52 protein-coding genes (2 of these 52 running past the window's edge) are annotated in these 57,015 nt (G+C 64.6%); 17 read left to right on the top strand and 35 right to left on the bottom strand.

The window, feature by feature from the left end; all coding sequences use genetic code 11:
- On the bottom strand, window positions 1–806 hold the 5' portion of the coding sequence (locus ACT2BZ_RS19850; protein WP_457937102.1) for an alpha-E domain-containing protein. It extends 136 nt beyond the left edge of the window; 806 of the gene's 942 nt are visible here — the first part of the coding sequence; its start codon is at window positions 804–806; its stop codon lies beyond the left edge, outside the window.
- A gap of 13 nt (window positions 807–819) precedes the next feature.
- Window positions 820–2,232 (bottom strand): circularly permuted type 2 ATP-grasp protein, encoded by a 1,413-nt coding sequence (locus ACT2BZ_RS19855; protein ID WP_457937104.1) that lies wholly within the window; start codon window positions 2,230–2,232, stop codon window positions 820–822.
- Between the two features lie 297 nt (window positions 2,233–2,529).
- On the opposite strand from ACT2BZ_RS19855, the gene ACT2BZ_RS19860 reads away from it, so the two are divergent.
- Window positions 2,530–2,949, top strand: coding sequence for a DUF4864 domain-containing protein (locus ACT2BZ_RS19860; RefSeq protein ID WP_457937105.1), 420 nt, complete (start codon window positions 2,530–2,532; stop codon window positions 2,947–2,949).
- A 7-nt stretch (window positions 2,950–2,956) separates the two neighbouring features.
- On the opposite strand, the gene tgt is transcribed toward ACT2BZ_RS19860, so the two are convergent.
- The 7 genes from tgt to coaD are packed head-to-tail and all read right to left on the bottom strand — an operon-like array spanning window position 2,957 to window position 7,871.
- Window positions 2,957–4,087: a tRNA guanosine(34) transglycosylase Tgt gene (gene tgt / locus ACT2BZ_RS19865; RefSeq protein WP_457937107.1), complete on the bottom strand. Its 1,131-nt coding sequence runs from the start codon at window positions 4,085–4,087 to the stop codon at window positions 2,957–2,959.
- Entirely contained in the window at window positions 4,084–4,683 is a 600-nt protein-coding gene (locus ACT2BZ_RS19870) for a histidine phosphatase family protein (protein WP_457937109.1), read from the bottom strand. The genes tgt and ACT2BZ_RS19870 overlap by 4 nt, the downstream gene beginning before the upstream one ends.
- Window positions 4,680–5,756, bottom strand: a complete 1,077-nt coding sequence (gene queA / locus ACT2BZ_RS19875) for a tRNA preQ1(34) S-adenosylmethionine ribosyltransferase-isomerase QueA (RefSeq protein ID WP_457937111.1) — start codon at window positions 5,754–5,756, stop codon at window positions 4,680–4,682. The genes ACT2BZ_RS19870 and queA overlap by 4 nt, the downstream gene beginning before the upstream one ends.
- Complete coding sequence (locus ACT2BZ_RS19880; RefSeq protein WP_457937113.1) at window positions 5,756–6,205, bottom strand: DMT family transporter; 450 nt, start codon at window positions 6,203–6,205, stop codon at window positions 5,756–5,758. Before ACT2BZ_RS19880 ends, queA begins: the two co-directional genes overlap by 1 nt.
- 28 nt (window positions 6,206–6,233) lie before the next feature.
- Window positions 6,234–6,746 (bottom strand): peptidylprolyl isomerase, encoded by a 513-nt coding sequence (locus ACT2BZ_RS19885; RefSeq protein ID WP_457937115.1) that lies wholly within the window; start codon window positions 6,744–6,746, stop codon window positions 6,234–6,236.
- Window positions 6,747–6,774: 28 nt separating this feature from the next.
- The gene (locus ACT2BZ_RS19890) at window positions 6,775–7,356 is read right to left on the bottom strand and encodes a peptidylprolyl isomerase (protein WP_457937117.1); all 582 of its coding nucleotides are present in this window, start codon (window positions 7,354–7,356) and stop codon (window positions 6,775–6,777) included.
- A gap of 17 nt (window positions 7,357–7,373) precedes the next feature.
- A complete protein-coding gene (gene coaD / locus ACT2BZ_RS19895; protein ID WP_457941393.1) occupies window positions 7,374–7,871 on the bottom strand; it encodes a pantetheine-phosphate adenylyltransferase in 498 nt (165 codons plus the stop codon).
- 166 nt (window positions 7,872–8,037) lie between these two features.
- Between coaD and ACT2BZ_RS19900 the strand changes: the two genes are divergently transcribed.
- Entirely contained in the window at window positions 8,038–8,172 is a 135-nt protein-coding gene (locus ACT2BZ_RS19900) for a hypothetical protein (protein WP_457937119.1), read from the top strand.
- A gap of 40 nt (window positions 8,173–8,212) precedes the next feature.
- On the opposite strand, the gene gyrA is transcribed toward ACT2BZ_RS19900, so the two are convergent.
- Window positions 8,213–10,996 (bottom strand): DNA gyrase subunit A, encoded by a 2,784-nt coding sequence (gyrA, locus tag ACT2BZ_RS19905; protein WP_457937120.1) that lies wholly within the window; start codon window positions 10,994–10,996, stop codon window positions 8,213–8,215.
- Window positions 10,997–11,253: 257 nt separating this feature from the next.
- Between gyrA and ACT2BZ_RS19910 the strand changes: the two genes are divergently transcribed.
- On the top strand, window positions 11,254–11,883 hold the full coding sequence (locus ACT2BZ_RS19910) for a MarC family protein (RefSeq protein ID WP_457937122.1): 630 nt from the start codon (window positions 11,254–11,256) through the stop codon (window positions 11,881–11,883).
- A 51-nt stretch (window positions 11,884–11,934) separates the two neighbouring features.
- Here ACT2BZ_RS19910 and ACT2BZ_RS19915 read toward each other — a convergent pair whose 3' ends face one another.
- The 4 genes from ACT2BZ_RS19915 to ssb form a co-directional block, all read right to left on the bottom strand.
- Complete coding sequence (locus tag ACT2BZ_RS19915; RefSeq protein WP_457937124.1) at window positions 11,935–12,519, bottom strand: hypothetical protein; 585 nt, start codon at window positions 12,517–12,519, stop codon at window positions 11,935–11,937.
- Window positions 12,520–12,656: 137 nt separating this feature from the next.
- On the bottom strand, window positions 12,657–13,091 hold the full coding sequence (locus ACT2BZ_RS19920; RefSeq protein WP_457941394.1) for an OsmC family protein: 435 nt from the start codon (window positions 13,089–13,091) through the stop codon (window positions 12,657–12,659).
- Window positions 13,092–13,254: 163 nt separating this feature from the next.
- Window positions 13,255–13,653 carry a hypothetical protein gene (locus tag ACT2BZ_RS19925; protein WP_457937126.1) on the bottom strand — a complete coding sequence of 133 codons (399 nt, stop codon included), beginning with the start codon at window positions 13,651–13,653 and terminating at the stop codon, window positions 13,255–13,257.
- A gap of 19 nt (window positions 13,654–13,672) precedes the next feature.
- Window positions 13,673–14,197, bottom strand: coding sequence for a single-stranded DNA-binding protein (ssb, locus tag ACT2BZ_RS19930; protein WP_457937128.1), 525 nt, complete (start codon window positions 14,195–14,197; stop codon window positions 13,673–13,675).
- Window positions 14,198–15,241: 1,044 nt separating this feature from the next.
- On the opposite strand from ssb, the gene uvrA reads away from it, so the two are divergent.
- Complete coding sequence (gene uvrA, locus ACT2BZ_RS19935) at window positions 15,242–18,163, top strand: excinuclease ABC subunit UvrA (protein ID WP_457937129.1); 2,922 nt, start codon at window positions 15,242–15,244, stop codon at window positions 18,161–18,163.
- 100 nt (window positions 18,164–18,263) lie between these two features.
- Here uvrA and ACT2BZ_RS19940 read toward each other — a convergent pair whose 3' ends face one another.
- Together ACT2BZ_RS19940 and ACT2BZ_RS19945 are read right to left on the bottom strand one after the other, a co-directional pair.
- On the bottom strand, window positions 18,264–19,295 hold the full coding sequence (locus ACT2BZ_RS19940) for a hypothetical protein (protein WP_457937130.1): 1,032 nt from the start codon (window positions 19,293–19,295) through the stop codon (window positions 18,264–18,266).
- Between the two features lie 288 nt (window positions 19,296–19,583).
- Window positions 19,584–21,176, bottom strand: a complete 1,593-nt coding sequence (locus ACT2BZ_RS19945; protein WP_457937132.1) for an ATP-binding protein — start codon at window positions 21,174–21,176, stop codon at window positions 19,584–19,586.
- Window positions 21,177–21,595: 419 nt separating this feature from the next.
- Between ACT2BZ_RS19945 and ACT2BZ_RS19950 the strand changes: the two genes are divergently transcribed.
- From ACT2BZ_RS19950 to ACT2BZ_RS19960, 3 genes are all read left to right on the top strand, one after another.
- Entirely contained in the window at window positions 21,596–21,913 is a 318-nt protein-coding gene (locus tag ACT2BZ_RS19950; RefSeq protein WP_457937134.1) for a hypothetical protein, read from the top strand.
- Window positions 21,914–22,632: 719 nt separating this feature from the next.
- Window positions 22,633–23,040: a hypothetical protein gene (locus ACT2BZ_RS19955; protein WP_457937135.1), complete on the top strand. Its 408-nt coding sequence runs from the start codon at window positions 22,633–22,635 to the stop codon at window positions 23,038–23,040.
- Window positions 23,041–23,202: 162 nt separating this feature from the next.
- A complete protein-coding gene (locus tag ACT2BZ_RS19960) occupies window positions 23,203–24,015 on the top strand; it encodes a DUF72 domain-containing protein (RefSeq protein WP_457937137.1) in 813 nt (270 codons plus the stop codon).
- Here ACT2BZ_RS19960 and ACT2BZ_RS19965 read toward each other — a convergent pair.
- The 3 genes from ACT2BZ_RS19965 to cckA all read right to left on the bottom strand — a co-directional run bounded on the left by ACT2BZ_RS19965 (window position 24,012) and on the right by cckA (window position 27,852).
- Window positions 24,012–24,197 (bottom strand): hypothetical protein, encoded by a 186-nt coding sequence (locus ACT2BZ_RS19965; RefSeq protein WP_457937139.1) that lies wholly within the window; start codon window positions 24,195–24,197, stop codon window positions 24,012–24,014. The two genes, ACT2BZ_RS19960 and ACT2BZ_RS19965, sit on opposite strands and share 4 nt — an antisense overlap.
- 267 nt (window positions 24,198–24,464) lie before the next feature.
- Complete coding sequence (locus ACT2BZ_RS19970; RefSeq protein ID WP_457937141.1) at window positions 24,465–25,175, bottom strand: purine-nucleoside phosphorylase; 711 nt, start codon at window positions 25,173–25,175, stop codon at window positions 24,465–24,467.
- 88 nt (window positions 25,176–25,263) lie between these two features.
- Window positions 25,264–27,852, bottom strand: coding sequence for a cell cycle histidine kinase CckA (cckA, locus tag ACT2BZ_RS19975; RefSeq protein WP_457937142.1), 2,589 nt, complete (start codon window positions 27,850–27,852; stop codon window positions 25,264–25,266).
- A gap of 224 nt (window positions 27,853–28,076) precedes the next feature.
- On the opposite strand from cckA, the gene ACT2BZ_RS19980 reads away from it, so the two are divergent.
- A complete protein-coding gene (locus tag ACT2BZ_RS19980; protein ID WP_457937143.1) occupies window positions 28,077–28,850 on the top strand; it encodes a hypothetical protein in 774 nt (257 codons plus the stop codon).
- 70 nt (window positions 28,851–28,920) lie between these two features.
- Here ACT2BZ_RS19980 and dksA read toward each other — a convergent pair whose 3' ends face one another.
- Window positions 28,921–29,337 carry an RNA polymerase-binding protein DksA gene (dksA, locus tag ACT2BZ_RS19985; protein ID WP_457937145.1) on the bottom strand — a complete coding sequence of 139 codons (417 nt, stop codon included), beginning with the start codon at window positions 29,335–29,337 and terminating at the stop codon, window positions 28,921–28,923.
- 209 nt (window positions 29,338–29,546) lie between these two features.
- Here dksA and ACT2BZ_RS19990 point away from each other — a divergent pair, with 209 nt between their 5' ends.
- From ACT2BZ_RS19990 to ACT2BZ_RS20015, 6 genes are all read left to right on the top strand, one after another.
- Complete coding sequence (locus ACT2BZ_RS19990; RefSeq protein ID WP_457937147.1) at window positions 29,547–30,044, top strand: SixA phosphatase family protein; 498 nt, start codon at window positions 29,547–29,549, stop codon at window positions 30,042–30,044.
- 76 nt (window positions 30,045–30,120) lie between these two features.
- Window positions 30,121–31,593 carry a YcjX family protein gene (locus ACT2BZ_RS19995; protein ID WP_457937148.1) on the top strand — a complete coding sequence of 491 codons (1,473 nt, stop codon included), beginning with the start codon at window positions 30,121–30,123 and terminating at the stop codon, window positions 31,591–31,593.
- The gene (locus ACT2BZ_RS20000) at window positions 31,590–32,693 is read left to right on the top strand and encodes a YcjF family protein (RefSeq protein ID WP_457937149.1); all 1,104 of its coding nucleotides are present in this window, start codon (window positions 31,590–31,592) and stop codon (window positions 32,691–32,693) included. The genes ACT2BZ_RS19995 and ACT2BZ_RS20000 overlap by 4 nt, the downstream gene beginning before the upstream one ends.
- Window positions 32,694–32,808: 115 nt before the next feature.
- On the top strand, window positions 32,809–33,363 hold the full coding sequence (locus tag ACT2BZ_RS20005; RefSeq protein WP_457937151.1) for a hypothetical protein: 555 nt from the start codon (window positions 32,809–32,811) through the stop codon (window positions 33,361–33,363).
- Between the two features lie 152 nt (window positions 33,364–33,515).
- Window positions 33,516–35,345, top strand: a complete 1,830-nt coding sequence (locus tag ACT2BZ_RS20010) for a monovalent cation:proton antiporter-2 (CPA2) family protein (RefSeq protein WP_457937153.1) — start codon at window positions 33,516–33,518, stop codon at window positions 35,343–35,345.
- 13 nt (window positions 35,346–35,358) lie between these two features.
- A complete protein-coding gene (locus ACT2BZ_RS20015) occupies window positions 35,359–35,907 on the top strand; it encodes a DUF924 family protein (protein WP_457937155.1) in 549 nt (182 codons plus the stop codon).
- A 150-nt stretch (window positions 35,908–36,057) separates the two neighbouring features.
- Here ACT2BZ_RS20015 and ACT2BZ_RS20020 read toward each other — a convergent pair whose 3' ends face one another.
- From ACT2BZ_RS20020 to folP, 7 genes are all read right to left on the bottom strand, one after another.
- Window positions 36,058–36,948 (bottom strand): bile acid:sodium symporter family protein, encoded by an 891-nt coding sequence (locus ACT2BZ_RS20020; protein ID WP_457937156.1) that lies wholly within the window; start codon window positions 36,946–36,948, stop codon window positions 36,058–36,060.
- A 136-nt stretch (window positions 36,949–37,084) separates the two neighbouring features.
- Window positions 37,085–38,071, bottom strand: a complete 987-nt coding sequence (locus tag ACT2BZ_RS20025) for a sterol desaturase family protein (protein WP_457937158.1) — start codon at window positions 38,069–38,071, stop codon at window positions 37,085–37,087.
- An 82-nt stretch (window positions 38,072–38,153) separates the two neighbouring features.
- Window positions 38,154–38,576 (bottom strand): hypothetical protein, encoded by a 423-nt coding sequence (locus ACT2BZ_RS20030; protein WP_457937159.1) that lies wholly within the window; start codon window positions 38,574–38,576, stop codon window positions 38,154–38,156.
- 192 nt (window positions 38,577–38,768) lie between these two features.
- Window positions 38,769–39,680 carry an agmatinase gene (locus ACT2BZ_RS20035; protein ID WP_457937161.1) on the bottom strand — a complete coding sequence of 304 codons (912 nt, stop codon included), beginning with the start codon at window positions 39,678–39,680 and terminating at the stop codon, window positions 38,769–38,771.
- Between the two features lie 39 nt (window positions 39,681–39,719).
- Window positions 39,720–40,235, bottom strand: a complete 516-nt coding sequence (gene folK / locus ACT2BZ_RS20040; protein ID WP_457937162.1) for a 2-amino-4-hydroxy-6-hydroxymethyldihydropteridine diphosphokinase — start codon at window positions 40,233–40,235, stop codon at window positions 39,720–39,722.
- The gene (gene folB, locus ACT2BZ_RS20045; protein WP_457937164.1) at window positions 40,219–40,578 is read right to left on the bottom strand and encodes a dihydroneopterin aldolase; all 360 of its coding nucleotides are present in this window, start codon (window positions 40,576–40,578) and stop codon (window positions 40,219–40,221) included. Before folB ends, folK begins: the two co-directional genes overlap by 17 nt.
- Window positions 40,579–40,584: 6 nt before the next feature.
- Window positions 40,585–41,433, bottom strand: coding sequence for a dihydropteroate synthase (gene folP / locus ACT2BZ_RS20050; RefSeq protein ID WP_457937166.1), 849 nt, complete (start codon window positions 41,431–41,433; stop codon window positions 40,585–40,587).
- A gap of 147 nt (window positions 41,434–41,580) precedes the next feature.
- Between folP and ACT2BZ_RS20055 the strand changes: the two genes are divergently transcribed.
- Complete coding sequence (locus tag ACT2BZ_RS20055; protein WP_457937167.1) at window positions 41,581–42,210, top strand: DUF922 domain-containing Zn-dependent protease; 630 nt, start codon at window positions 41,581–41,583, stop codon at window positions 42,208–42,210.
- A 16-nt stretch (window positions 42,211–42,226) separates the two neighbouring features.
- On the opposite strand, the gene ACT2BZ_RS20060 is transcribed toward ACT2BZ_RS20055, so the two are convergent.
- From ACT2BZ_RS20060 to ACT2BZ_RS20070, 3 genes are all read right to left on the bottom strand, one after another.
- On the bottom strand, window positions 42,227–43,252 hold the full coding sequence (locus tag ACT2BZ_RS20060) for an NAD(P)/FAD-dependent oxidoreductase (protein WP_457937169.1): 1,026 nt from the start codon (window positions 43,250–43,252) through the stop codon (window positions 42,227–42,229).
- A 58-nt stretch (window positions 43,253–43,310) separates the two neighbouring features.
- On the bottom strand, window positions 43,311–43,631 hold the full coding sequence (locus ACT2BZ_RS20065) for a 2Fe-2S iron-sulfur cluster-binding protein (protein WP_457937171.1): 321 nt from the start codon (window positions 43,629–43,631) through the stop codon (window positions 43,311–43,313).
- 142 nt (window positions 43,632–43,773) lie between these two features.
- Window positions 43,774–44,172, bottom strand: a complete 399-nt coding sequence (locus ACT2BZ_RS20070) for an Hpt domain-containing protein (RefSeq protein ID WP_457937173.1) — start codon at window positions 44,170–44,172, stop codon at window positions 43,774–43,776.
- A 252-nt stretch (window positions 44,173–44,424) separates the two neighbouring features.
- On the opposite strand from ACT2BZ_RS20070, the gene ACT2BZ_RS20075 reads away from it, so the two are divergent.
- A complete protein-coding gene (locus ACT2BZ_RS20075; protein ID WP_457937175.1) occupies window positions 44,425–50,742 on the top strand; it encodes a kinesin in 6,318 nt (2,105 codons plus the stop codon).
- A gap of 200 nt (window positions 50,743–50,942) precedes the next feature.
- Here the strand turns inward: ACT2BZ_RS20075 and ACT2BZ_RS20080 are convergent, their stop codons facing one another.
- The 4 genes from ACT2BZ_RS20080 to ACT2BZ_RS20095 all read right to left on the bottom strand — a co-directional run bounded on the left by ACT2BZ_RS20080 (window position 50,943) and on the right by ACT2BZ_RS20095 (window position 55,016).
- The gene (locus ACT2BZ_RS20080) at window positions 50,943–51,536 is read right to left on the bottom strand and encodes an ABC-type transport auxiliary lipoprotein family protein (RefSeq protein ID WP_457937177.1); all 594 of its coding nucleotides are present in this window, start codon (window positions 51,534–51,536) and stop codon (window positions 50,943–50,945) included.
- An 80-nt stretch (window positions 51,537–51,616) separates the two neighbouring features.
- A complete protein-coding gene (locus ACT2BZ_RS20085; RefSeq protein WP_457937178.1) occupies window positions 51,617–52,990 on the bottom strand; it encodes an MlaD family protein in 1,374 nt (457 codons plus the stop codon).
- Window positions 52,991–53,005: 15 nt separating this feature from the next.
- Window positions 53,006–53,827 carry an ABC transporter ATP-binding protein gene (locus ACT2BZ_RS20090; protein WP_457937179.1) on the bottom strand — a complete coding sequence of 274 codons (822 nt, stop codon included), beginning with the start codon at window positions 53,825–53,827 and terminating at the stop codon, window positions 53,006–53,008.
- 1 nt (window position 53,828) lies between these two features.
- On the bottom strand, window positions 53,829–55,016 hold the full coding sequence (locus ACT2BZ_RS20095; RefSeq protein WP_457937180.1) for an MlaE family lipid ABC transporter permease subunit: 1,188 nt from the start codon (window positions 55,014–55,016) through the stop codon (window positions 53,829–53,831).
- A 79-nt stretch (window positions 55,017–55,095) separates the two neighbouring features.
- Here ACT2BZ_RS20095 and dgcA point away from each other — a divergent pair, with 79 nt between their 5' ends.
- Window positions 55,096–56,079 (top strand): N-acetyl-D-Glu racemase DgcA, encoded by a 984-nt coding sequence (dgcA, locus tag ACT2BZ_RS20100; protein ID WP_457937182.1) that lies wholly within the window; start codon window positions 55,096–55,098, stop codon window positions 56,077–56,079.
- On the opposite strand, the gene ACT2BZ_RS20105 is transcribed toward dgcA, so the two are convergent.
- On the bottom strand, window positions 56,044–57,015 hold the 3' portion of the coding sequence (locus ACT2BZ_RS20105; RefSeq protein WP_457937183.1) for an MFS transporter. It continues 249 nt past the right edge of the window; only the last 972 of its 1,221 coding nucleotides appear in the window; its start codon lies off the right edge, out of view; the stop codon is at window positions 56,044–56,046. The genes dgcA and ACT2BZ_RS20105 overlap by 36 nt on opposite strands.

Raw genomic sequence — 57,015 nt, forward strand, 5'->3', positions numbered from 1 at the left:
TCGACCGTGTCGTGGCACGGCAGTCGCTCGCCATATTCCTCTTCGCGGAAGCGCAGGTGCTCCCCCAGGAAGCGATAGCAAAAGGTCAGCGATCGCGGCATGCGCCCATTGAGGATCAGGAAGTCCGCGATGTTCGTCGGCTTGTACTCCGCCTCGTAGACCCAGCGATAGCTGCGGTGCGCCGACACCGAGCGCAGGATCGATTCCCACTGGTAGTTGTCGAGCGTCGAGCCCACCCAGGAGACCGAGGGCAGCAGCACGTAGTATTTGACGTCGAGGATGCGCGCCGTGTTGTCGGCGCGCTCGACATAGGTGCCCATCTGCGAGAAGTCGAAGATCTCGTTGCGCAGCATGGTGCCGTAGAAAGAGCCGCGGATAAGCGCCGTCGCCCGCTTGATCTCGTCGAGAACGCGCGGCAGTTCGCGTTCGTCGATCGGGTCGGCGAGCATCCGCTTCAGGCTCATCCAGCCTTCGTTGATGCTCTCCCAGGTTTCGCGCGTCAGCGCGGTGCGCACCATGCGGGCGTTGAAGCGCGCCGTCTCGATCGACGACATGGCGCTCGACGGGTTGGATGCATCGCGCAGCAGGTAGTCGGACACCGCTTCGGCCGTATAGTTCTCATGCGAGCCGCCGAAGCCGTTGTCGGTGCCGGCCGACAGCACCACCGATTTCCATTCCTCCTCGGCGCTGTGGGTACGGGTCAACGCCATACGCAGGCCGGCGTCGACGAGACGGGCCATGTTTTCCGTCCGCTCGATGTAGCGGTTCATCCAGTAGAGGCCGTTGGCGGTACGTCCAAGTAGCATCAGGGTTTCCTGTTCAGTCGTCGAGCACCCAGGTGTCCTTGGTGCCGCCGCCCTGCGAGGAATTCACCACCAGTGAGCCCTCCTTCAGCGCAACACGCGTCAGTCCACCGGGCACGATCTGGATGCGGTCCGAAACCAGCACATAGGGCCTGAGATCGACATGCCGCGGCGCCAGTCCCGCCTCGGTCAGGATCGGACAGGTCGACAGCGACAGGGTCGGCTGCGCGATGTAGTTCGACGGATTGGCCGCGAGCTTCTTGGCGAAGGCCTCGCATTCCTTCTTGGTCGAGGTCGGCCCGACCAGCATGCCGTAGCCGCCGGATCCGTGCACTTCCTTGATCACCAGGTCCTTGATGTTTTCCAGCACGTATTTCAGGCTGTCGGGCTCCGAGCAGCGCCAGGTCTCGATGTTCTGCAGGATCGCCTTGCGGCCGGTGTAGAACTCAATGATCTCCGGCATGTAGGAATAGATTGCCTTGTCGTCGGCGATGCCAGTTCCCGGCGCGTTGGCGATCGTGATGTTGCCGGCGCGGTAAACGTCCATGATGCCCGGGATGCCGAGTGCCGAATCCGGGTTGAAGCTCAGCGGATCGAGGAAATCGTCGTCGACGCGGCGGTAGAGCACATCGATCTGCTTGTAGCCTTCGGTCGTGCGCATGGCGACATGGCCGTCGACGACACGCAGGTCGTGTCCCTCCACCAGCTCGACGCCCATCTGGTCGGCAAGGAAGGCGTGCTCGTAATAGGCGGAATTGTAGCTGCCCGGCGTCAGCACGGCGATGGTCGGCGCCTGCTTCAGGTTTTCCGGCCGCGTTGCCGCCAGCGACTGGCGAAGCAGCTGCGGATAGTTCTCGACCGGGCGCACCCGGATCTTCTGGAACAGCTCCGGGAAGAGCTGCATCATCGTCTCGCGGTTCTCCAGCATGTAGGAGACGCCGGACGGCGTGCGCGCATTGTCCTCGAGCACGAAGAACTCGTTCTCGCCGGTGCGCACGATATCGGTGCCGATGATATGGGTGTAGACGCCGGCTGGCGGCCGCACGCCGATCATCTCGGGCAGGAACGCCGCATTGTTGGCGATCAGGTGCTTCGGAATCCGACCGGCCCGCAGGATTTCCTGGCGGTGGTAGATGTCGTCGAGAAAGGCGTTGAGCGCCTGGACGCGCTGCTCGATGCCCTGTGTCAGCCTCCGCCACTCGGTACCCGAGATGATGCGCGGCACGATGTCGAAGGGAATCAGCCGTTCGACGGCTTCCTCATCGCCATAGACGGCAAAGGTGATGCCGGTCTTGCGAAACACCCGCTCGGCATCCCGCATCTTGTCGGCGAGTCTGGTTGGATCCTGCCGCTGCAACCACTGGTCGTAAGCCGCATAAGAACTTCTCAGGCCGGAACTCTCCGGCATCATTTCGTCGAAAGCTACCAATCGCGAACTCCCTGTAGACTCCATTTCAATGGCCTCACGCCTGAAAAGCAAGGACATTCGCCAGATTTATGCGGTTTCGGGCGCTCTGCGGCTGAAAAGGCGAAATATGCGAACGACTGACGTTGGGTCACCCGAACAGGCTGCACAACGGATGGGCAGTCAGGGTCGAACATGCCTCCGCGCCGGGAAATTTCCGGCGCGATGAAACCGCCGGGCGAGACCCTGCGTATGGTATCATGTGGCCGTCGCAGCCGCAGACGCATGACCGGTCACCCTGACAGAATGAGGAGAACCCACATGCTTGCCAGAACTCTCGCCCCGATGCTGGTATCGTTCACCCTGGCCGGGCCCGCCTTCGCCGGCGAAGCGGAAATCAGCTCGGCACAATCCACCATCGACGCCCAGCTCCGTGCGTTCCAGTCGAATGACGGCGCGCTCGCCTATTCCTACGCCGCGCCGAACGTGAAGCGCATCTTCCCCAACGTCGAGATCTTCATGGGCATGGTCGAGAGCGGCTATCGGCCGGTGCGAAGCCCGCGCAACTACGCCTTCGGCAAGGTCGAGGAGCCCAGCGGCACGTCGGTTATCCAGCAGGTCCTGATCCAGGGCCCGGACGGCAAGGACTACGAGGCCGTCTACACGCTCGAACTGCAGCCCGACGGCGTCTACCGCATCACCGGCGTCAGCCTGAGAGCCTCCAACGCGCTGAGCACCTGACCCCGGCTCAGAGCGCCGGCAGGTCGCCCTTCGTCCACCTATCGGTGGTCTCCGCCGAGAAATCCTCGAAGCGCTGCGCCTCGATCGCGTCGCGCATGCCCTGCATCAGGTCCTGATAGTAGGACAGATTGTTCCAGGTCAGCAGCATCATGCCCAGGATCTCGTCGGAGCGGACGAGATGGTGCAGGTAGGCGCGGGAATAGTCGCGTGCTGCCGGGCAGCTGCTTTCCGCGTCTAGCGGCCGGTGATCCTCCGCATGGCGGGCATTCTTGAGGTTGATCTTGCCGTGCCGGGTGAAGGCCAGGCCGTGCCGGCCGGCGCGCGTCGGCATCACGCAGTCGAACATGTCGATGCCCTGCCCGACCGACTTCAGGATGTCGTCCGGCGTGCCGACGCCCATCAGGTAGCGCGGCTTCTCCACCGGCAGTTCGGGGCAGGTGATGCCCAGCATCTCCAGCATCACCGCCTGCGGCTCGCCGACGGCCAGCCCGCCGATCGAATAGCCCTTCAGGTCCATCGCCTTCAGCGCCTGCGCCGAACGCACGCGAAGCGCCGGCGCGTCGCCGCCCTGCACGATGCCGAACATCGCCTTGCCCGGCTGGTCGCCGAACGCCGCCTTGCAGCGCTCGGCCCAGCGCAGCGACATTTCCATGGCGCGCTCGATGTCGTCCTTCTCGGCCGGCAGGCGAACGCATTCGTCGAGCTGCATCTGGATGTCGGAGCCGAGCAGGCCCTGGATTTCAATCGAGCGCTCCGGGCTCATCTCGTGGCGCGAGCCGTCGATATGCGACTGGAAGGTCACGCCCTGCTCGGTCAGCTTGCGCAAGCCCGCCAGCGACATCACCTGGAAGCCACCGGAATCGGTCAGGATGGGACCCTGCCAGCCGGAAAACCTGTGCAGCCCGCCAAGCCGCGCCATGCGTTCCGCGCCCGGACGCAGCATCAGGTGATAGGTATTGCCCAAAATGATGTCGGCGCCGGTGCCGCCCACCTGGTCCATGTACATGGCCTTGACCGTGCCGCCGGTGCCGACCGGCATGAAGGCCGGCGTTCGCACCGTGCCGCGCGGCATCGAAATCTCGCCACGCCGCGCCTTGCCGTCGGTCGCCAGCAGCTTGAACTGGAAGGTCTCGCTCATGTCGCCCGCGCCTCGTCGGCCCTGATCGTTTCCATCGGTGCCCAGCCATGCAGCAGCCGCAGGCCGTCGCGTTCGAAGGCGAAGAAATTGCCGCCGCCACCGCCCGGCTGGTCGCGGCTGCGATCAATTGCCCAGCCGGCAAGATGGCACATCAGCAACGTGCCGACCGCGCCGTGGCCGACCAGCAACACATCGCCGGCCGGAGCCTTGGCCAGCGCGGCCAACGTCTCGCGCACGATGCGCGTCTGGGCGTCGATCGCCCGTTCCCAGCCCCTGATGCTCTTTCCCGGCGCAGCGAAGAACTGGTCTGCGACCTGCTCGAACTCGGCGGGCGGCAGGAAGCCCGTCGCCGAGCGGTCGTTCTCGTGCATGCCTTCGCGGATGCGATGCTCGACGCCCAGCGCCGTCGCCAGCGGGGCGGCGGTGTCGATCGCCTTGGTCTCGCCGCTCGATAGAAGGACGCGCGTGCCCTGCAGCGCACCCGACGCCGCCAGCGCCGTCACGCGCCCGCTTCCGACTGCGTTCAGCCCCCAGCGTTCGACGGGCACCGACGGATCGATCGCGACCTGCGGGTGGGTCAGGTAGCGCACGATCATATCTGTGCCCTGAATAGCAGGCTGGCATCGCCGTAGGAATAGAAGCGGTACTTGTTCTCGATCGCATGCGCATAGGCTGCGCGCATCGTCTCAAGCCCGCAAAAGGCCGAGACCAGCATGAAGAGCGTCGAGCGCGGCAGGTGGAAATTGGTCATCAGCACGTCGACCGCACGGAACCTGTAGCCCGGCGTGATGAAGATGTCAGTTGGTCCCGACCAGGGCGAGACCGTGCCGTCGTCAGCTGCTGCGCTTTCGATAAGCCTGAGTGATGTCGTGCCAACGGAGACGACGCGGTTGCCCCGCGCCCGCGCCGCGTTGATGGCCGCTGCCGTCGGCTCCGAAACGTGCCCCACTTCGGCATGCATCTTGTGGTCGGCGGTGTCGTCGGCCTTGACCGGCAGGAAGGTGCCTGCCCCCACATGCAGCGTCACGAAGTGCCGCTCGATGCCGCGCGCGTCGAGTGCCGCGAAAAGCTCCGGCGTGAAATGCAGTCCGGCGGTCGGCGCGGCCACCGCGCCCTCGTCCTTCGCGTAGATCGTCTGGTAGTCGGTCAGGTCGCGCGCGTCGTCGGGCCGTTTCGAGGCGATATAGGGCGGCAGCGGAATATGCCCGACGGCATGCAGCGCCTCGTCGAGAAACGGACCGGACAGGTCGAAGCCGAGCAGCACCTCGCCGCCTTCGCGCTTTTCGAGCACCGTGGCGTCGAGCGCGCCGAGAAAACAGGAATTGCCGTCATGGCCGAAATGGATTCGGTCGCCGGCCGCCACCCGCTTGCCGGGTCGCATGAAGGCGAGCCATTGGTCGGGTGCGGTGCGCATGTGCAGCGTCGCGTCCACCTGCGCCTCGGCCTCGCCGCGGCGTCGGATGCCGGAAAGCTGCGCCGGAATGACTTTTGTGTCGTTGAAGATCAGCAGGTCGCCGGGATCGAGCAGGGAAGGCAGCTCGCCGACCGAACGGTCCTCGGTCCCATCGCCCGCCCTGACGACCAGCAGCCGTGCAGAGTCGCGCGGTTCGGCCGGTCGCAGCGCGATGCGCTCCTCCGGCAGTTCGAAATCGAAGAGATCGACACGCATCAGGTCAGGCGGATCAGCAGCGCCCCGGAGAGCAGCAGCACGGCCCCGGCGACGCGACCGAGCGAGATCTCGCGCACCGCCAGCCCCAGAAAGCCGATCCGGTCTATGGCCATGCCCGCGAGAAGCTGGCCGGTCACCGCAAAGGCCATCAGCGCCGCGGCGCCGATGCGCGGGGCAAGGATGGTCGCGATCGTCACGTAGGAGCCGCCCAGAAGTCCGCCGACGACGAACAGCCAGGGTGCCGGCGCGCGCCAGTCGAGCGAAATGCCCTGCAGCCGGACGATCAGCACCGAGACGATGCCGAGCACGACGGCGCCGGACAGGAAGGAGAAGGCGGCGGCCGGCACCGGAGAACCGAGCCCGCGCGCCAGTTGCGCGTTGACCGGCGCCTGGATGGCGATGAAGGCGCCGGACACGATGCCGAGCAGGGACCAGATTACACCCATCATTGACGTCCTGGTCCCCTGCCCCTGCCGGTTACTTTACGTCTGCGGCGACTTTCATCGACACGATCTTGTCGGGATCCGCCACCGGCTCGCCGCGCTTGATCTTGTCGACATTGTCCATGCCCTCGATGACCTGGCCCCACACCGTGTACTGGCGGTTGAGGAAGCCGGCGTCGTCGAAGCAGATGAAGAACTGCGAATTCGCCGAATTCGGGTTCTGCGAGCGCGCCATCGAGCAGGTGCCGCGCGCATGATTCATGTTGGAGAACTCGGCCTTCAGGTCCGGCTTGTCGGAGCCGCCCATGCCGGCGCGTGCCGGGTTGAATTCCTTGCCGCCCGACTTGCCGAACTTGACGTCGCCCGTTTGCGCCATGAAGCCGTCGATGACGCGGTGGAACACCACGCCGTCATAGGCGCCTTCGCGGGCCAGTTCCTTGATGCGGCCGACATGGCCGGGTGCGAGATCCGGCAGCAGCTCGATGACCACCTGGCCCTGCGTGGTTTCGAGAATGAGCGCGTTCTCGCGGTCCTTGATTTCAGCCATGATTAAGTCCTTCTTTTCTAATGGATTTTTAGTCGTCTGCCGCGATGCGGACCTTGACCATGCGGTCCGGATCGACCACCGCGCCGGTCTGCGGGTTGTCGCTCTTCTTGATGTTGTCGACGAATTCCATGCCGCTCTCGACCACACCGACGACGGTGTACTGGCCGTTCAGGCCCTCATTGGGCGCCAGCATGATGAAGAACTGCGAATTGGCCGAGTCGGGGTCCTGCGCGCGCGCCATGCCGACCACGCCGCGTACGTAGGGCACGTCGGAGAATTCGGCCGGCAGGTCCGGCAGTGCCGAGCCGCCCATGCCGGCGCGCTGCGAATTGTAGCCGTCGACCATGTCGCCGAACTGCACGTCGCCGGTCTGCGCCATGAAGCCGGCCATCACCCGGTGGAAGGCGACATTGTCATAGGCGCCTTCGCGCACCAGCTTCTTGATCTGCGCGACATGCTTGGGCGCGAGGTCCGGCCGCAGCGCGATGACCACGTCGCCGTCTTTCAGCGTGATGATCATGGTGTCTTCGGGCTCGGCCGCGAAGGCCGGCGAAATTCCCCACAGGGCCGCAAGCATGACGAATAACGAAGCAAGCTTCCTGAGCTGCATGGACGTTCTCCAGAATTCTATTTCGAATTGAATTTAGCGGTGAGCGCTTCGGCGACCACCGCCGGTACGAAGGGGCGGATATCCCCGCCCATCGACGCAATCTGGCGGACAAGTGTGGCGGTAATCGTGCGCACCGAAGGGCTTGCCGGCAAAAAAACCGTCTGCAGGTCGGGCGCCATGGTCTCGTTCATGCCGGCCATCTGCATCTCGTAGTCGAGGTCGGTGCCGTCGCGCAGCCCGCGGATCATGATCGCCGCGCCCTGCTGGCGTGCCGCGTCGATCACCAGCCCGTCGAAGGACACGACCTTGATGCGGCCGGCATCGTCGCCGAACTCGTCGCGCGTCGCCGCCTCGATCAGGCCGACGCGCTCGTCGAACTCGAACAGCGGCTTCTTGCCGGGATGGATGCCGATTGCCGCGTAGACGACGTCGGCAACCGCCAGCGACGCCTTCAACACGTCCAGGTGGCCGTTGGTCAGCGGGTCGAAGGAGCCGGCATAGATGGCGTGGCGCATGGTCATGGACGGCTTCTAGCGAGACTGTGGATCAAAGGCAAACTGCATGAACGGCACATGAACGGGGCTATCAGAAAAGGTTCAAGGCGCGCCCGCTATATGTCGGGAACGTCAACGGATGAAACCAAATCGGCCCGCGCCCGTTATTGGGCAGGAGATTGAGACAATGATGATCTACATGCTCGCCGTCGCCATGACCATAATGATGCTGATCGCCACGGCCTTCAGCATGCATCAGGAAACCCAGCGTACCCGCGTCAAGCAGAAGACCAGCACCATCCGCGATTTCTGGCCCCGCTAACCTCCAGTCGGCGAAGCCTTTGCCGGGGACGGCCGATCGATCACGTATCGGCGCCGTCTCCGGCACCCTGCCCCTCTGCCGCAGCCGGCGCATCGACGATCTCGTCCTCTTCCTCGCCCTGCGGCTCCGAAATCCTCTCCACGGACACGACCTTCTCGTCACCCGACGTGTTGAAGATCGTCACGCCCTTCGTCGCGCGGCTGGCGATGCGGATGCCGTTGACCGGCACGCGGATCACCTGGCCGCCGTCCGAGACGAGCATGATCTGGTCGTCATTGCCGACCGGGAAGGTCGCCACCAGCCTGCCGATCTCGTCTGCCTTTGACACGTCGGTGGCACGGATGCCCTTGCCGCCGCGCCCGGTCAGGCGGAAATCGTAGGAAGACGAGCGCTTGCCATAGCCGTATTCGCTGACCGTCAGCACCATCTGCTCGCGCGCCTTGAGCTCTTCGTAGCGCTCGGTCTGCAGCGTGGTCTCCCCGTCGACTTCCTCGTTGGTCAGCGCGATGTCTTCTTCCTCCGTGCCGGCCGTCTTGCGTTCGGCGGCGGCCTGCTTGAGGTAGCCGGCGCGCTCGGCCGGTGTTGCCTCGACATGGCCGAGAATCGCCATCGAGATGACGCGGTCGCCCTCGCCCATCGAGATGCCGCGCACGCCGACCGAATTGCGGCTCATGAACACGCGCACGTCGCTGACCCGGAAACGGATGCACTGGCCCGAATTGGCGGTCAGCAGCACGTCGTCCTCGTCGGAGCAGGTCTCGACGCCGAGGATCTCGTCGCCTTCCTCCTCCAGCTTCATGGCGATCTTGCCGTTGCGGTTGACCTGCACGAAGTCCGACAGCTTGTTGCGCCGCACGGTGCCGCGCGTCGTCGCGAACATCACGTCCAGATCGGCCCAGCTCTCCTCGTCCTCGGGCATCGGCATGATCGTGGTGATGCGCTCGCCATCCTGCAGCGGCAGCATGTTGCGCAGGAATTTTCCGCGCGACTGCGGGTTGCCGATCGGCAGGCGCCAGACCTTTTCCTTGTAGACGATGCCGCGCGAGGAGAAGAACAGCACCGGCGTGTGGGTATTGGCGACGAACAGCCGGGTGACGAAATCCTCGTCCCTGGTCGACATGCCCGAGCGGCCCTTGCCGCCGCGGCGCTGCGCCCGGTAGAGCGACAGCGGCACGCGCTTGATGTAGCCGGAATGGCTGACCGTGACGACCATGTCCTCGCGCTGAATCAGGTCCTCGTCGTCCATGTCGGCAGCGCCCTCGAGCAGCTCGGTGCGCCGTGGCGTGCCGAACTCGTCGCGCACGGCGACCAGCTCGTCCTTGACGATCTGCTGGATGCGCACCCGCGACGACAGGATGTCGAGGTAGTCCTTGATCTCGGCGCCGATCGTGTTCAGCTCGTCGGCGATCTCGTCGCGGCCGAGCGCAGTCAGGCGCTGCAGGCGCAGTTCGAGAATGGCGCGCGCCTGCTCTTCCGACAGGTTGTAGGTGCCGTCCTCGTTGATGCGATGGCGCGGGTCGTCGATCAGCAGGATCAGCGATTCCACGTCGGCCGCCGGCCAGCGGCGTTCCATCAACTGCTCGCGCGCCGTCTGCGGGTCGGGCGCCTGGCGGATCAGCTTGATGACCTCGTCGATATTGGCAACCGCGATGGCGAGACCGACCAGCACATGGGCGCGGTCGCGCACCTTGCGCAGCAGGAATTTCGTGCGCCGGCTGATCACCTCTTCGCGGAAGGCGACGAAGGCCTGCAGCATGTCGGTGAGCGTCATCACTTCCGGCTTGCCGCCGTTCAGCGCCACCATGTTGCAGCCGAAGGAGGTCTGCAGCGGGGTGTAGCGGTAGAGCTGGTTGAGGATGACGTCGGAGACGGCATCCTTCTTCAGCTCGATGACGACGCGGTAGCCCTGGCGGTCACTCTCGTCGCGAATGTCGGAAATGCCCTCGATGCGCTTGTCGCGCACCAGTTCGGCCATTTTCTCGATCATCGTCGACTTGTTCACCTGGTAGGGAACCTCGGTGATGATGATCGCCTCGCGGTCGTTCGGCCGCTCCTCGATGTTCACCTTGCCGCGCATCAGCACCGAGCCGCGCCCCGATGCATAGGCGCTTTCGATGCCGGCCCGGCCGATGATCAGGCCGCCGGTCGGGAAATCGGGACCGGGAATGATCTCCATCAGCGCCGGCAGGTCGATCGCCGGATTGTCGATCAGCGCAATGGCGCCGTCGCAGACTTCGCTCAGATTGTGGGGCGGGATGTTGGTCGCCATGCCGACGGCGATGCCGCCCGCGCCGTTGACCAGCAGGGCCGGAAAGCGCGCCGGCAGCACCTTGGGTTCGCTGCCCGATGAATCGTAGGTTTCCTGGAAATCGACGGTGTCCTTGTCGATGTCCTCGAGCAGTTCGTGCGCCACCTTGGTCAGGCGGGACTCGGTATAGCGCATGGCCGCCGGCGGATCGCCGTCGATCGAGCCGAAATTGCCCTGCCCGTCGATCAGCGGGACGCGCAGCGACCAGTCCTGCGCCATGCGCACCAGGGCGTCATAGATCGAGGCGTCACCGTGCGGATGGTATTTACCCATCACGTCGGCGACGGGGCGCGCCGACTTCACATATTTGCGGTTCCAGTGATAGCCGCTCTCATGCGCCGCAAACAGGATGCGCCGGTGCACCGGCTTCATGCCGTCGCGCACGTCGGGCAGCGCCCGGCTGACGATCACGCTCATGGCGTAATCGAGATAGGAGCGCTGCATTTCCTCGATGATCGAAATCGGCTCGATATCGGATGGGCCGCCGGGACCGCGCGGTGTTTTCTGGTCGTTCAAATCTGATCACTTAAACCGTTGAGAATCATACCCCGTCTATATAGGAAGCGGGCCTGATTATCCAAGCGTTCCGGACCTTATCCAGAGCTGAATACTGGCGGAAATTCAAAAGGATATGCCCGTCAAAATGCCGCAACGGCAACGGCGCGGATTGCCGGCCTGCGACATTGCCGGATTTGCGCCTGCCGGTGAAACTTGTGATCGGTGGACTGGTGTCGGACCGTCAGCCGCGCTAGCCTGCGTGAGGGGAACGCGCCATGCCGTCTTATGACAGTCTTTTCAATGCCTTCGTCACCATACTGGTGACCATCGACCCGCCGGGGCTTGCGCCGCTGTTCCTTGCCGTGACGCGCGGCATGAACCGCGACGAGCGCCGCCAGGTCTCCGTGCGCGCCTCGATCATCGGCTTTGCCGTGATGGCGCTGTTTGCCATCGCAGGCGCGGCCATCCTCTCGGTTTTCGGCATAACGCTGCCGGCTTTCCGCATCGCCGGCGGCTTCCTGCTGTTCTTCATCGCCTTTGAAATGGTGTTCGAGAAGCGTCAGGACCGCAAGGAGAAGATCTCCGACGTCGCCATCACCCGCGACCACATCCACAACATCGCTGCCTTTCCGCTGGCCATCCCGCTGATCGCCGGCCCGGGCGCGATTTCCGCCACCGTGCTGCTGTCGGGCTCGATGCCCGGGCTGGCCGGTCAGGCCTCGCTGGTCGGCATCATCGCGCTTTGCCTCGCGCTCACCTTCGCGGTCTTCCTGCTCGCCGAGCGCATTGACGGCATTCTGGGCCATACCGGCCGATCTATCCTGACCAGGCTTCTGGGCGTCATCCTGGCGGCGCTGGCGGTGCAGTTCGTCGCCGACGGGATCAAGGCGATCATGGCGACCTGACGGCTCTCCGCCGCAGCGTGTGGCCGGGGCATCCGTCCTTTTCGGCGGCAGTCAGTCCTTGCGCCGTTTCGCGGCCATCTCCGTCTCCAGCCGGCGGTAGCCCTCGGCATCGCCAAAATCCTCGAAGCGGGCATAGGCCGCATGGGCGCCGACGACGCGGCGCGCATGCTTGATCGGGCACCAGTGCTGTTCGGTCCGCCCGGCAATCTCGCGCACATAGGCAATCAGCCCGTTCGCGTAGGAGCAGTAGGCGCAATTGAATTTCTCGAGCGCGTTGAGATAGGCGAGATGGTGCCGGTCAAAGACCATGTAGTCGCCGCGCCGCACCTTCTCGATGCCATAGGCCGGAAAGCACACCGCCTGGTAGAGGCTGACGAACAGATCGAGCAGCACCAGCGGCACGATCAGCGCGTAGATGAAGGGCGCCGTCAGCACCACCATCGGACGGGCATGGGCGATATAGGTCGACAGCCGCGTCCGCATCTCGCGGTGGCGGCGCAACAACTCCGCCTCGAAATGCGCGCGGCCCTTCTCAAGCCCGACATGCAGGTCGGCCCGCCGCTTGGCGAGTTCTGCCTCCAGTTCGGATTCGAGTGCCTGGATCCTGTCGGCCAGGGTGGCGATTGTGGGTGTCATGGCAGCCTCGGCGCTGGAGCGGTCGGACACACACCCTAGCATCCGGGTAGCCGCCGCACCGAGCTTTCTCACCGGCGCGACCAGGGGAGCCTGGATCGGGGCGGCGCCTCCAAAGGCGTTGTCCCGATCCGTTGCGGTCAGGCTACTGCAGGCTGGCCCGTATCGACGACCTCGAAATCATGCGTCATCGTCGCCGTCTTGGAGAGCATGATGGAGGCCGAGCAGTATTTTTCGACCGACAGGTCGATTGCCCGCGCAACCTTTGCCGGCGAGAGAGCCCTGCCCTTGACGATGAAGTGCATGTGGATGCGGGTGAACACCTTCGGCTCGGTTTCAGCCCTGTCGGCATCCATCTCCACGACGCAGTCCTCGACCGCCTCGCGACCCTTTTCGAGAATATGAATGACGTCGTAGGCCGAGCAGCCGCCCGCACCGATCAGCATCAGTTCCATCGGGCTCGGTCCCGGCGAACGGCCCTCAGGCCCAAATGCCGAGCCCATGACTATCCTGTGACCGCTGCCGGACTCGCCGACAAAGGTCCGGTCCTCGACCCATTTCACGCGCGCTTTCACCGATGCCATTCCTTGTTCCGTTGATCCGGATTGCCGACCCATGCGGCCGGATCGGCCGCTTTGCAAGCTGACATTACGTCCCATAGGGGCTCAATGAATGGGCCGGGCCGGAAGCCGATCGCCGACCCCACGCCCGTCAGGTCGGGCCTGGCGCCCGGGCGTCTCAGCGCGCCGGCAGCGCCACCGTCATCTCGCGTCCGCCGATGCCGTGCACGAGATCATGCGCGCGCACCACGACGCTTTCGATGCCATCCGGGATTGCGACCGCGAGGCTGCGGGTGAAGGGCTGCTCGTCGACATGCGGGTGGAACAGCGTGCGCGTGCCGAGCACTGCGCCGCTCGCGTCCAACACCTCGAAGCGGTCGGCATAGTGGCTCCAGCCCTCGTCGTCGTGTCTTATGGTGACGTCGAAGCTGTAGGCGCCGTCGGTCTGCAACGTGACCTCTACCGCCTCGACATCGGCCTCACCGGCCGAAGCCGGCAACGCCAGGCCGATCAGCGTGGCGAGCCAGAGGGTCGGCAGGAGCCCGCGCCGGGCGCCTGCCATTTCAGGGGCGGACATTCGCGTCCGCCCGCTCCGATCAGAACGGAATTTCATCGTCCAGGTCGCGCGATCCGCCACCGCCGCCGCCACGGCTTCCGCCACCGCCACCGCCACCGCGATCGTCAGGACCGGACTGGCCGAAATCGGATCCCTGCGAGCGGCCGCCGCCGCCGCCGGAATAACCGCCGACCTGCCCGCCTTCGCCCTGGCCGCGCGCATCGAGCATCTGCAATTCGCCGCGATACTTCTGCAGCACGATCTCGGTCGTGTAGCGGTCGTTGCCGGTCTGGTCCTGCCATTTGCGGGTCTGGATCTGGCCCTCAATGTAAACCTTGGCGCCCTTCTTCAGGTACTGCTCGGCGACCTTGGCAAGCTGGTCGTTGAAGATCACGACATTGTGCCACTCGGTCTTTTCCTTGCGCTCGCCCGACTGCTTGTCGCGCCAGCTTTCCGAGGTCGCGATGCGCATGTTGACGACCGGATCGCCCGAATTCAGCCGGCGGATTTCGGGATCGGCCCCGAGATTTCCCACCAGGATGACCTTGTTGACGCTGCCTGCCATGATACTTCTCCAATAGGCTTGCGGGGCGAACAGGCCCCGAATTCGCGCGCATCCTATATGATCGCGCCTGAAACGACCCGGCCGAATGCCCCGCGCTCCGGCACTGTCCACATGTGTTTTGTTCTTTTTTTGTTCTAGATCAACCCGCGGCCTTTTGCAAGATTGTCTCAAGCCGGCGTCCCGAAGTCCGGCGCCTGCCCGGCGTCAGGCCGGAACCCTGGATCACGAATGACCCTCCCGCCTGGCGCACACTTGCCTCCGGTCTTCGCGCCTCCGGATTGCCCTGACGGATGTGGCACTGCCAGCCCCGGGGCAGCCGCCAGATCCCGCGGTTCGCTGCCAGCCTGCCGGCGCGGCCTGCCGACCACCGTGCAGCCCACGAAATTAGGCCCTGCCGTTCGTCAGAACTGACAGGGCCTCGTTTGGGCATTGCCCAAGATACCGGTCGTCAACGACCAGCTTTCATTTCGGATGCAACGCGGCATTCAGCCGACGATCCGACTTGTCGTCTCTGATTGTAAGGTGATCAGCGACGCGGTTTACCGAACGAATTCAGGCACCTGCGTCAGCTGTGGCTCCAGGCTTCAGTGGAGCCTTGGGGGACTATTAGGTGGCGTCATGCCTCAACTCCTACGTCCGTTTCCACACATGTCGCGCCGTGGCCTCGTCGCTCGTCTGCGGCGTCTCGCAGACCGCCTCGCTGGCAGCGCTGAATGTCGCGTCGACATTCGGCCCCGGTGACAAGTGGGAGTCTGTACCCATGGTCCCGACGCGTCAATTGGCAATCAGTCGGCTACACAAATCGTGATCAGCGACCAACCGCAATGCGATCGCCCCGACCACGCGTGCTCACCTGTGAGCCACCTGTTTTGTCAGGAGCGCGTTCGATCTTTGTTCTTTCCGCTTGCCCTTGGGGTCGATTCCTCGCTAGACCACGATCGTGCGAGGCAGGCCCTCGACGCGGCGGGAAAAATACCTAGATAGAGGGTCGGCCGGACATCCCTGCCATCCCGACATTTTTCAAGACGAGGCGGCGGACCGGCAATGGCCGACCATAAATTCCTATCCATTCGCGGCGCACGCGAACACAATCTGAAGAACATCGATCTCGATCTCCCGCGGGATTCGCTGATCGTCATGACCGGCCTGTCCGGCTCCGGCAAGTCGTCGCTCGCCTTCGACACCATCTATGCCGAGGGCCAGCGCCGCTATGTCGAGAGCCTCTCGGCCTATGCGCGACAGTTCCTGGAAATGATGCAGAAGCCGGACGTCGACCAGATCGACGGCCTGTCGCCGGCCATCTCCATCGAGCAGAAGACCACCTCGCGCAACCCGCGCTCGACGGTCGGCACCGTCACCGAGATCTACGACTACATGCGCCTCTTGTTCGCGCGCGCCGGCATTCCCTATTCGCCGGCCACCGGCCTCCCGATCGAGAGCCAGACCGTGTCGCAGATGGTCGACCGCGTGCTGGCGCTCGACGAGGGCACGCGCCTCTTCATCCTCGCCCCCATCGTGCGCGGCAGGAAGGGCGAGTACCGCAAGGAGCTCGCCGAGCTGCAGAAGAAGGGCTTTCAGCGCGTCAAGGTCGACGGCACCTTCTACGAGATCGCCGACGTGCCGGCCCTCGACAAGAAGTACAAGCACGACATCGACGTCGTCGTTGACCGCGTCGTCGTGCGCGCCGACCTCGGCACGCGGCTGGCCGATTCCATCGAGACGGCGCTGAAGCTTGCCGAGGGCCTTGCCGTCGCCGAATTCGCCGACAAGCCGCTCGACGCCAGCCAGACCGGCGCGGATTCCGTCAACAAGTCGGCCAACGAGACGCATGAGCGCCTGCTCTTCTCGGAAAAATTCGCCTGCCCCGTCTCCGGCTTTACCATTCCCGAGATCGAACCGCGCCTGTTCTCCTTCAACAACCCGTTCGGCGCCTGCCCGGCCTGCGACGGCCTCGGCAGCCAGCGCGCCATCGACGCCTCGCTGGTCGTGCCCGAGGAAAGCCGCACGCTGCGCGACGGCGCCGTCAGCCCCTGGGCCAAATCCACCTCGCCCTACTATTCCCAGACGCTCGAGGCGCTCGGAAAAGTCTACGGCTTCAAGCTGGGCGACCGCTTCTCAGACCTCTCCGACGAGGCGAAAAACGCCATACTGCACGGCACCGGCACGCGCGAAATCACCTTCAGCTATGACGACGGCCTGCGCTCCTACAAGACGACCAAGACTTTCGAGGGCGTCGTGCCCAATCTCGAGCGCCGCTGGAAGGAGACCGAATCCGCCTGGATGCGCGAGGAGATCGAGCGCTTCATGTCGGCCTCGCCCTGCCCCGTCTGCAAGGGCTACCGCCTCAAGCCGGAATCGCTCGCCGTGAAGATCGCCGGCCTGCACATCGGCCAGATCTCCGAAATGTCGATCCGCAAGGCCAACCAGTGGTTCGAGGACCTGCCGGCCCACCTGACGCCCAAGCAGACCGAGATCGCCACCCGCATCCTCAAGGAGATCCGCGAGCGGCTGCGCTTCCTCAACGATGTCGGCCTCGACTACCTCACCATGTCGCGCAATTCCGGCACGCTGTCGGGCGGCGAGAGCCAGCGCATCCGGCTTGCCTCGCAGATCGGCTCCGGCCTCACCGGCGTGCTCTACGTGCTCGACGAGCCGTCGATCGGCCTGCACCAGCGCGACAATGCGCGCCTGCTCGACACGCTGAAGCACCTGCGCGACCTCGGCAACACGGTCATCGTCGTCGAGCATGACGAGGACGCCATCCTCACCGCCGACTATGTCGTCGACATCGGCCCCGCCGCCGGCATCCATGGCGGCGAGATCATCGCGCAGGGTAGCCCACGCGACATCATGGCCAACCCCGCCTCGATCACCGGCAAGTACCTCTCCGGCGAGCTTGAGGTCGCCATGCCGTCCGAGCGCCGCGCCCTGAAGAAGAACCGCAAGATCCGCGTCGTCGGCGCGCGCGGCAACAACCTCAAGGACGTCACCGCCGACATCCCGCTCGGCACGTTCACCGCCGTCACCGGCGTGTCGGGCGGCGGCAAGTCGACCTTCCTCATCGAGACCCTGTTCAAGGCCGCCTCGCGCCGCATCATGGGCTCGCGCGAGCACCCGGCCGACCACGACCGCGTCGAGGGCCTCGAATTCCTGGACAAGGTCATCGACATCGACCAGTCGCCGATCGGCCGCACGCCGCGCTCCAACCCGGCCACCTACACCGGCGCCTTCACGCCGATCCGCGACTGGTTCGCCAATCTGCCGGAGTCCAAGGCGCGCGGCTACCAGCCCGGCCGCTTCTCCTTCAACGTCAAGGGCGGCCGCTGCGAGGCCTGCCAGGGCGACGGCGTGATAAAAATCGAGATGCACTTCCTGCCCGACGTCTACGTCACCTGCGACGTCTGCCACGGCAAGCGCTACAACCGCGAGACGCTCGACGTGCTGTTCAAGCAGAAATCGATCGCCGACGTGCTCGACATGACGGTCGAGGAAGGCGTCGACTTCTTCGCCGCGGTGCCGGGCGTACGCGACAAGCTGGAGACGCTGAAGCGCGTCGGCCTCGGCTACATCCATATCGGCCAGCAGGCCAACACGTTGTCGGGCGGCGAGGCGCAGCGCATCAAGCTCGCCAAGGAACTGTCGCGCAAGGCCACCGGCAAGACGCTCTACATCCTCGACGAGCCGACCACCGGCCTGCATTTCCACGACGTCGCCAAGCTGCTCGAAGTCCTGCACGAGCTGGTCGACCAGGGCAACACGGTCGTCGTCATCGAGCACAATCTCGAGGTGATCAAGACCGCCGACTGGGTCCTGGACCTGGGCCCCGAAGGCGGCGACGGCGGCGGCGAACTCGTCGCCCAGGGCCGCCCGGAAGACATCGCGGCAGAAAAGCGCAGCTACACCGGGCAGTTTTTGAAGGAACTGCTGGGGAGACGGCCGGGGAAACGGGCGCAGGCGGCGGAGTAACGAGGGGCAGCTGTATGGTAGCCGGGCACCTCGTTCGACCATGTTGATCGGCGCAGTGGCACCCTCAAGGCTGTCCCAAATGCAGCAATCGCGCTCGATGTCAGTCGGCTGCCCATCGGAGTTCGTGGGCAATCAGATTGTAAATTCTCTGTGCCCAAGAGTAGCCAGAAGTGAGCTTCTTTGCAGCGCTGAACCTTTTTCTGATAGCAACTGAGCTGGCGGGGAAAAGTAAGTTCGCTCGCGACTCAATCTGCTTTTGTACGCTCGCGGAAGGAGGATCATCAGAATGATGATAGATTCTGCCGAGTTGCATTGCCAGCTCCAAAACTCTCGCTTCCTCAGGTGGCAGAAGAGAGCTTGCAGCGGTGATACGAGTTTCGACCCGCTTTGCCTGCACCTCTACTGGGTCCCAGTCTGATTTCTTTTTCTTTGGAGCGAGACAACCTTCCCGAACTTTGGTTAGCGCTTCCAGAATTGGTGCCGCATCCTCCGGTGGAAGCAGTTGGCCAGTACGCCGCTCTATCGCTCGGAGTGTGGCAACTAGGCTATCGGGATCAGTCTGCGTCATCCAGCCGATCTCTCCGAAAACGAGCACTACATAGTCCCACAGTTCGGCACCGTAGTACCCAAGCTCAAGCGCCGCCAATTGTCTCTCGCGACCGCCAACGGGGGCGGGCAATGTGATCTGAGGGTAATGTGCCTTGAAAACTGCTGGATTGAGAATCAGTCCATTTATCACCTCTTCCCAGAATATCAGAGAGACGGCAAACTTGCCCTCCGCTACGCGTATGTCAGACAGCAGACGAACATCCTTTTGCAGCACCGAATCGTAGTCACTCGTAGTAGCGATGTAGAGGGTGGAGAGATGCCCTTCAAAAGTCTCCGCGGCAGCAATTTCCGCGGCAACTAGTTTCATGTTAAGGCTTTCTTTCACGCGTTTGCACTGTACACCAACTTTTCGACCGATTGCATCAGGCCCATAAATATCAACTCCATTTTGTCCTTGCCCGGGCCTGCCGTTCTTTTGCATATCTGGACTGTTCCAGCGCTGACTCATTGCAGCGCACACCATGGTCTCGAAGTCCTGCCAGTTCTTTGGTTTTGGCAGCTCTATGCTCTGTATGGTCGGCATGTTCAGCGCCGTCCCTTCTTGGTTTGCAGATAAGCAGCGGCGAGAATTGGATGTAGTTAGCGGTTTTTTGCGGGCGGCCTATCATGGATACGCAACCGGGTTTTGGGATCGCAGATTACAATAACGCCTTAACTACGAACTCGTAACTGCATCCCTACTGTCATAGTCGCAAGTGGACATTTTGATGCGGCGCAACCCACCCGCGCCACATTGCGGCGGTTTAATCAACGAATGCAATCAAAGGGCTACTACACACTAGACTCAACCAATTTTTTGTCTATATCGACACTAAACAGTGCCGGGAAAATTCAAGCCGAACAAGATATTGAGAACACGTTCAATCAGCTTACGATAATCTTCTATTTGCCTGTCATGGATGGGTATTGTCGTGCGCTCATGGATCAACTGATTCCTTAAACCGTAGTAAAAGTCTGACTTGGTGGCCATCGCTGCGGTGAACTTCGGTACTTTGGCCTGCACTTCCCTAATAACACTAGTGCGCTGACCAAGAATGGCCTTGATATTCCTGTTCGTGTAAGTTTGCGGTGGAAACGCCCTCTTGTTGGTAACGATATATTCTTTTAGGGCTATCTCGAAATTGCTATCAAGCAGGATCAGGGCCGCGCGATTGCGTGTTTCAACCTTGACCCGCGACAGCGCGTCCACCATGATCATTGCGTCCACCAAACCAACGGTCGCGGGTTGTGAATTCATCTTGGTGGCGTTCAATTGACGCGTCTGTTCCAGATAGGATGGCCGGCGTCCACGCGGCAGTTTTGGGAGTATCAGCTTTGCGCCTTCAGTGACTTCGGTCGGATCTATCTCCTCCAACTCTCCAGTTGTGTACGGGAAGACAGTCTCGTCCCAAGTGTTTTTCAGTCGACGCGACAGCTTGCTGTAATAAGACACCAGAGCAATTAGATTAGCGCGAAGCCGCAAAAATGACGGATGTGCAATGTTTACGTCGCTCTTACTGCTATTCCAAGGCATCAGTTCTGCGTTGCCTTCGAGCCTAACTATAACCCTGCAGAGCGAAGCGTCCGGGTGCGGCACTCCGGCCTCACCTGTCACGAAATAGCCAACATCGCGTTCGCGCATTTCCTTCACAATCAGCCTGTTATTACAGTAAATATAGACGCCGTAGTTCTCGGCTTCCGGATCGCGATCGCCAATCAGACCTGCATCCATAGTTACGACGAGTTCGCGCTTTCCGTCTGGTAGAATCGTGAAGCTAAGGGTACGAGGCAGATAGTCTGGCGGATAGGACCAAATTTCGAACGACTTTCCCGCTACCGGGACACCGTCGAGAAGAATTTCGCAATTTTCACCGATGAACCGTCCATAGGTCTCGCCAAGGCTTGTACGTATCCGATCGACGTCGACCTTACTGAACTGTTGTCGCAGTTTCGACACTTCAACGATTGTGCTTCCGGCTCCGACGGCGGCGCATTCAGCATAGTCGATGTCCCAGCTTTCGGTTTGCAGCCATTCGTCATCTATTCTGATTTTGTGACTGGCCTCGCTTTTGTGACGCGTGCGTATCTCAACCAACTCGCCGAGCGCGACGCCAGCTCGCTTCCCACCGACTCCGAAAATACCAATGAGATTTTCCGCCGAGGTTTCACGGCTAGCACCTGGTGCAATTAGGAGGCGCAGATCGCTCTCTTTGACTCCGCCAGCATTGTCCTTAACTGTAAGTATCTGTCGCGCAACGTCGAGTTCAACCTCCACCGTCAGCTTTGATGCTTTCCCGCTCGCAACCCAGAAGTCGAGAGCATTATCCAATAGTTCGCAAAGCCCAGTTTGAAGGTCATAGTCAGCGATCATACCCCGAAAAATATGCTTCTCCGGAGTTCCGTCTATTGGTTCTTTCGTAGCCATATCCCCCCCATCAGAGCAGTATAGCCGGAACCTAACGTTATTTGGAGATGTATTTCTGTCTTCCTTTTAGGCGCAATATTCAAGAGCGGCCTTTAGGAAGACGTGCTATGATCCCGCTGCCGTGGCCGAAGGAAGCAGCGACGGACGGACGAGCGACGACAGACAACAACCGTCAGGCGCTGAAGTGCATGCTGGCAAACCTTGTCGGCAAGGGTCTCGGTGCTCCCTTGGAGCCGCGCCAGCGCGGATCGCGTGCGCGGAACACAGCGGGGCGGACCTCATCCTGAGGTGCGAGCCGGAGGCAAGCCTCGAAGGACGCACCACCGCAACCATCCCCGCCAGCATGCGTTTCGAACAGCAGCGGGCCGTGATAATTTCTAAAGACCCCCGCCGCCCAAAAACAACCAGGAGAAACGCCCGTGTCCGAGACCGTCACCCTCACCGACCACGACGCCATCCGCGACTGGGCCGCCGCCCGCGCCGGCGCGCCGGCCATCGTCGACAGCTCGGCGGAGTCGGGCGTCCAGGCGATGCTGCGGCTGGTCTTCGGCCAGCACGCCTACCAGGACCAGGACCGCGCCGAGCGCCTGCCGAATTCGGGCGGCATCGACCTCGTCGAGTGGAGCGAGTGGTTCGAGGCGTTCGACAAGGCCGACCTCGCGCTCGTCGTCGCCGCCGACCGGCCGGGCGTGCGCGACAGCTGGCACGAGTTCGTCCGCCGCGACGGAAAGGACTGAGCCCTTTATCCACCCCCTCCCCGCCGGCGCTAGAATTGCGCCCGAAACGAGGGCGCGATGGACGGACGGGCAGCGATAGCATTCAACCACCAGGCGCTGAAGCGCGTCGTCGCCGGCCTTGTCGCCATGGCTGGCTTGACTGGCCAATCTTCCCCCTTGAGGGGCTTCGAGGCCCGATCTTCCGATCGAGCCGGTGGCTCGATCGTCGGCCGAGAAGGCCGGGACGCTGCCGAAGGCAGCGGGGACCCGGCACGGATGGGCGTAACATCTCGTGGGGTCGGTGCAGACCTCGCGACCGACGCGGAAGCTGCACCCACCTCCCCCGGCGCGGGCCCCGCTGCCTCCGGCGGCTCCCGCCCGCTCGACGCCTTCCGTCATGCCACCGGCGTGACGTTACCGGCGTCCCTCCCCCGACATCTCCGCCTTGCCATCCTGCGCCTGCTGCGCCCCGCCGAGTCCGCCGCGCGGCGGCTGATCATCGCGGCCGCGCGCGGCCTGTCTGTTACCCTGCCGCCGCCCCGCAAACCCCGCCCGAAGCCCGTCCTCGCCGACCCGATGTTCCGCCGCTTCGGCATCGCCGTGGTGCTGTCGCCCGCCGATCCGGCCGCCGGCACTTTTGCCGCCCGCGCCGCAACAAGAACCGGCCGGCCAGACCGCTTGCCCTGCCGCTCTTCGATCCGCCGCGACGCTGCCTGTCGAAGGGGCCGCGCCGCCGCTACGTGCCTGCCCGCGCCGTGCCCCGCATCTGCGTCCCCGGCGGCCCTCATCCCGAGACGCGCGCCGCAGGCGAGCCTCCACGGACGCCCGACGACCCGATCGACGCCACGCATCTGGCCCGGCGTCTCGCCGCCCTTGCCGCCGCCCTCGACGACCTGCCCGGACAGGCGATGCGCTTCGCCCGCCGCCAGGCCATTCTGCGGCGCGCCGCGGCTGCCCGGAAGGATACGCCGGCACATGGCCGCCCAAGGCGAACCTGGCCGCTGCGGCCCGGCCGACCGCCCGGCGGCCGTCTGCTCACTTACGACCCCGCCGCCCGCGCCCGCAAGAACATCCGCGACGTCGACGAAATTCTGGCGCACGCCCATTCGCTCGCCCTCCACGCCCTGGCGAATCCCGACACCTCGTGACCGCCCGGACCGCCCGCGCCAGCGCCTGCCGACCCTTTTCCGTAGATGAGGGATCGCGGGCGTGCGCCCTCCCGCCACCCCTGTCAGGAGACCGCCCCGCCCCTGCTGGACAAGCCCCATCGCCCGCCCCATTTTCCGCCCACGCAAATCAGGAGCAGCCCGATGACGAAATCCGGAACGATCCGCGCCGGCATGGGCGGCTGGACCTTCGAGCCTTGGGAAGGCACCTTCTACCCCGAAAAGCTGCCGAAGAAGCAGCAGCTGCAGTTCGCCGCGCGACAGGTGCCGACCATCGAGATCAACGGCACCTACTATCGCGGCCAGACGCCCGAGACCTTCGCCAAATGGGCCGCCGACACGCCGGAAAATTTCGTCTTCGCGGTCAAGGGCAACCGTTTCGTCACCAACAAGAAGGTTTTGGGAGAGGCCGGCGAGTCCATGCAGAAATTCTGGGACACCGGCGTGCACGAACTCGGCGACCGGCTCGGCCCGGTCGTGTGGCAGTTCGCGCCGACCAAGAAATTCGAGCCCGATGATTTCGAGGCGTTTTTAAAACTGCTGCCGGACAAGACCGGCGGCGTGGCGTTGCGCCACGTGCTGGAGGTTCGCCACGCCTCCTTCGCCGTGCCGGAATTCGTCGCGCTGGCCAAGAAATACAAGGCGGCGATTTGCTACGCGCATCACCACGACTATCCGGAGATTGCCGACGTGACGGCAGATTTCGTCTATGCGCGGCTGCAGAAGGGCGAGGATACCGTGCCCACCGCCTACACGCCGGAGGAGCTCGACCGCTGGGCTGCGCGCGCCAGGGAATGGGCCGCGGGTGGCCAGCCGGACGACCTGCCGGTTGCCGACCCGGCGTCAGGGCCGGAGAAGCAGCCGCGCGACGTTTTCCTCTACATCATCCACGAAGGAAAGATCCGCGCCCCGCAGGGCGCCATGGCGCTGATGCAGCGGCTGGGGGCGAAGGCCTAGGCCGCCGCCGCCTCGACGACGATCTCGTTGTAGGTATCGAGGTCGACATAAAAAATCCGGGTTATTTCCCGGATCAGGTCGTCATTGTCGTAGCCCTGCTCGCGCAGGATGTTGATGGCGGTGATGATCTCGATGCGGTCGGTCAGCCGCCGCTTCGAATTGTCTTCGACGAAATGCTCCATTGCAAATGTCCCCCGGTCCGTTTTCCAGACGCCTTGACCCAAACAACAGATTACGGGAACACACTAGGGCGCGTTGCTTGCGCGGAACTTGTCGGCGTGGCGGTTGCCCTGCCCGCTTTACGCGAACTACTCGGCCGGGACTCTCGACTCACCGGTCTGTGCCCAGAATACCACAGTTTTTCCGCCATGCACGCGGCGCCTGCGCGGCCCGCCCGTCGCGGCTTCGGGTGAGCGCGTGAAGATAGTTCAGCGTTTGAAGACGGGAGGTCAGCCGGCGTCGGCGCTGTCGACATAGAGTGTTTCGAGCGCCAGCCTGGCCATCGGCTCGAATACGCCCTGGCGCTCGGCCATGTCGATCTCGGTACACGTCACCAGATTGTCGACGACGGTGCAGATCGACAGCGCCCGTGCGCCAAGTCTGGGGGTCCCGGAAAGCACCCAGGCCGTCTCCATGTCGCAGGCCCTCGCCCCCAGCGCCCGCGCCGCCGCGAAGCGGCCGAGCGGATCGGGATGGTAGAACACGTCGCTCGAGACCATCGGGCAGGCCTGGTGGTCGATCCCGGCGGCCTGCGCCTGCGCGGCAGCTGCCGCGAACAGCCGTTCGTCCGGGCCGTGCCAGGCGCCCTCCGCGCCGGTCTCCTGGTCCATCGCCGCCGAGCGGGCGATCACCACCGAGCGGAGGGGCACGTCCTCCTCCAGTCCGCCGCAGGTGCCGACCCTGACGATCCGCTTGACCCCGTGCCCGGTCACCAGCTCATGCACGTAGATCGCCAGCGACGGCCGCCCCATCCCGGTCGCCTGCACGCTGACCGGCAGGCCGCGGTAGCGTCCGGTGAAGCCGAGCTCGCCGCGCACCGCATTGACCCGGCGCGGTTCCTCCAGCAGCGTTTCGGCGATCCATTGCGCGCGCTCTGGGCAGCCCGGCAGCAGCACTGCCTCGGCATAGTCGCCGGGTCCGGCCTCGTTATGCGGCGTCATCGGCACCCCTTCGTCCGCATGCGCACTGCGGCTCGCCGCTTGCCGCCGGCATGGCGGCAGGCGTGGCGACCCGATTGTAGCGCCCGGCCTATTCGGCCTCCAGCATTTCCTTCACGACGGTCGCCAGCTGCTTCAGCGAGAAGGGCTTCGGCAGGAAGCCGAACTTGGCATCTGCCGGCAGGTTCTTGGCGAAGGCGTCCTCGGCATAGCCGGACACGAAGACGAACTTGATGTCGGGCCGCAGCTTGCGCAGCTCGCCGAGCAGCGTGGGCCCGTCCATTTCCGGCATCACCACGTCGGACACGACGATGTCCACCTTGCCTTCCAGCTCGTGATAGACCTCGAGTGCCTCGACGCCGGACGACGCCTCGTGCACCGTGTAGCCGCGCGAGGTGAGCGCGCGCACGCCACCCATCCGCACGGCGTCCTCGTCCTCGACCAGAAGCACTGTCGCCGAACCGGACAGGTCCTTGGCGGCATCGGCAGCCTTGGCGGCGGCGGCGGCCTCTGGCGTCGGCTTCTTCTCCTCCGGCTCGCCATCAGTCTTGGCGTCCGCGATGTGGCGCGGCAGGAAGATCTGGAAGGTCGAGCCCTTGCCGACCTCGGAATCGCAATAGATGAAACCGCCCGTCTGCTTGATGATGCCATAGACCATCGACAGGCCAAGCCCGGTGCCCTTGCCGACTTCCTTGGTGGTGAAGAATGGCTCGAATATCTGCTTCAACACGTCGGGCGCAATGCCGCTGCCGGTGTCCTCGATCTCCACCACCACATAGTCGGCCGCCACCATCTCGCGGTGGCCAAGCGCGGCGGTATCCTGCGCCAGCAGGTTCTTGGTGCGCACAGTCAGCTCGCCGCCGTCCGGCATGGCGTCGCGCGCGTTGACAGCAAGATTGACGATCACCTGCTCGAACTGGCCGATGTCGACCTTCACCGGCCAGAGGTCACGGCCATGGTCGACCTTCAGCTTGATGTTGTTGCCGACCAGCCGGGCCAGCAGCATGCGCAGGTCGGCCAGCACGTCGGTCAGGCTCAGCACTTCCGGCCGCAGCGTCTGCTTGCGCGAGAAGGCGAGCAACTGCCGCACCAGCGAGGCCGCACGGTTGGCGTTCTGCTTGATGTTCATGATGTCCGGGAAGGACGGATCCGACGGACGGTGATTGGTCAGCAGCAGGTCCGAGGCCATGATGATGGCCGTCAGCACATTGTTGAAGTCGTGCGCGATGCCGCCCGCCAGCTGGCCGACGGCCTGCATCTTCTGGCTTTGGGCCATCTGGCCCTCGAGCGCCTTCTGCTCGGTGGTTTCCACCGCGTAGACGATGGCCGATTCTTCCGCTCCCTCGGCAGTGCCGTCGGCAACCGCGTTGACGTAGTAGCGGATGTGGCGGTCCTCGTTGCCCGGCAAAAGCGTGTCGATCGGCGCGATGTCGGCCTGATGCAGACGGGCCTTCTCCAGCGCGGCGGCGAAAGCCGCGCGGTCGCGCTCGTGAATGACGGTGTCGAGCCGCACCTTGCGGTCGACCGCATCGCGGTCGACAACGGCCGAAAACAGGGACAGGAACGGCGCGTTGGTGCGCAGAATGCGCCCTTCGAGGTCGACCGCCGCAATTGCCATCGGCGTCGAATTGAAGAAGCGCGTGAAGCGGATTTCCGACGCGCGCAGATCCGCCGAGGCGTCCTCGCCCTGCATCCGGTTGAGAACGATCGTGCGCGTCGGTCCATTGATGCCTTCGCGGCTGGCCGAGACACGGTGCATGAAACGCACCGGCAACGCCTCGCCGGTCACTGTCGCCAGGTCGAGGTCGATCACTGCGTTGCGCGTCGTGCCCGGGTCGGCCTTTACCGCCCTGACCAGCGCGATGCCGTCACCGGCGACAATTTCCTTCAGCGTCATCGCGCCGGGCGAAAAACTCGCCAGATCGATGCCCAGCCATTCCGCCAGCGTCGCATTGATATAGGTGAGACGGCCTTCCTGGTCTGCGGAGAAGAAGCCGGCCGGCGCATGGTCGAGATGGTCGATTGCCTTCTGCAGGTCGAGGAAGAAGCGCTCCTGTTCGGCCCTTTCCTTCGAGATGTCGGCCAGCTGCCAGGCCAGCAGCGGCTGGCGCTGCCCCGGCACGTTGAAGGCGCGCGCCCGAGCCCTGTACCAGCGGGCCCCCGGCTCGGCGCCGGGCCGGATCGAATGCGCAAGGCGAAACTCGCCGTCGCCCTCCTGGCCATCGATCAGCCCGGAGGCGAGCCGGTAGATCGTCGAGGACGCCTCCGGCACGTCGGACAGCAGATTCTCCACCGTCTTGATGTCGGCCGCCGACGACGCGCCTGTCATCTCGCCATAGGCCTTGTTGGCATAGACGACCCGTCCCTTGGTGTCGGTGACAAGCAGCCCCTGCCCCATCGAATCGGCAAAGGCTTTAGACAGCTCATCTGTCGTCGAGCGCGGTGCGATCTGCACGAAACCGATGGCGGTGGCAAACAGATAGCCGACACCGATCATGGCCAGGACGCCGAGCATGCCGAGCAGGAACGGATCGCCCAGCCGTTCGCGGAAGATGCCGAAGATGATGGCTGCACCGGTCAAGACCATGATGAACACGATCAGCCGGATGACGGCGCCTGGACGCGTACTCTGATCGACGATCGGAATCGGATAGAAGTCGCCGCGCGTCTCTCGTGCCATTGGAACCTGATTCCCGAAATGGCGGCTCCCCTGCCGCGCCCCGGTTGAATCACATTCTCATGGGCTCGAAAAGGTCTCGCCGGAAAAAGCGCCGGGATAACGCGCCACAACGAAGCCTCCAAGTTTCGGGGAGTCATCTTCACAGGCGCAATGTCAACTTGCAGATGCAGGGTGTACGGGTCTACTGTCGCCCGCGATGTGCGGCGGTAGTCTTGGGGAAGTCAATGCTTGAGTGGATCGAAGGTCTGGCGGGTCCAGCATTTGTTGGCGCAGTCCTTTGGACATTCGCTGCCCTTATCCTCCTCGTCATCGTTCTCGTCATCGTAAAGCTGATACGCAGCATGACGTTTGGCACGTTTGTGGCGGGCGGGCGCAACCGCAAGACGCGGCTCGCGGTCATGGACGCGACCGCCGTGGACAGCCATCGCCGCCTCGTGCTGGTACGCCGCGACGATGTCGAGCATCTTATCCTCATCGGCGGACCGACCGACGTCGTGGTCGAGCGCGAGATCCGCTACGGCCAGTCGCCGCGCCGCTCGGCCTTTACCGCAGACAATGGCGCCGAACCGGCTCCCCGCCCGCGCGTACCCGAACCACAGCCGGCGCGTCCACCTGTCATGGCAAACGCACCGGCGCCGCAACCCGATTACATCCAGCAGCCACCCGTCCATCGCGCACCGCCGCCGCAACCGGCGCGAGCGCCCGAACGGGCTAGGCCTGCGCCGCCGCCGGCACGCGCGCCGAGAGAACAGGCGCCGCCGCCACGCCCGGCGCCGCCGCGCCTGCCACCTGCCAGCATGCCGATCAGCACGGGGGCCGCCAGGGCGCCGAGGCAGCCCACGCATTCAGGCCGCAGCAACAATCTTGACGAGACGCTGCTGAACGAACTCGAAGTGACTTTCGAAGCGCCGCCCCCCAAGGCGGCAAAACCCATCGAGATGACGCTCGACGACGAAATGACCAAGCTTCTCGGCGAACTGGCTAGCCACAAGCGATAGAAGGCGACCACCGACAAACGAAAAAGGCGGCAAATGCCGCCTTTTTCGTTTTCGATGCTGACAAAACCGGTCAGTCGTCGCGATAGACCTTTTCGCGACGCTCGTGCCGCTCCTGGGCCTCGATCGACAAGGTGGCGATCGGGCGGGCGTCGAGACGCTTCAGCGCGATCGGCTCGCCGGTTTCCTCGCAATAGCCGTAGGTCCCCTCGTCGATGCGCTGCAGAGCGGAGTCGATCTTGGAGATCAGCTTGCGCTGACGGTCCCTGGCGCGCAACTCGATGGCGCGGTCCGTCTCGGAGGAGGCCCGGTCCGCGAGATCCGGGTGGTTGGCGTTCTCCTGCTGCAGGATTTCCAGCGTTTCCCGCGCTTCGCGCAGGATGTCGGACTTCCAGGTCACGAGCTTGGCACGGAAGTAGGACTTCTGCCGCTCGTTCATGAATGGTTCGTCGTCGGAGGGCACATAATCGCTTGCAACGACATCGTTCATTCGACTCACCCCATTACCCATTTTTGGCGCCTATATATTCGCGGCTCCAGCACGGCACAAGATCATTTGGCAGTGCAATCACGCATTGTTGCCCTGGTCTTGGCGGGCCCGGGTCGGGTGAGCGCGGCCGGACAAGTGCCGAGAACGGTTGCGCAAAGCGCCTTGCAGAACTAAACCCGCGACAAGGGCGCATCAGCCAGGGAGTTGTCGTGAGCACACTGTATCTGCTGCGTCATGCAAAGGCCGGCTGGGCCCTGCCCGGTGTCCGCGACTTCGACCGGCCACTGGACGAGTCGGGCCATGTCGATGCGGAAGCGACCGGCTCGGCGATGCGCGAACACAACTACGTGCCCGACATAACCCTGTGCTCCAACGCATTGCGGGCACGAGAGACGCTCGAGGGCATCGCCGGGAGCGCCGACACAGGCCGCGTGCTGTTCTTCGACCGTCTCTACAGCGACGATGCGGCCGGTTACCTGTCGCTGGTGCGCGAACACGCCAATTGCGGCTCCGTGCTGGTCATCGGGCACAATCCGATGATGGAAGACCTGGCCTCCGCCCTGGCCGGCGACGGTGATGAAGCGGCACGGGCCGTCCTCAGCCAAGGCTTTCCGACCTCCGGCCTGGCAGTCATCAGCTTCGACAAGGGGCTTGCCCACGCCGCCCCCGGAACGGGTTTTCTCGAGGCATTCCTGACACCCGCCTGACCGCGAGCGCATCGCCACCGTTACAAACCCTGGCTGCAATGCCTATATCGGTCGTTCACGACGAGGGGCAGAATTCTTGGCGACATCGCTGACCAGCTTCACCGACGAGGCACGCATAGCACTGGATACGATGACCGGACGCGCGACCGGTCTGTTTGCGCCCGCCCTCAGGCTCGGCGTCACCGGCCTGTCGCGCGCCGGCAAGACAGTGTTCATCTCATCGCTGGTGCACAACATGGTCCACGGCGGCCGCCTGCCGCTCTTCGAGGCGCAGCGCTCCGGTCGCATCGCCCGCGCCTTTCTCGAGCCGCAGCCTGACGACGCCGTGCCGCGCTTCCAGTACGAGGACCACGTTGCAGCCCTGGTCAAGGATCGCGAATGGCCGGATTCGACGCGGGCCATTTCCGAGCTGCGCCTGACGATCGAGTATGAATCGGCCTCCGGCTGGGGCCGGCTGTTTTCGCGCGGCCGCCTGTCGGTGGATATTGTCGACTATCCCGGGGAATGGCTGCTCGACCTGCCGTTGCTCGGCAAATCCTACGAGGAATTCTCGGCCGACGCCTTCGAAATGGCCGAACTGCCGGTCCGGGCGCAGCTGTCACGTGAATGGCGGGCCCTCTCCGAAGCCGTCGATCCGGCTGCCGACGCGGACGAGACCACGGCCCGCACGCTGGCCGACGCGCTGACGGCCTATCTGCGGGCCTGCAAGCTCGACGAGCGCGCCCTCTCTACCCTGCCGCCCGGCCGCTTTCTCATGCCAGGCGATCTGGAAGGTTCACCAGCGCTGACCTTCGCGCCGCTTCCCAGGCTGCAGGGCCGCCGCGCCCGCTCCGGCTCCCTGCATGCGATGATGAAACGCCGCTACGAGGCCTACAAGACGCATGTCGTGAAGCCGTTCTTTCGCGAGCACATCACCCGGCTCGACCGCCAGATCGTGCTGATCGACGCGATGCAGGCGATGAACGCCGGGCCCGGCGCCATGGCCGACCTGGAACGGGCACTGACCGAAATTCTCGGCTGCTTCCGGCAAGGACACGGCAACCTCCTGACCGACCTCTTCTCGCGCCGCATCGACCGCATCCTCGTCGCGGCCACCAAGGCCGACCACCTGCATCACGAGGCGCATGACCGGCTGCAGGCGATCGTGCGCCGGCTCGCCGACCGCGCCATCAAGCGGGCCAATTTCTCTGGCGCCGAGGTCGAGGTCCTGGCCATGGCGGCGGTACGCGCTACGCGCGAGGGAAGCGTGGAACAAGGCGGCGAAACGCTGCCCGTGATCATCGGAACGCCGCTGAAAGGCGAGACGATCGGCGACGAGACCTTCGACGGAAAGACCGAAACTGCCATATTTCCCGGGGACTTGCCGGCAAGAATTGATTCGGTCTTCGAGGAGTCGACGGAGGCTTCCGATACGCCCGGCCCGGAAGTCCGTTTCGTCCGCTTCCGCCCCCCCAGGCTTGAGCGCACCACCGAGGGCCTGACCCTGTCGCTGCCGCATATCCGGCTCGACCGCGCCCTGCAGTTCCTGGTTGGAGATCACCTCGCATGAACACGCCCAGAAGACCCGCGGCGTTCCGGCTGGAGCCGGAAAAAGCGCCCGAAGAGAAGACGAAGGCCAAGAAGGCAACCGCAAGCCGCAGCCCGCGTGCCGTGACGACCGACCTTGCCGTTGTGACACCCGACAAAGTCGACGTCTTCGACATGGTCGAGGTTGCCGGCGCGGTGCCACCGCCGGCCGAAGCACCGACGCGACGCTCCTGGTTTGCCCGGATTCTGCTCGGGGCGCTGGGAGTGCTCGTCTCGCTGGCGATTGGTCTGTGGACCGACCAGCTGATCCGCGACCTCTTCCAGCGCGCCGAGTGGCTGGGCTGGGTCGCAGCCGGCGCGGCAGCGCTTGCGGTCGCCGCGCTCGGCGTCATCCTGCTGCGCGAAATGCTCGCCGTCGCCCGACTTGCCTCGGTGGAAAAGCTGCGGAACCAGGCACTTGACGCCATTACCCGCAACGACCCGACCGCCGCCGGGAAGGTGGTCACAGAGCTTTCCGCCTTTGTCGCCGCCAAGCCCGAAACCGCGGCAGGCCGGCGCGCGCTTGCCGAATTGAAGGATGACATCATTGACGGGGCCGATCTCGTGCGGATCGCCGAGACCGAGATTCTCGGCCCCCTCGACCGCCGCGCCAAGACGCTGATTCTCGACGCCGCCAAGCGGGTCTCGGTGGTCACGGCCGTCAGTCCGCGGGCACTGGTCGACATCGTCTATGTGCTGTTCGAAGCCGGACGTCTGATCCGCCGCCTGTCGGAGCTTTATGGCGGAAGGCCCGGGACGCTTGGCTTCTTCCGCCTGGCGCGCGGCGTGCTGGCCCATCTGGCAGTTACCGGCGCGATCGCGGCGGGCGACGACATCGTGCACCAGATCGTCGGCCAAGGGCTGGCTGCCCGCCTCTCTGCCAAGCTCGGCGAAGGCGTCGTTAACGGCATGATGACGGCGCGGATCGGCGTCGCGGCAATGGAAGTCACCCGACCCCTGCCATTCTCTGCCGAAAAACGTCCCGGCATGACGGAATTCCTGTCCGTTCTGGCGTCGTTCTCCGGGAAAAAGGCGGAAAATTCCGCGAAAACCAGCGAGAATTCCGGCAAAACACGGGGCTGATGCGCCCCTGCGGAAATTTGAAGCGGGGGCGCCGCCGGAGAGGTTCCGTTAACCATTTCTGGGCATGTTCTGGGGAAAGTTTTCCAGTCGAAATTCGTAGCCCGGGTGTCTCTCGATGAAGCGTGCAATCCTGTCCGTAGTCCTGCCGCTTGCAGCATCGGCCGCCCTCCTCCCCGCAACGACTGCGAGCACCATCGGCGCGGAGCGCGACAGTGCCTTCTTCCAGTCGATCGAGGGTGACTGGACCGGACCGGGCGAAATCGTTGCCGGGAAATACAAGGGCACCAAGTTCGTCTGCAATTTCGCCGGCACGACTCCCGACCGCAAGCTCGGCATGACGCTCGACGGCGGGTGCCGCGTCGGCGTGTTCACGCAGAAGATGTCGGCCACCGTCACCCAGAGCAGCAAGTCCGGCTACAGAGGCACCTTCATGGACGGCGCCGTCGGCTCCGGCCTCGATATCGTTTCGGGCAAGGTGCAGGACGGCCGCAAGGTGGTCTTCAACATCCACCGCAACGAGCTGCGCGGCATCATGCAGGCGAGGCTCGCCGACGAGAACACCATGACGGTCACCGTTTCGGTGCGCGTCGAGAAAACCATGGTGCCGGTGATCGGCGTCAACCTGAAGCGCGTCGACACGACCGCCGTGGGCTCCATCGCGCAGAAGTAGGCGCTGGCGGCACTCCGCCGTCGCCATTTGGCAACATCCGATATCGCAAAGGCCTGCCGGCCTGTTCGCCGGCGGGTTGCGTCCCTATCTTGCCGGTTCTATCCCAGTCGAAGTGCGCGAGACCTCGCGCGCCTCAAGCATGGATCGGCAACATGGCGGCTGAAGTCTCTGGCAGCAATCTGGTCGAGGTGGTGGCTCTGCTGACGGCGGGCGTCGTCGCCGTGCCGATCTTCCGGCGCATGGGCCTCGGCTCGATCCTCGGCTACCTCGCCGCCGGGCTGGTGATCGGTCCCTTCGGCATCGGCATCTTCTCCGAGCCCGAATCCATCCTGCACGTCGCCGAGCTCGGCGTCGTGATGTTCCTGTTCATCATCGGCCTGGAGATGCAGCCGTCGCGGCTGTGGAGCCTGAAGCGCGAGATATTTGGCCTCGGCACGTTGCAGGTCGCGGTCTGCGCGGCGCTGCTGACCGGCATCGGCGTGTCGACCGGCTTTCCGATCAGCGTCTCCTTCGTGGCCGGCGCCGGCTTCGTGCTGACCTCGACCGCCATCGTCATGCAGATCCTAGAAGAGCGCGGCGACACGACGTCGCCAAAGGGCCAGCGGATCGTCTCGATACTGCTGTTCGAGGACCTGGCGATCGTGCCGCTGCTGGCGCTCGTCGCCTTCCTGGCGCCGGGAGGCGAGGAAATGAGCCTGTCGGAGCGGCTGGTCGACGTCGGCATCGGGCTCGGCTCGATCGTCGGACTGGTGGTCGCCGGCCGCTACCTGCTCAACCCGCTGTTTCGCCTGCTTGCCGATTCGCGCGCCCGCGAGGTGATGACCGCCGCCGCGCTTCTGGTGGTGCTCGGCTCCGCGCTCGCCATGCAGCTTGGCGGCCTGTCGATGGCCATGGGTGCCTTCCTGGCCGGTGTTCTCTTGTCTGAATCGACCTTCCGCCATCAGCTCGAGGCCGATATCGAACCCTTCCGCGGCATCCTGCTCGGTCTGTTCTTCATGGCCGTCGGCATGTCGCTCGACCTCGCCGTCGTTGCCGAGAACTGGGCCGCCATCGCCTTCTACGTCGTCGCCTACATGGTGGTGAAGGCGCTCGGAATCTACCTCGTGGCGCGGCTGAAATCCGGCCACCGCGAAGCACTCGACCGCGCTGTCGTCATGGCCCAGGGCGGCGAGTTCGCCTTCGTGCTCTATTCCTCGGCGCTGTCGGTCGGCATCATCGACGGCGAGGCCAACGCCATCCTAACGGCGATCATCATCATCTCGATGGTGCTGACGCCGTTGGCGATCGCGGTGCTGCGCCAGATCACGCCGAAGGACGAGCAGACCCTCGAGGGCGTCGACATCGCCGACGGGCTGAACGGCAGCGTGCTGATCATCGGCTTTGGCCGCTTCGGCCAGATCGTCAGCCAGCCGCTGCTGCTCAGGGGAATCGACGTCTCGATCATCGACAACGACGTCGAGATGATCCAGGCGGCGGCCGATTTCGGCTTCAAGGTCTATTACGGCGACGGCACCCGGCTCGATATCCTGCATGCCGCCGGCGCCGGCCGCGCCCGCGCCGTGCTCATCTGCGTCGACAAGGCCGAGGCGTCGATCCGCATCGCCGAGCACATGAAGAGCGAATATCCTTTCGTGCCGGTGCTGGCGCGCGCCTATGACCGCGGCGCGGCCATCGGCCTGATCGGCGCCGGCGTCGACTTCCAGATCCGCGAGACATTCGAATCGGCGCTGCTGTTCGGCGGCGCGACGCTTGAAAAGCTCGGCGTCACCCAGGAAGAGGTGGCCGAGGTGATCGAGGACGTGCGGCGCCGCGACGCCGAACGGCTCGAGCTGCAGATCGCCGGCGACATCCAGTCCGGCAGGCGCCTGATGAAGGGCAACATCCCTGAACCGGTGCCGACGCCGCTGACCCAGCCGAAACGGCCGGGCCAGGCAATGAATGAAGGAGCGGCCGATGCACTCGGCAAGGCCGCTGCCGACTGAGGAGGAGAAAAGCATGCAGGAACTCGACCCGAGAGCGGCGAAAGTCGTCAAATTCTGGCGCGACGCCGGCCCCGAGGCCTGGTTCCGCAAGGATGCAGAATTCGACCGGACCTTCCACGACGAATTCAGGGAACTCCATTTCGCCGCCGCGCGCCGCGATTTGGACGACTGGGCGACGCATCCGGAGAGTGCGCTGGCGCTGATGATCCTTCTCGACCAGTTCCCGCGCAACTGCTTCCGCGGCACCGCCCACATGTTCGCCACCGACCCGCTGGCCAGGTTTTTTGCGCACAAGGCGCTCGACGCCGGCCTCGACCAGCAGGTCGACAAGCAGCTTCGCGTCTTCTTCCTGCTGCCCTTCGAGCATTCGGAAAACCTCGCCGACCAGCATCTCTGCGTCGAAAAGACAGAGCCGCTCGGCGAGGAACTGATAAAATACGCCGTGCTTCACCGCGACATCATCCAGCGTTTCGGCCATTTTCCGCACCGCAACGCGGTGCTCGGCCGCGAGACCTCGCCCGACGAACAGGCCTTCCTCGATGCCGGCGGCTTCTCTGGTTGAATGCCGGCGGTCCGATGGCGGCTACGAGCCGCCGTTATCCGCGACCGTCTGGTTGCTGTGCCGCCACCATCTCGGCGAGATGACGAAGCTGGGCCACAGGAAAGACGTCAGGACGGCAGGCAGGCTGCGCGGTGAAGCGTCAGTCGGCCCCTAGCGGCTTGCCTGATCGACTGTTGCCGCCCTCGCGGTCGACAGAGGCTTCCGCGTGCGATTGAGCCACCATACGAACAGGCCTCCGACGAAATAGGAGATAAGGCCGTAGGCCGCCGGCGGTATCGCCATCTCGGCATTGTTCAGCATGTGCTCGCTCATCGCCAGGGCAATGACGAGTGCCGCATTGTGCAAGCCGATCGACATTGACAGCGCGACGGCTTCCCGCCGCTCGATGTTGAGCACTCTGGGCACCCAGAAGCCTACCGAAATGCTCGCCACGCTGAAGGCAAGCGCAAGCACCCCGACCGTGGGGCCCCATTCCACCAGCAGGCGCCACTGCCCGATGAGCGCGACGAGCACCACCGTCGCAAGAAAAAGACTGGCCAACAGTTTCACGGGCTTTTCGAGGCGTTCCGCAAAGACAGGAAACCGCCTATGGATGAACGCGCCGATGAGGGCTGGAACGATGGCAATGGCAAAGATCTGGAGAACCTGGTGGAGTTGCAGCCTGACGGCGCCGTCCTCACCGTAGAACGCCAGCAGCGACAGGTTGGCGATGATGGGCAACGTCACGATCGAGAGCAGTGAACTGACCGCTGTGAGCGAGATGCTGAGCGCGACGTTGCCACCTGCAAGATGTGTGAAGAGCGTCGCAGAAGTTCCACCGGGACTCGCGGCAAGCAGCATCATTCCAACGCAGATGGCAGGTGGCAGGTTGGAAAAGTAGACGAGCACGAAACACAGGCCCGGCAAGACTACCACCTGGCAGAAGAGGCCGACCAGCACCGGCCAGGGCCGCGCGAGGACCCGGGCGAAATCCTCGAGCTTGAGCGATAGCCCCAGCCCCAGCATGATGATGCAGAGCGCAACCGGCAGGCCGATGCTCAATGTCGCACTAGATTGCATTCGCCAACTCCGATGGTCGAACACAGTCTAGCGTCAAGTCCTTACAAGACCCTGAACCACACCCCGGTCGCATTTGCCGGGGTCTCAACGCTCGCGCAATCCCTCCGGGTCGCAGCGGCTACTCAGCAGGCTGGACCCTGCCGGCTGATCCGTCATTCTTCGCCACCAGGTCGGGCAATCCCGGCATGCCCGACTGATCCGGATGCTTGCGGACATACTGCGCCTTCAGATCCCAGGACGTCTTGCGGCTGCCATCGTGGCTCCATCCCGGCTCCGCGAACATGTACATCAGCCGCTCGCGCAGCGTGAGACCCGGTTTCGCCATGTCCTTGAAGATCGAGATCCACTCGTGAAATGCCACGAAGAAAAGGTTGAACGTGCCGATGTTCTGGACGAGCCCGTATTTTGGCACGTCTTCCTCGCGCTCTTCGACGAAGGTGCCGAAGATGCGGTCCCAGATGATGAGGACCGCGGCGTAGTTGGCGTCGAGATATCTCGGGTTGTTGGAATGGTGCACGCGGTGATGCGACGGCGTGTTCAGGACGAACTCTATCGGCTTCCACAACTTGCCGACGGTCTCGGTGTGAACGAAGAACTGGTAGGTGAGATTGATGCCGCCGACGAACAGGATCAGCAGAGGGTGGAAGCCCAGCCACGCCAGCGGCAGATAGAGCAGGAACGAGCCGGTGAAGATCGTGGTCCAGGGCTGGCGCAGGGCGGTCGTGAAGTTGAAGTGCTGGCTGGAATGATGGTTGACGTGATCGGCCCACCACCAGCGGATGCGGTGCAGTCCGGCGTGGTAGACGTAGCGACGGAAGTCATCCAGCACGAAGCACAGCACCGCCGACCACCAGGTGATGCCCGGGTCGAAAATCCGGTAGCTGTAGGCCCATTGCATCATGGCGATGAGCACCACGGCGTAGATGATGCCTGTGGCGACGTTGCCGACCCCCATGAGAAGGCTGGTCATGGCATCCCTGCGCTCGTACTGGCCCTTTGCCTTGCCGAGGCAGAAGAGGCCGAACTCGATCAGAATCCCGATGATGTAGAGGGGTATCGCCAGTTGCCCCGTATTGGGCAATTGGATATCCGCCAGACTGTCCATTCCAGACTCCGCGCCACACTATTAAGCATAGTATGCCCCATTGAACTCCCATACGGAAGCGCAAGCGCGGGTCAGACTGACGCTATGTTGTCTGTATTGGGTCGCGTGCGGCGCCAAGCAAGTCCAGAACAAGATCGCGTTCTGCACTATCCGAAAATTCGAACCGCATGGGACGCAACGCCACTTCATTGAAGCGGACCCTCAGTGCGCTTTCGGCCTCCGGCACGGCCTCTCTGATATCGGCCGGCCGCAGCTGGCGGACGACGAACCGGTCGCCCATCCCGGACACGAAGCCGGCCGGCCCGGAGGTCATTGCCACGAATGCAGCGCGCCGGTCAGCCGTCAGCACGACCCGCGACACTTCGGAAGCATCCAGTTCGGGATACTCCCGGCAGAGCTGGTCGACCGCTTGCGTCTCGGATTCCAGCTGGCCCGATGGCGGTGTCCTGGCGAAGCGCAGCAGAAGGTCGATAAGGACAAGACCGCCGACGATCAGCACGACCAAGAGAATTGGGTTCATGATTCATCCCGGCTGGACGGACAAGGCTGGGCGGCGAGACAGACGAAATCATCATCCGAGAATTCTGATTCTCCTCCGGAGACACCCGTTCGACGCGCAGGTACCGGAGCCAATCTACAGCCATCATGTCTCGATTCAAGCCGTGTCAGGATGCACCCGCGAGGCGCCCCCGGCGCGTCAGGCCTGGCGGACGATCCTGCCGATCACGTTGACCAGTATGCGGGCCGCCGTCAGAGCCGAGATTCCGTCCAGGTCGGCGGGCGGATAGAGTTCGACCAGGTCGAAGCCGGCGATGCGTCCGCGCCTGCCGGCCGCATCGATCAGGTCGATGACCTGCAGGTAGCTGAGGCCGCCCGGCGTGCGGGCGGAGACACCGGGCATCACGCTTGGGTCGAGACCATCGCAGTCAAGCGTGACGACGATGCTTGCACCTTCCGGGATATGGCAGATCGCGGCTTCGACGCCATGCGCATGAATCTCCCGCGACGCGACGATGCTTGCGCCGTAGCGCCTAGCGTCCTCCAGCTCTGCATAGCGCGCGCTGCCGAGGCCGCGCATGCCGACCTGAACGATGCCGGCGACATGGCCCATCTCGCTGGCGCGCCGCATCGGGCTCGAATAGCCGAAGCACTCGCCATGGACTTCATCGCGCCAGTCGATATGGGCGTCGATCTGCAGGATCCAGACCGGGCCGGTTTCCGCAAAACCGGCAAGGAAGGGAATCGGCACGGAATCGTCGCCGCCGATCATCAGCGGAATGGCGCCCGCCGCCAGGATGTCGCGCGTATTCGTCTCGATGAGGGCCCGGTTGCCGGCATTGGCGCCCGGCTCTGTGGGTAGGTCGCCGATATCGACGCAGCACGGCGCTTGGCCGGCAAAGAGCGGACCGTCGAGATCGAAATCCCAGTTGCCTACGAGACCGGCGTCTTCCAGGCTCGCCGCACGGATTTCCGCCGCGGCACGGTCGTGGCCGCTGCTGTCCTCACCGGGATAATCGCTGCCATGTGGCGCGCCGAAAAGCACGATGCGTGGAGCTGCACCGCTCGGGAGGGTCTCCGGGAAGCCAAGGAAACTTGCCGATTTCGTCATTAGCCATTCCCTGTTCGAGGGCAATCGCAGGCGGCGATGCTAGGCCTTCCACCAGTCACGACCGCGCGGCAGCCGCTCGATGCCGGCCGTGTCGGCGCCGGCCAGATGGTCGGCGAGGCGCTTGCCTCCGGCCATGAAGTCGGGCGCGATCTCGGCCAGCGGCACCAGCACGAAGGCACGCTCAAGCATGCGCGGGTGCGGAATCTCCAGACCCTCCTCGTGCACCGTCAGGTCGCCGAACACCAGTATGTCGATATCGATCAGGCGCGGGCCCCAGCGTTCTTCACGGACCCGTTTCAGCCGGCGCTCGGCGTCGAGGCAAAGGTCGAGCAGGCCGCGCGGCGTCAGCCCAGTCGAGACTTCGGCGGCGGCGTTGAGGAAATCCGGCTGGTCCAGCTTGCCCCATGGCGGCGTCCGGTAGAGCGAGGAGACCGCGACCACCTCGGTCCCGGAATCCGCATCGAGCATGCGCAGCGCAGCCCCCATCGAGGCTGCGGGGTCGCCAAGATTGCCGCCGAGGCTGAGATAGGCGGTGTGCCTATTGCGGCCAGACAACGGTCACCTCGACATGATCCAGCACGCCCGGAACCGGTGCATTTGGCTTCCTGACGGTGATCTCGGCGCGCTTGATCTGTGGGAAGCGCGCGGTGAGTGCCTTGCCGACCTCGAGCGCCAGTGCCTCGATCAGGAACCGGCGCTCGCCGGTAATGATGGCTTCGATGACCTGGAAGGCATCGCCGTAATTGACGGTGCCCTCGATTGCATCCTCTTCCAGCGCCCTGCCCGGGTCGACGGTCAGCGCCGCGTCGACGTAGAAGCGCTGGCCGAGCCGCTCCTCCTCGTCATGCACGCCGTGGCGGGCGAAGAAGGCGCAATTGGTCATGCGGATCAGGTACATAAGGGCTCAGCTTTCGGCGGCGTGCGGTTCGCGGGCGAGCATAGCATCCGCGAAGGCCAGTGCGTCCATGTTGATTGCGACATTGTGGACCCGGAAAAGGTCGGCGCCCTTGAGGCGCAGGATCGCGCTGGTGGCCGCCGTGCCGACGTCGCGCGCATCGCCCTCGCGCCCGGTGACATGGCCGACGAAGCGCTTGCGCGACGTGCCGGCCATCAGCGGGTAGCCCAGCGCGGAGAGTTCGCCGAAGCGGGCCATCACTTGCAGGTTCTCCTCCGAATCCTTGGCGAATCCGAAGCCGGGATCGAGCACGATGCTGTCGTCGGCAATGCCGGCATGGCGGGCGACTTCAAGCGACTTCGACAGGAAGGCGAACTGGTCGGCGATGACGTCGGGCAGTTTCTCGCGTTCTCGCCCGGTGTGCATGATGACGAGGCCCGCACCGGTTTCGGCGGCGACGCGCGCGATGCCCTGCTCGCGCTGCAGGCCCCAGACATCGTTGACGATATGGGCGCCGGCGGCAACCGCGAGCCGCGCCGTCTCCTCGCGATAGGTGTCGACCGAGATCAGCGCGGCGCCGTCTGCCGCGAGCGCCTCGATGATCGGCAGGATGCGGGCCTGCTCCTCGGCGGCGCTGACCGGCTCGGCGCCCGGCCTCGTCGATTCACCGCCGACATCGACGATCGCGGCGCCCTCGGCCAGCATGGCGCGTGCCTGCGTTAGCGCGGCATCCGCGGAGAAGAATCTGCCGCCATCCGAAAAGCTGTCGGGCGTGACGTTGAGCACGCCCATGACGATGGCCCTGGGGCCAAGTTCGAGCTGGCGGCCATGCGCCAGCATCCATCGTTTCGTCGTCATCGCGCCAACCGGGTTTCAGGTCGCGGACCCATGCCGCCTACATGACGGAAAATCAACGGCTTTCGCGCGAAATCGTCACCTGCGGCCAAGCGCATCGGGGCGCCGATTTCCATTGCGCGCGGACGCCGGCTGGCGCAAGTTCGTCCAATGAGGCCACTTCACATCAAGACCGTCGCACTTGCGGCCTGCCTGGCAGGGCTCGCCGCCCTGCCCTCGGCCGCCGCCAATTTGTCAAAGACTTACAGCTACTTCACCGTCGGCGGCACGACGCTGGAACAGCTCGAGATCGAGCTGGACACGCGCGGGCCGCAGGTCAAGAGCACCGGAAGGCGGCACCCCGGCGCAACCCAGATGGAATTCTCGACCCGGGTCACCTACGACGACAAGGGCAGCTACTGCCGAATCGCCAAGGCGACCGTTACGGTCAAGGCGCGCATGATCCTGCCGCGCTGGCGCCAGCGCAGCAAGGCGGCAGCGGACGTGCGCGTGATCTGGGACACGCTGGCGGCCGACATCAAGCGCCACGAGGAAAGCCACGTGGTGATCGCCAGGACGCATGCGCGCGAAATGGAGATGGAACTGGAGAAGCTGCGCCGTCAGAAGACCTGCAGCAGGCTGGCCGAGGACGCCAAGGCGGTCAACGCCAGGATCCTTGCCAAGCACGACAAGGCGCAGGAGCGTTTCGACCGCGTCGAGGGCATCAATTTCGAGCGCCGCATGCTCAGGCTGCTGCGCTACCGCATCGAGCGCATCGACAACGGCCAGTTGCCCGGCTGAGCCTGGGCATGCGCCGCTAGGCGACGCCGAGCTTCTTCTGCAGGCTGGTCGAGGACGTGGTGTACTGGAAGACCACGCGTTCGCCGGGACTGACAATGCGTTTTGCCGCCTGAGCCATCAGCGCTACCTCGTGAAAACCCGACAGGATGAGCTTCAGCTTGCCGGGGTACCAGTTGATGTCGCCAACCGCGAAGATGCCGGGGATCGAGGTCTCGAATTTCTCGGTGTCCACGGGAATCAGGTTTTCGTGCAGGTTGAGGCCCCATTCGGCGATTGGCCCGAGCTTCATGGTCAGGCCGAAGAAGGGCAGCATGCGTGTGCAGGGCACTTCCGTATCGCCATGCGGCCCCTTGATGGTCGCCGAGGTGAGCTTGCCGTCCTCGCCCGTCAGGCCAGTCACCTGGCCGACCAGGAATTCGAGCTCCTCCATCTCCTGCATGGCGTACATCTTGTTGACGCTGTCGGGCGCGGCGCGGAATTCGGGCCGGCGGTGAACAAGCGTCACGCTCTTGGCGATCGGCTGCAGGTTGAGCGTCCAGTCGAGCGCGGAATCGCCACCGCCGACGATGACGAGGTCGTGGCCGCGGAACTCCTCCATGCGGCGCACGGAATAGAAGACGCTCTCGCCCTCAAAGGCCTCGATGCCGGGGATCGGCGGGCGCTTGGGCTGGAATGAACCGCCGCCGGCAGCGATGACGACGATCTTCGCCTCGAAGATCTCGCCCTCGTCGGTGGTGACCCGGAAGGAACCATCCTCCAGCTTCTCGAGGCCGGAAACCATGCGGTTGAAGGTGAATTGCGGGTTGAACGGCTTGATCTGCTCCATCAGCCGGTCGACCAGTTCCTGCGCCGAGACGGAAGGCAGCGCCGGAATGTCGTAGATCGGTTTTTCGGGATAGAGCTCGGCGCACTGGCCACCCGGCCGGTCGAGAATGTCGATCAGGTGGCACTTCATGTCGAAAAGGCCGAGTTCGAAGACGGCGAACAGGCCGACAGGCCCTGCCCCGACAATCAGAACGTCGGTCTTGGTGACTTCGCTCATCGTGCGCCCTCCCGGCGATTTCGCCCGCTAGCCGCTCTATGGCCTCGCAGGCAGCGTATCAGCCCTGCCGTTCGGGCACCTCGACGACGAGGCCGTCGAGCGCGTCGCGCACCTTGATCTGGCAAGACAGTCGCGAGTTTGGCCGGACGTCGTAGGCAAAGTCCAGCATGTCTTCTTCCATGGCCTCGGGCTCGCCGACCTCAGCCGTCCAGGCCTCGTCGACATAGACATGGCATGTCGCGCAGGCGCAGGCGCCGCCGCATTCCGCCTCGATGCCGGGCACCGCATTTCGGATGGCGTTCTCCATGACGGTCGAGCCGTTCTCGGCGTCGACGTCGAAGCGCGTGCCGTCATGCGTAACGAAGGAGATTTTGGTCATTGAGGATCCTGAGACTTGGCATTCCGAGATAATGACTCCGCGCCGCGAGTCAACTGTTGCGCGAAAACGCCGCGGGAGGGCGCAATTGCGTTGCCCCGCCCCACATGGGCGAGCGGCAAGGCGTCGAGGCGGTGAGAAAGGGCTAGCGGTTGATGGCGGCGATGAAGTCGCGCACCTCGTCAATGAGGCGCGAAAGCCGGCGCTCGGCCTGACGGTCGGCGGGATTGTCCTCGATCGCTTCGGCGCAGCGCCCTATCGCGGCAGCACCGACGCTTCTGGCCGAGCCCTTCAACGAATGGGCAAGCTGCTTGCGTGCCTTGACGTCGGCATGAGCGAGTTGGTCGCGTACGGACAGCACCTGATCGACGAACAGGCTGAGCACTTCGCGCTCGAGTTCGCGATCGCCCATGGTCTGGCGGGCGAGATGGGCCAGGTCGATGGGACGCGCCGGCGCGGTGTCGGAAACCTCCCCGCCCGGCATCTGAAATGCCACGGCATCATTCTTGTTAAGGGCAGCCAAGGGAACCTCCGGGACACGCATGACACTGCCCGAGGGTAAGTCTTTTAACGTGGACAAGGGGTTAACCGGGCGACGTCCGGGGCGGGCTAAAATCCGCCGGAATCATGGCGTTGTTAACCTTATGTTTAAACTTTTACGTATCGGCCGGTTTCCATGTTTCCTTTACCTGTATGTGTCAGTACGATACGGCGGCTCCATATTCAGCCTACTGCGCGGACCGTGTAAAAACAAAAAATTGGTGTTGGCGCACATCGAGTAAAGGGTAACGGCGGCATGGCGAAGAAATCCACGACCACGCGTAGCATCGAGAGCGAAGTTTCAGAGGAACTGGAATACGCGCTCGACCTCGATTTTTCGGGTTCGCCCGAAGACGAACTCGACATGGCAAGCTCCATGGACGACCTCGAGGCGCAGATTTCCCAGGCAGCCGACGAACTGGTACGCGAGGGACGCGGCAACAAGGCCGCGACCGAGGTGACCCGCGAAAACCGCTCCAGCAAGCCTGCAGCAGCTTCCGCAGCGGCAACAAAGCGGCAGCAGGAGCCCGAACTTCGCCCGGTAGAGCGCCCCACTGTTACCCAGCCAGTCACATTCGCGCCGGCAAACGACGATCGCCAGAAGGATTTCCGCTCGATGCTGGGCGGCCTTAACAAGCGCGCCTCCAGCACCGTCAACTGGGTCGTGGCGGCACTGTCCGTCGTCTGGCTGGGCGCCGCCGGGCTTCTTGCCGACCAGATGTTCGGGCCGGAAATCTGGCAGACGCGCACCCTCGAGCAGGTGCTGGCACGCCCGCAATGGGTCATGTTCGCCATCGGCGCCTGCGTGCCCGTGGTTCTGTTCTGGGCCTTTGCGGCCATGGTGCGTCGCGCCCAGGAAATGCGCATGGCCGCAGAATCCATGACCGAGATGGCGTTCCGCCTCGCCGAGCCCGAAAACCTTGCCCAGGACCGCGTCATGATGGTCGGTCAGGCCGTTCGCCGCGAAGTGGCGGCGATGGGCGAAGGCATCGAGCGCACGCTGGCACGCGCCGTCGAGCTCGAAACGCTGGTCCATACGGAAGTCAACCAGATCGAGCGCTCCTATTCCGAAAACGCCGCCCGCATCCGCCTGCTGGTGGATGGCCTGGGCAGCGAACGCGAAGCCGTCGTCACCCATGCCGAGCGCGTGCGCGCCTCAATCACTGGCGCGCATGAGACACTGCGCGACGAGATCGGCCAGGCGAGCGACATCATTCGCGACTCGATCCTCAACGCATCGACCAACCTGTCGATGACGATCACCAATTCCGGCGACACGCTCATCGACCGCATCAACGAAAGCGGCATGAACCTGTTCGACTCGATGGATACGCGCGTCGATTCCATCACCGACCGCCTGTCGACATCGGGCGAGGCTTTTGCCAGCCTGCTCGACACGCGCATCGCCAAGCTGACCGACTCCACCGACAACCTCACCCGCTCGCTGACCGACCTGCTCGACGACAGGACATCCGGCATGGTCTCGCTGCTCGGCGGTGCCGCCCGCACGCTGAGCTCCGAATTCGAGGCAAGCCTGAGCAGCATCGAACGGACGCTTTCCGAGCGCGGACAAGGGCTTATCAGCGAATTCGAAACCAGGGCGCAAGCTCTCGACACCGGCACTGCCAAGCTCAACGCCGCACTCGAGGCGCGCGCTAAGCAGATCAACGAGACGCTGGTCGAGCGCGCCAAGGAGATCGCTTCCACCTTTACCGAGGGTCGCGATACGCTGTTCGGCATGATCGACGAGGGCAAGTCGCGCATCGGCGCGGAAATGTCCGACATCGTCGAGTCGACCTCCTCCATGCTCGAAGCCCGCGCCGGCGACTTTGCCGGACGCCTCGACCATGCTCGCCACGTCGTGTCGCGCGCCTTCGACGCCGACATCGAGAAGCTGGCAGAGGCCCGCGCCGGCATCGACCACGCGGTCGAGAACCACACCCGCAAGCTGTCGGAGGGCCGTGACCGCATGGCCGCCGCCCTGCAGTCGGACCTTGCCAAGTTCGCCGAGGGCCGCGCCAGCATCGATGCCGCCGTCAGCAACCAGGTGCAGAAGCTGTCGGAAGGCCGCAACGCGATCTCGCGTGCGCTTGAAGAGGACCTGCGCAAGATCAATGACCAGCGCGTCACCATCGACACCGCGCTCGAAGCCCACCTCGAAAGGCTGTCCGCCGGCCGCGAGAACCTGTCGAAGGTGCTGCAGGAAGACACGCAGAAACTCACCCAGACCAAGCTCAACATCGACGAGATGGTTGCCGGCCACGTCGGCAAGCTCGCCGAGGGCCGCAACATCCTGTCGCGCGCTCTGGAAGCCGATCTCGAAAAGCTGTCCGAGACCCGCCACACCATCGACGGCATCGTTGCCACCCAGGTCGAGAAACTGACGGAAGGCCGCGATATCCTGTCGCGCGCCCTCAAGGCTGACCTGTCGGCGATCGACGAACTGGTCGAAAGCCAGATCCAGAAGTTCGCCGATGGCCGCAACTCGATTTCCGCAGTGCTCGAGAGCGACGTCGACAAGCTGAAGGAAGGCCGCAAGGTCATCGAGGAACTGGCCGAGGACCAGGTCAAGAACCTCGACCGTAGCCGCCAGATCCTCGCCGAAGCGCTGGAATCCGACATCGAGGGCATCAACAGCCTGCTCTCCAGCCATGTCGAGAAATTCGCCGTCGGCCGCGAGGGCCTGACCAAGGCCCTGCAGGAAGACCTCGACAAGCTGGCCGAGAGCCGCAGCAGCATCGACGGTCTGGTCGCCGGCCAGGTCGAGAAGCTGGCCGAGGGCCGCGATATTCTCAAGCGCGCGCTGGAAGCCGATCTCGCCAAGCTCGAGGAAACCCGTTCCGGCATCGATACGCTGGTTGCCTCTCAGGTCGAGCGCATTGCCGAAGGCCGCGACATCCTGTCGAAGGCGCTCGAGGAGGACCTCAGCAAGGTCGCCGTCAGCCGCGGCACGATCGACGCGTTCATCAACGGCCAGGTGCAGAAGTTCGCCGAGGGCCGCACCCTGCTGACGCAGGCGCTGGAAGACGACCTCAAGAAGCTCGCCGAAAGCCGCAGCGGAATCGACGGGCTGGTCGCCGGCCAGGTCGAGAAGCTGGCTCAGGGTCGCGACATCCTGACCCGCGCCCTCGAGACCGATCTGCAGAAGCTCGCCGAGACGCGCGACAATGTCGACAAGATCGTCGCCGAGCAGGTGCGCAAGGTCGCCGAGGGACGCGAGACGCTGTCCCTGGCCCTGCAGGCCGACCTGCAGAAGGTTGCCGAGGGTCGCGCCGTCTTCGACGACGTGGTCAACGATCACGTCGCCCGGCTCGCCGAAGGACGCGACAATCTGGCTTCCGCGCTGGAAAAGGATCTTTCCAAGCTCGCCGATGCGCGCAAGGAGATCGACGACGCGATCGCGGTGCATATCGACACGATCGCCAGCAAGCGCGTGGACATCTCGGACGCGGTCGCCTCCGACGTCGAGAAGATCGAGGAAGCCTTCCGCCGCCAGACCGGCGTCATCGAAGAGCGCACCGGCACGATGGAACGCGCCCTGTCGCTTGGTGTCGACAATGTCCGCCAGGTGCTCGAGAAGAGCGCCGTGACGGTCGCCGGCGCCCTGCGCGAGAAGGTGCTTGAAGTTACCGCCGCCCTCAACGACGAGGCCGGCAACGCACTGACCGAGGCCGACAAGAAGATGGCCGAGCGCGCCGAGCAGACGTCTGCCGCCCTGCTCAAGCGGGTCGAGGACATCGCCCACGCCTTCGAAGAGGCCGACGGCAAGATCATCGCCCGCGTCGATGAGACCTCCAAGACGCTGGTTTCACGCGGCGAAGAGGTCGCCAACATCATGGCAGCACGCGCCGGAGAGATCCGCGAGAGCTTCGACGAGGCTGACCAGAAGCTGGTCGCCCGCGCCATGGAGACAGCCGGTTCGCTGGCATCGCGCGCCGGCGACATCCTGCGCAACTTCGACGAGGCCGACCAGCGGCTCGGCATGCGCATCGGCGAATCCGCCGACGCGCTGGCTGCCCGCGCTGCCGAACTCGGCCGCATCTTCGACAAGGCCGACGAGAGCCTCGTCGCGCGCATTTCCGATGGTGCCGAGAAGCTCGAGGCCCGCGCCGGCGAACTCGGCAGCATCTTCGATGCAGCCGACAAGAAGATCGCCGAACGCGTCGCCGACAGCGCCGCAACGCTCGGCACCAAGGCTGGCGAGATCGTCTTCAACTTCGAGGAAGCCGACAAGCGCCTTGCCGCGCGCGTCAACGAGACGGCCAAGGTCCTGTCGGGCCGCGCCGTCGAGATCGGCAACGTCTTCGTCGCCGCCGACAAGCAGGTAGCGGCACGTGTCGAGGAAACCACGCAGGCGCTTGCCGCGCGTGCAGCCGAGATCAGCAGCCTGTTCGACAAGACCGACCAGCAGGTCGCCTCGCGCATCGACGAGACCACGAATGTCCTGTCCGCCCGCGCAGCCGAGATCGGCACGCTGTTCGACAAGGCCGACCAGCAGCTGCACGAGCGCATCAGCGAAAGCGCGACGGCGATCGGAGGCCATGCCGAGGGCATCGCCCATGCCTTCGACGCGACCGAGCAGCGCGTCGTTGCCCGCACAGAGCAGACCTCGGCCGAGCTGGAAGCCCGCGCCCAGGCCATCGCCCAGACGCTGGCCGAAGCCGACGAGCGGCTAGCTGCTGGCGCCAAGGCGGTTGCCGAACGCGTCAACGCGCATGTCGAGGATGCCGAAGGCCGCCTCGCTATGGGCGCCGAGACGATGGGCCAGAAGCTCGGCGACCAGGTCGCCCAGGCAGAATCCCAGCTCATCTCGCGTGCCAACGTGATTGCCGAGACCTTCGCCGCCGTCGGCCAGCATATCGGCCAGAGCACGAACGAAGCGGCAAAGACGATCGGCACCAACACCCGCGAGCTGAACTCGATGCTGGCCGAGCGTTCCGCCGAGATCACCAAGATCCTCGACGAGACCGCACGTCCGCTGGTCGATCGTTTCTCGACCACCGGCGACGAGCTGTCGAAGACGCTGGACGAGACCACGACCCGCGCCACCGAGAGGCTGCGCGCAGAGAATGCGACGCTGCTCAACGCGCTTGCCAACCGCACCGCAGAAACCCTGTCGGCGGTCGAAGGCGCCCGCGACAGCCTCGCTTCTGGCGTCAGCGGCCTGATCGACAACCTCGGCCGCTCGAGCGCGCAGCTCAACGAGTTGATCGAGGCTGCCGCCCAGAACCTGTCGCATGTCGACGGTCGCCTGACCGACAGCACGCAGAACTTCGCCGCGACGACCGAGAAGGCGGCCATGACCTTCGCCAGCTCGGCCCGCCTGGTCGACCAGAACACGACCCGCCTGACCGAACTGTCGTCGAACACGCTGCGCGAGGTCGCCTCGATCGCCACCAAGTTCGACGAGCACAGCCGCCTGCTGGCCAGCGCCTCGGACCTCCTCGGTTCGGCGCAGAGCAATCTCGAGCACACGCTCGAGCGGCAGTCTTCGCTCGAGGATCTGGCCGTCGGCCTGGTCAAGAAGTCGGAGGATCTCGAGCAGGTCATGCGCTCGTTCGAGGATCTTGTCGGCAACGCGATGGAAAAGGCCGAGGGCCGTACCCTGCAGTCGACCGAGAAGATGCGCCACGCCTTTGCCGAGGTCATCGAATCGGCGACCACCAAGTTCGCCACCGCGACCGAGGAAATGCGCCAGACAGCGTCCTCGATCCGCAACGAGCTCGAGGACACCCGCGCCGAGATCAAGAAGGGCGTCTTCGAACTGCCGATGGAAGCCAAGGAATCGACCACGGCCATCCGCCGCGCCGTCAGCGAGCAGATCAACGCGCTGAAGGAACTGTCGGACATCGTCGCCAAGTCGGGCCGCAACAACGACGTCTCGGAAGTCCGCTCGGCACCGCGCCCGGCGGCACCCGCACCGCGGGCCGCCGAGCCGCCGCGCCGCGCTCCGGAGGCACCGCGCCGTCCTGCAGCACCGACGCCGCCGCAGCAGCGCCAGCCGGTCCAGGCCGAGGCGCGCCCTGCCCGCCAGCCTGCGCCCGAGGCACCTGCCCGCGGCACGATCACGGCCGAGCGTCCCGCCGAGGCGCCGATGCGCCAGGCTGACGCATCGCCGCAGGGCGGCTGGGTTCGCGACCTGCTGTCGAACGTGGCCGAGGACGATACGGCACCTGCAGTGGTGGCCGAGAACGCCCCTCGCCCGACGCAGAGCCCGCGTTCGCCGCTTCAGGTGGTCGAATCGCTGAACTCGCTCTCGGTCGACATTGCGCGCGCCATCGACCACGACGCCTCGATCGAGCTGTGGGACCGCTATCGCCGCGGCGAGCGCGACGTGTTCACCCGCCGCCTCTACACGCTGAAGGGCCAGCAGACCTTCGACGAAATCCGCCGCAAGTACCAGTCTGACAGCGAGTTCCGCGCTGCCGTCGACCGCTACTGCGAGGATTTCGAAAAGCTGCTGAACGATGTCGCCCGCAACGACCGCGACAACGTCATGACCAAGACCTACCTGACCTCGGACACGGGCAAGGTCTACACCATGCTCGCGCACGCCGGCGGCCGCCTGCGGTAGGCTCCGGCACAACCAGAAACGAAAAAGGCGGGAGCAATCCCGCCTTTTTTCTTGTCCGGAGATTGCAGAGCTTAGCCTTCGCAACGGGACGGGTGGGGCCCAGCGGAGCAGCAGCTATCGGCTATCGGTGCCAGAGTGAGTGGTGCGGAAGCGCGAGGCGCAAGGGCTGGCGCGAGGCGTTCAGCAGCCGATCAGGGCCGTCAGATGATGGAATCGGCCCAGGCGACGATCTCGACGGCGGCCTGGCCGAAAGCGCTGTCGAGCGCCTGCACATAGGCGTCGTTGCCGACGCCGAGCACCGGGGCCGTCGCGTTGAACGTCTTGGACGCCCGCACCACGCCGTTGCGATCGTTGAGTATGCGGATGAAGAGTTCGACATCGGCCTGTTCGCCTGTGCCGACCCTGACCTCGAAGGCGCGAATCTCGGCGATGATCTGGTAGTCGATCGCCAGCCCCTCGCCGGGCTTGCCGACGCCGCCGAAATTGCCCGAGCGCTCGAAGGTCTCGGCAAGCCGCGCCTGCACGATCTTGGGCAGGCGGTCGGCCCATTGCGCGCCCTTGAGGAACTGGATGACGCCGGGCGACGGCTTGATGACGATGTTCTCGCCGTCGAGCGCCTTCAGCGCCGAGGGTTCGGCGATAAGCACCTGACGGCGGCTGCGGCCGCGGTTCTTGGCTGCCTCCGGCGCGGTCAGCTCGTAGGTGTCGAGCACCTTGGAGGCGCCCAGAAACGCACAACCGGACAGGATGACCGACAGAGCGACAGCCGAAGACAATAACGCCGATGATCTCAAAGCTGCGCCCTTGGATGAACTCCGGCCATGCGGATCAGGCCATCCCCTCGGCAGTGTTTTGCGGGTGCCGCGAGCCATTGTCAACGCCGCGTCCGGCCGTCGTACTGGCGCACGTTGCCGTCGCCACCGGTGATGATGCGCTGCGGATTACGCTCGAGGTCGGTGATGGCGCGTTCGATGCGGTTGACCGACCGACGCGTGTCCTGGACAAGCGAGTCGACGTTGCGCAGGCCAGGGCCGGAGAAGCGCGACAGGCCATCGAGGATGGCGCCAAGGCGCGAATTCAGCGTGTCTGCGACCTGCCTGAAGGACTTGAGCGTGACGCTCGCGTCGGCAAACAGGCCCTCCGCCTCGCCCGAGCCAAGCAGCTTGTCGACCTTCACGAGGATGCCGTCGACGCGCACCGATGCGGCGTTGAGGCGACCGGTAAGTTCGCGCGCATCGGCGATGATCTGGTCGACGTCGTCGGCGCGCGGCCGGAGCTTCTCGGTGAAGACGGCGACGTCGGAGGCCGCCTTGCTGGCGCTCTCGCTGGCCCGTTCGATGTTGGCGAGCGCGCTCTTCACCGTGTCGGCGTCGACGCCGTCGAGCACCTTGTCGACCTTGCCGAGCGTTTCCCCGGCGTCGGTGGCGAAGGCATCGATCGAGGTGACCGCCTGGTCGACATTGTCGACGATCTTGTCGAACTTCGCACCCTGCGCCTTGAGATCGCCGGTGAATTCCTCGACATTGGCGACGATCGACTTGATCTTGTCGGGATCGACCGAGTTGAGCAGGTTTTCAGCGGCCTTGAGCGTGCCGTCGAGCTTGCCGGAAACGCCAGCGAGTTCCTCCGACAGCGCCGCGACGCTGGCCAGGAACTTGTCGACGCCATCGGAATTGCGCGCCAGCGCCTCGGAGAATTTCTGCGTGTTCTCGACCGTCGTGGTGAGCGGTCCGCGCACGTCGTTGGCGAAGCCTTCGAGCTCGGAGAGCACGCGATCGGCGCGGGTGAAAATGTCCTGCGCGGTCTGCAGCAGGTTGGTGACGGCCGACGGGTTGGCGACGATCTCGGCGATCTTGTCCTGTTCCTCGGCAACGTCGAGCAGGTTGGGCTCGTTGAGATCGGCGCCCTTGAGCTCGATATTGGCCTGGCCGGTAAGCCCTGCCAGGCCGATGTCGGCCTGCGTGGACTTGGTGATCGGGGTCAGCCGGTCGATCTCGGCGTCGGCAATGGCCACCTTGGGGTTCTGCACGTCGATATAGACGCGCCGCACGTCACCGACCTTGACGCCGTTGAAGAGCACCGCGCTGCCGCGGCCCAGCCCCGAGGCGGAGCCTGGAATGCGGATGCGCAGCGTCGCCGTCTCGCCGCGGTCGCCGATCGCCGAGGTCCAGTAGACGAAGGCGAAGGCCGACACGATGGCCACGATCGTGAAGATGCCGACGATGACGTAGTTGGCTTTGGTTTCCATGCCGCCTGTGTTTCCCTAAGCACGCACGGCAAGGTCGAGTTGCCGCGCCCGCTTACCCCGGAAATAGGATTTGACCCACGGTTCCTCGCTCGCGAGCATCTCCTCGATCGTCCCCTCGACAAGCACCCTCTTCTTGCCGAGCACCGCCACGCGGTCGCAGACGGAGAACAGGCTGTCAAGGTCGTGGGTGACCATATAGACGGTCAGCCCCATCGTATCGCGCAGCTTGGCGACCAGTTCGTCGAACTCGGCCGCGCCGATCGGATCGAGGCCGGACGTCGGCTCGTCGAGGAAGACGATGTCGGGGTCAAGCGCCAGCGCGCGCGCCAGCGCGGCGCGCTTGATCATGCCGCCGGACAGTTCCGACGGGAACTTGTCCGCCGCGTCGGGCCGCAAGCCGACAAGCTCGATCTTGAGCATGGCAAGCTCGTTCATCAGCGGCTTGGGCAGGTCGAGATACTCGCGCATCGGAATCTGGATGTTCTCCTTCACCGTCAGCGCCGAAAACAGCGCGCCATGCTGGAACAGCACGCCGAGCCGCATGTCGATGAGCAGGTTCTCGGTGTCTGTCGCCTTGTCGACGTCGATGCCAAACAGCTTGATCGTGCCGGAGCGCTTCTTGGTGAGGCCGAGCACGGTGCGCAGCAACACGGACTTGCCGGAGCCGGAGGCGCCGACGAAGCCGAGGATCTCGCCGCGCCTGACATCGAGCGAGAGCTTGTCGAGCACGACATTGTCGCCGAAGGCGACGGTGATGTCGCGCACCGACAGGACCACGTCGTCGTCCGGCACCTCGTTCCCAGTTGCGCTGGCGCTGATCTGGCTCGTTTCCATCATGCTAGAAATCGATCGATGCGTAGAACACGGCGAAGGCGCCATCGAGCACGATGACCACGAAGATCGACTTGACCACCGAGGCGGTGACGTGGCGGCCAAGCGATTCCGCGCTGCCTTCGACCTTCATGCCCTCGACGGCACCGATGATCCCGATGATCAGGGCCATGAACGGCGCCTTGATCAGGCCCGCGAAGATCGTCGACAGGTCGATGGCGACGCGCAGCCGGTCGATGAAGGCGACCGGCGGGATGTCAGAATAGAGCCAGGAAACGAGGATACCGCCGCCAAGGGCCGAGAAATTGGCGAGGATCGTGAGGCAGGGCAGCGCCACGACCAGCGCCACCAGGCGCGGGAAGACCAGCACGCCGATCGGGTTCAGGCCGATGACGGTGAGCGCGTCGATTTCCTCGCGCATCTTCATTGATCCGATTTCGGCGGTGATGGCGCTGCCGGAGCGGCCGGCGATCATGATCGCCGTCATCAGCACACCGAGTTCGCGCAGGATCAGCACGCCGACGAGGTCGACCACGAAGATGTCGGCGCCGAAATAGGAAAGCTGGTAGGCGCCCTGCTGCGCTACGATGGCGCCCACGATGCCCGACATCAGCACGACCACCGGGATGGCGCCGACGCCCATGCGGTCCATCTGGTTGAAGATCGCGGCGAAATTGACGCTGTGACCGCGGTCCAGCTTCATCTGGCCGCCGCGGATCGTGGCGCCGAGGATGTTCATTGCCGCCATGAAATCGTCGCGCATCTCATAGACGCGCTCGCCGACGGTCATGAAGAAGCGGACGAAGACTCCGGCCTCAGGCTTCCGCGGCTGGCCGTCACGATTTTCGGCAGCCTCGCGCACGGCATCGAGCAGAATCGTCGCCACTTCGTTCTGGCCCTCGAGGCGGGTCTCGACGCCGCGCGCCCTGGCGTCGACGATGAGCCGCTCGATCAGCCAGGCGCCAGCCGTGTCCATCCTGCCGATCCCCGACAGGTCGAGCACCAGTCCGCCCGTCGCAAGCTTGTCGGCGATGTCGCGCATGGTCCTGTCGACGCGGGCGACGCGCCGCGTCGTCCAGTTGCCGGAAAGCGCGCAGGTGAGATGCCCGTCGGAGTCATGCACCGCGACTTTCGGGTCGAGGCTGGCTGCCTGGTCCCGCGTCGAGCTTGCTTCCTCTTCGGCGTTGATCAACATGATGATTCGTCATATCCCGCCGCGCTTCGGCTGTCACTTTGACCGCAGCGCAATCGCCCGTCCTCGGAGCAGAAAAATCATGAGCCGTGTCCTTTCGGTTGCCGAAGAACGATTTCCGATAGCCGGCGCCTTCACCATCTCGCGCGGAACCAAGACCGAAGCGGTGGTCATGACATGCTCGATCGCCCAGTCGGGCCGAATCGGGCGTGGCGAATGCGTCCCCTATGCCCGCTACGGCGAGACGCCGCAAAGCGTGCGCGCGCAAATCGAGGCGGCGGCCGACGCGATCTCGGGCGGCGTCGACCGGCTGCATCTGCTGTCGCTGATGAAGCCCGGCGCGGCGCGCAACGCCGTGGACTGCGCGCTCTGGGACCTCGAAGCCAAACTCGCCGGAAAAAGTGTCGCCGAGCGGGTGTGTTCGGAGCCTCCGGTCGCGCTCGAAACCGCCTACACCCTGTCGCTCGGCAGCCCCGAGGCGATGGCCGCACAGGCGCGCGACAATGCCGAAAGGCCGCTTCTCAAGGTGAAGATCGGCGGCGAAGGCGACATCGCCCGCATCCGCGCGGTGGTCGAGGCAGCGCCCGACAGCCGCATCATCCTCGACGCCAACGAGGCCTGGACCGAACGGAACCTGCGCGAAAACCTGGCGGCGGCCGCAGAACTCGGCATCGCGCTGGTCGAACAGCCGCTGCCGGCCGGCGCCGATACGATGCTGGCCAAAATCGATCACCCCGTGCCGATCTGCGCGGACGAGAGCGTACACGGGGCCGACGACCTGGCGCGGCTCGCGGGACTCTACGATGCGGTCAACATCAAGCTCGACAAGACGGGCGGGCTGACGGCAGCGCTCACGATGCGCGACCAGGCCCGAGAGCTCGGCCTGTCGGTGATGGTCGGCTGCATGGTCGGCACCTCGCTTGCCATGGCACCGGCGGTGCTGCTGGCGCAGGGCGCCGACTTCGTCGATCTCGACGGGCCGCTGTTGCTGGCGCGCGACCGCACACCCGCCCTTACCTACCGCGGCTCGCTAGTCTTCCCGCCCGAGCCGGTGCTCTGGGGCTGAGCGGCCGGCCAGCACGATCAGGCCGAGCCCGACGGCGGCGATGACCGCCATGACGTAGAAGCCATCAACGCCGAAACTCTCGTAGAGCGGACCCGAAACCAGCGTGACGGCGGCCATCGCAAAGCCGTTGGCGAAGAAGGCGATGCCCTGCGCGGCACCCGTCCGTTCCTCGGCGACGGTCTCGGCGATGACCTTCTGCAGGCCGATGAGGAAAAGCCCGGTCGAGAGGGCGTGCAGGCTCTGCGCGGCGAAGAAGCCGGCGAGCCCAAGCCCGGCGGGGACGATGAGTGGAAAGGCAACCCAGCGCAGCACGGCCGCAGCGCCCGAGACGCACAGAACGCTAGTGGCCGACAGCGAGCCGAACACGCGCGTGAACGTCATGAAGACGAGAACCTCTGCCACCACCGCAAAGGCCCACAGGAAGCCGATGGCAGCGTCGTTGACGCCGATCGACTTCCAGTAGATCGAGACGAAGCCGAAAAGCAGGGCGTGGCTCGCATTGATGATGCCGACGCCGGCGACGATGAGCAGGAAATAGCGGTTGAAGAGCCTCGGCGCCGCTTCCTGGATGCCGGTCGCCGAAAGCGGCGAGGCACGGCGCGGCCTGCCAAGGCGCGGCGCGGTCAGCGAAACGGCGAGCGTGCAGACCAGGCCGCAGCTTATGATGACGGGCACCACGTCGGGACTGGCAATACCGAGCATCGCGCCGCCGAACAGGCTGGCGCAGAGAAAGGCGATCGAGCCCCACAGGCGCATGGCGGGATAGCTGGAGCCGAAGCGGCGGACCCCCGAAAGCGCCAGCGAATCGGCGATCGGCGACTGTGCCGCCCAGACGACGTTGAGTGCGAGCGAGACGGCGAGCACAATCGCGTAGCTCGGCGGCAGGAAGTAGCCGAGCGAAGCGACGAGCGAGGTGAGGACGAGCGCCACAAGCAC

The sequence above is a fragment of the Mesorhizobium sp. 10J20-29 genome (genome assembly GCF_054130485.1).

Bases quoted from the DNA above. Each gene is read 5' to 3' on its own strand.
- dksA (WP_457937145.1), bottom strand. From the start codon at position 29,337: ATGAACGATGTCGTTGCAAGCGATTATGTGCCCTCCGACGACGAACCA.
- ACT2BZ_RS20060 (WP_457937169.1), bottom strand. From the start codon at position 43,252: ATGAGCGAAGTCACCAAGACCGACGTTCTGATTGTCGGGGCAGGGCCT.
- ACT2BZ_RS20065 (WP_457937171.1), bottom strand. From the start codon at position 43,631: ATGACCAAAATCTCCTTCGTTACGCATGACGGCACGCGCTTCGACGTC.
- ACT2BZ_RS19860 (WP_457937105.1), top strand. From the start codon at position 2,530: ATGCTTGCCAGAACTCTCGCCCCGATGCTGGTATCGTTCACCCTGGCC.
- ACT2BZ_RS20005 (WP_457937151.1), top strand. From the start codon at position 32,809: ATGAAGCGTGCAATCCTGTCCGTAGTCCTGCCGCTTGCAGCATCGGCC.
- ACT2BZ_RS20085 (WP_457937178.1), bottom strand. From the start codon at position 52,990: ATGGAAACCAAAGCCAACTACGTCATCGTCGGCATCTTCACGATCGTG.
- ACT2BZ_RS20000 (WP_457937149.1), top strand. From the start codon at position 31,590: ATGAACACGCCCAGAAGACCCGCGGCGTTCCGGCTGGAGCCGGAAAAA.
- ACT2BZ_RS20010 (WP_457937153.1), top strand. From the start codon at position 33,516: ATGGCGGCTGAAGTCTCTGGCAGCAATCTGGTCGAGGTGGTGGCTCTG.
- ACT2BZ_RS19970 (WP_457937141.1), bottom strand. From the start codon at position 25,175: ATGACGCCGCATAACGAGGCCGGACCCGGCGACTATGCCGAGGCAGTG.
- ACT2BZ_RS19980 (WP_457937143.1), top strand. From the start codon at position 28,077: ATGCTTGAGTGGATCGAAGGTCTGGCGGGTCCAGCATTTGTTGGCGCA.
- ACT2BZ_RS19870 (WP_457937109.1), bottom strand. From the start codon at position 4,683: ATGATCGTGCGCTACCTGACCCACCCGCAGGTCGCGATCGATCCGTCG.
- queA (WP_457937111.1), bottom strand. From the start codon at position 5,756: ATGCGTGTCGATCTCTTCGATTTCGAACTGCCGGAGGAGCGCATCGCG.
- coaD (WP_457941393.1), bottom strand. From the start codon at position 7,871: ATGCGCCACGCCATCTATGCCGGCTCCTTCGACCCGCTGACCAACGGC.
- tgt (WP_457937107.1), bottom strand. From the start codon at position 4,087: ATGAGCGAGACCTTCCAGTTCAAGCTGCTGGCGACCGACGGCAAGGCG.
- ACT2BZ_RS19880 (WP_457937113.1), bottom strand. From the start codon at position 6,205: ATGATGGGTGTAATCTGGTCCCTGCTCGGCATCGTGTCCGGCGCCTTC.
- ACT2BZ_RS19940 (WP_457937130.1), bottom strand. From the start codon at position 19,295: ATGCCGACCATACAGAGCATAGAGCTGCCAAAACCAAAGAACTGGCAG.
- ACT2BZ_RS20090 (WP_457937179.1), bottom strand. From the start codon at position 53,827: ATGATGGAAACGAGCCAGATCAGCGCCAGCGCAACTGGGAACGAGGTG.
- ACT2BZ_RS20015 (WP_457937155.1), top strand. From the start codon at position 35,359: ATGCAGGAACTCGACCCGAGAGCGGCGAAAGTCGTCAAATTCTGGCGC.
- ACT2BZ_RS19925 (WP_457937126.1), bottom strand. From the start codon at position 13,653: ATGTCCGCCCCTGAAATGGCAGGCGCCCGGCGCGGGCTCCTGCCGACC.
- ACT2BZ_RS20055 (WP_457937167.1), top strand. From the start codon at position 41,581: ATGAGGCCACTTCACATCAAGACCGTCGCACTTGCGGCCTGCCTGGCA.
- ACT2BZ_RS19910 (WP_457937122.1), top strand. From the start codon at position 11,254: ATGCCGTCTTATGACAGTCTTTTCAATGCCTTCGTCACCATACTGGTG.
- ACT2BZ_RS19890 (WP_457937117.1), bottom strand. From the start codon at position 7,356: ATGCAGCTCAGGAAGCTTGCTTCGTTATTCGTCATGCTTGCGGCCCTG.
- dgcA (WP_457937182.1), top strand. From the start codon at position 55,096: ATGAGCCGTGTCCTTTCGGTTGCCGAAGAACGATTTCCGATAGCCGGC.
- uvrA (WP_457937129.1), top strand. From the start codon at position 15,242: ATGGCCGACCATAAATTCCTATCCATTCGCGGCGCACGCGAACACAAT.
- ACT2BZ_RS20025 (WP_457937158.1), bottom strand. From the start codon at position 38,071: ATGGACAGTCTGGCGGATATCCAATTGCCCAATACGGGGCAACTGGCG.
- folB (WP_457937164.1), bottom strand. From the start codon at position 40,578: ATGTACCTGATCCGCATGACCAATTGCGCCTTCTTCGCCCGCCACGGC.
- cckA (WP_457937142.1), bottom strand. From the start codon at position 27,852: ATGGCACGAGAGACGCGCGGCGACTTCTATCCGATTCCGATCGTCGAT.
- ACT2BZ_RS20070 (WP_457937173.1), bottom strand. From the start codon at position 44,172: ATGCGTGTCCCGGAGGTTCCCTTGGCTGCCCTTAACAAGAATGATGCC.
- ssb (WP_457937128.1), bottom strand. From the start codon at position 14,197: ATGGCAGGCAGCGTCAACAAGGTCATCCTGGTGGGAAATCTCGGGGCC.
- ACT2BZ_RS20075 (WP_457937175.1), top strand. From the start codon at position 44,425: ATGGCGAAGAAATCCACGACCACGCGTAGCATCGAGAGCGAAGTTTCA.
- ACT2BZ_RS19965 (WP_457937139.1), bottom strand. From the start codon at position 24,197: ATGGAGCATTTCGTCGAAGACAATTCGAAGCGGCGGCTGACCGACCGC.
- ACT2BZ_RS20095 (WP_457937180.1), bottom strand. From the start codon at position 55,016: ATGTTGATCAACGCCGAAGAGGAAGCAAGCTCGACGCGGGACCAGGCA.
- ACT2BZ_RS20035 (WP_457937161.1), bottom strand. From the start codon at position 39,680: ATGACGAAATCGGCAAGTTTCCTTGGCTTCCCGGAGACCCTCCCGAGC.
- folP (WP_457937166.1), bottom strand. From the start codon at position 41,433: ATGACGACGAAACGATGGATGCTGGCGCATGGCCGCCAGCTCGAACTT.
- ACT2BZ_RS19915 (WP_457937124.1), bottom strand. From the start codon at position 12,519: ATGACACCCACAATCGCCACCCTGGCCGACAGGATCCAGGCACTCGAA.
- ACT2BZ_RS19900 (WP_457937119.1), top strand. From the start codon at position 8,038: ATGATGATCTACATGCTCGCCGTCGCCATGACCATAATGATGCTGATC.
- ACT2BZ_RS19945 (WP_457937132.1), bottom strand. From the start codon at position 21,176: ATGGCTACGAAAGAACCAATAGACGGAACTCCGGAGAAGCATATTTTT.
- ACT2BZ_RS19885 (WP_457937115.1), bottom strand. From the start codon at position 6,746: ATGGCTGAAATCAAGGACCGCGAGAACGCGCTCATTCTCGAAACCACG.
- ACT2BZ_RS19960 (WP_457937137.1), top strand. From the start codon at position 23,203: ATGACGAAATCCGGAACGATCCGCGCCGGCATGGGCGGCTGGACCTTC.